This is a genomic window from Terriglobus tenax (assembly GCF_025685395.1).
Taxonomy (GTDB): domain Bacteria; phylum Acidobacteriota; class Terriglobia; order Terriglobales; family Acidobacteriaceae; genus Terriglobus; species Terriglobus tenax.
This window is the reverse complement of record NZ_JAGSYA010000004.1, coordinates 1890778-1947293: the sequence shown is the minus strand read 5'-3', so window position 1 is coordinate 1947293 and position 56516 is coordinate 1890778. Positions and strand designations below refer to the sequence as shown.

The following is a 56516-nucleotide window of genomic DNA, read 5'->3' as shown; positions in this document are numbered from 1 at the left end:
TGGAGCATGTACTCTACGCCCCGGGTGTCTATACCGGCTATGGTGTGAAGACCCTGCCGGGTATTCGCGAGGCCGTGGAGGACAGCAACTTCCAGGAAGCCACGCAGCAGATGGTCATCGTGACCAACGCCATCAAGGCAGAGGCGGAGTACCTGCAACAGATTGCGCAGGAGTTCGCCGCGAAATAGCCGTACGCGATGTGCAACAGGAAAGGCCGCCCGTCATGGGCGGCCTTTCCTGTTGCGGTGAGAACCTATCGCAGGATGGGGCCATTGCAGTCGTACGATAGCCACTCATTTGCTGTCGAGCCGGTAACGAATCAGGTCCATGGTGCATCTTAAGGAGTACATCTCTCGATTGAGATTGGACTGGTAGGGCATTCCGCCCGCGGCCAGGAATTTAAACCATTCATCTTGGCGCATGGGAGGCAGGTAAGCTGCAGCAACTCACGACCATTCTCATTTTGTTGTTTGCCGTTTCGCTGTCCAAGGTGATTGCGAAGGTGACACGCGTTCCTTTGCCGTTCCTGCAGATAGGTCTGGGCGTTGCTCTTGCGGGCCTCAGGATCGATAGTCCGCTGGATCCATCGTTGTTCCTGCTGTTGTTTGTCGCTCCGCTGCTGTATGTGGATGCGAACCAGTTTCCGCGTGCGGAACTGAAGCCGCTGGGCAGGCCGATCCTGCAGATGGCGGTCGGCCTTGTTTTCTTCACAGTGATTGGAGCCGGCTACTTCATCGACTGGATGATTCCGCAGATGCCGATGGCGGCGTGCTTCGCCTTGGCGGCGGTACTCTCGCCCACGGATGCCGTTGCGGTATCGGGCCTGATCGGTGAAAAGAAGATGCCGTCCCGGCTGATGCATCTGCTGGAGGGCGAGGCGTTGTTGAACGACGCAACCGGCCTTGTCTGCCTGCGGTTTGCGGTTGTCGCCGTGCTGACCGGCAAATTCTCCGCGGCACAGGCCGCGGTAAGCTTCGTGGAAGTCGCATTAGGAGGACTTGCGATTGGCGCGGCGCTCTCCTTTGCCGTCATGCAGGGTGAGCGTTGGATGGACCGGCTGATCGGCTCGCATCCCGCCGCGCAGATTCTGCGCTCGCTGCTCTTGCCCTTCGCAGCCTACCTGGCGGCGGAACACTTTGAGTTCTCCGGCATTCTGGCCGCCGTGGCCGCAGGGTTTGTGGCGAACTGGGTGCTGCAGGAAGCGCCCGAGGTGGAGACGCGCATCAAGTCGGAAGCCATTACCGACATGGTGCAGTTCACCTTCAACGGATTGATCTTCGTGCTGCTGGGCCTGCAGTTGCCCGCAATCGCACGCAGCATTCCGGAGGTAATGAAGGAAGAGGGCTTCGCCTCAGCATGGGTGCTTGGCGGTTTCGTCCTTGGCATCACCCTCGTGCTCGGCATGCTTCGGCTGCTGTGGACATGGCTGGCGCTGGAGTGGTCGTTCTATCGGCAGAAGAATCGCGACGGTGAGATACGGCATACGCCCTGGCGTCTGCTGGCTGTCACCATGATGGCTGGCGTGCGCGGCGCCATTACGCTGGCGGCGGTGCTCTCCATCCCGCTAACGCTGCAGGACGGCTCTCCCTTCCCGGGCCGCAACCTCGCCGTTTTGCTGGCCACGGGAGTGCTGCTGTTCTCCATGATCGCGGCTGCGTTTGGGCTTCCTGTTGCGTTGAAGGGCGTGCAGGAGCCGCCGGAGTCTTCCGCCGAAACCAAGAAGCGAAACGCGCAGATTCTTGCGGCGCAGGCTGCCATTACTCGGCTTGAGTCCGCCGAACACGAACTGTCACAGAACAGTGCCATGGCCGATGGTTACGCGTCTATCGCGGCTCGTCTGATGGACTATTACCGGCGCAGGATCGAGGCCTTCAGCGGAGACGATGCAAGCCGCGCCAAGGCCGATGCGCTCCGCGCAGCCGAGCGGCGTCTTCGGTTGGAAGCAGTGCGCGCCGAACGCCAGCAGATCAATACCATGCTGGAGAACCACACGCTGAACTCCAGCGAAGCCCGCGCCATGCTGACCAAGCTGGACAACACCGAAGCCACGCTGAAGGGAAACTGAGCAGGGACAGTGTGCTGCCGGCATAGGTCCGCTTCTGCTGCGGCGTTAGCGGAGGTGCGTGCGAAGGGTCTCGTCACCGGTTTATGCTGCTTGCGCTACACTTTATCCTCTCCCCCAAGAGGATCGGTTCTGTGGAAGGGCTTTGAATGCGTATCGCAACCATTACAAACTGGGCGTATGGAGCCACCGTTTGTATTTCAATCACAACGGGAATCGCGATGCTGCTGGCATCCAACGCAGACCGCGCCGAACGGATAGCTGTTGAGCAGCGTGCTCAGTTTGACCATCTTTCTGAGGAAGTAGAGACCGACACCTACGAACTCAGTGACCAGGTACGGCAGTATGCCATCACGGGCGCTCCTGGATATGCCGCGTCTTACCAGAACGGGCTTGCAGCATTGGGCAGCATCGAGCAGCGCATTGCCAGGCTGCAGGATGCAGGCGCAACGGAGACGGAACTGAAGTCACTGCGCGACGGGTTACAGGTAGCCGACTCTCTCCAGGCAGAGCAGAAGCAGGCCATCGCCGAGGTCGCAAATGGACACCAGGAGGCTGCGCGGCAGCTTCTGTTCAGTGCGGACTATGAACATGGGTTGGAGCGTGTTGCCGCGCTCTTCAATCAGTTTCAATCCATGCTCGACCAGAGAACAGAGCAGGCTGTCACCGATGCCGGTGTCGTCACCAAGCGCTTAAGAAGTATCTCGGAAGCAATGGTTGCCGCCACCGCAGGACTCTTTCTGTTTGTGCTGGGCTTTATCCTCAAGCGCCGCATCCTTAAGCCGGTCGTCACGCTCAGCGATGTGGTCAACCGTCTGGCGGCGCAGGACTACGATGTGGAGACGCCCTCCTACGACTACGTGGATGAGATTGGCGACATGTCGCACGCCATCCGCATCTTTCGGGAGAACGGGCTGGAGCGCCAGCGGCTTGAAAAAGAACGTGATCATGAGTGGCGCATCCGCGAACTGCTTGCGCGCATGACCCAGCGTTTGCATGGGTGCGAATCGGTCGAAGACATTCTGAACGTCGCGGCGCGCTTCGTCCCGCAGATCGCCCCAAACCTTGCAGGCACTCTTTACGTGCAGGATGACCGCCTTGGCCTGATGACCTCCCTGACGTCGTGGCTTACTCCCAGGAGCAGCATGCCTTCGTTCCTTCCGGATGATTGCTGGGCCCTGCGCCGCGGGCAGCTCCACCGGCCGGAGAGTGTTGTCGATATACCGTGCAAGCACGTGGCCGCGGAGGCCGTTGGAAGCTCGATGTGCGTGCCCCTGACCGCATTGGGGGAAACTATCGGGCTGCTTTGCCTGGAAAAGACGACGAGTGATTTTCCGATTCCCGCCCAGGAGTACCTGGAGCTGATGGCAGAGGCCATCGGGCTCTCCATCGCCAACATCCGTCTGCGGGATAAGCTCCATGAGATGGCGCATTCGGATGCACTGACCAGCCTGCGAAACCGCTACAAGTTGCAGGACGTGCTGCATCGCCACATCGCGTATGCGGAGGAATCCAGCACTCCGCTCAGCTGCCTGATGCTCGATATCGACCACTTCAAATCTCTCAACGACCGGCATGGTCATGAGGCGGGCGACCTGGTCATCAAAGAGGTTGCGGGCATTATCAGGAACGCCGTTCGAGAAACGGAGATTGCCTTCCGGTACGGCGGGGAAGAGTTTCTGGTCCTGCTGCCGGAGTTCGACGTGGTCCGCGCTTATGAACGGGCAGACCTGATCCGTGAGCGCATTGCAGCGCTTTGCCTCAAGTATGAGGAGACGATGATTGCAAACATCACGGCCTCTGTGGGCCTGGCAAGCTATCCCATCCACGCTTCCGGCGAGTCGCTGATCCGAGCCGCCGACGCAGCCCTGTTGCGCGCCAAGGAACTGGGCCGCAACCGGATCATCGTCGCTACCACGCGCAGCTCCAGTACGGGCCCGATTGAATCCAACCACGGGAGCAACAACCGATGAGCGCAGTTTCCTCACTTGCCCAACAGGCTATCGTCACCTTCCTTCCCATCAGCAATGTCGACAAGGCTCGCACCTTCTACCGCGACACCCTGGGCCTTGCTCTGATAGAGGAAGAGCTGCCCTTTGCGCTGGTCTTCGACGTAAACGGCGTCATGCTGCGGCTGACCCTGGTGGGCGAGTTCACGCCCGCGCCGTGGACGGTCTTCGGCTGGCAGGTAACGGAGATTGAGCAGATGGTGCAAACGCTAACCGCGGCAGGCGTAGAGTTCACACGCTATGACCAGTTAGAGCAGGATGAGCTGGGCGTGTGGAGCGCTCCGGGTGGAGCGAAGGTGGCCTGGTTCAAAGACCTTGAGGGGAATGTGCTGAGCTTGTCGCAGCATGGGTGAAGTGAGTGGTCTGTTCGGCCGTGCAAATAAGGAGAGCTTAGTTCTCACTCAGAGGCTGGATGGTGTCGATCACCGGCAGCGATACAGGCATGCGTGCTGGCTTCAGCGTGATGCCGAGCTGTTCCCGGATTGCTTCCAGAAAAGATGGACCGGTGGCCGTGGAGTCTTTGCGCATCTGCGTCGGAGGCAGTAGCTCCAGCGTGAAGTCCCATTGTCCGGTTAGTCCGGTCTGGTCGACGACGCGGCGGTCGATCTCATTCTGCATCTGGCCTGTCATGCCGACAAATGCGGCCAGCAGTTCCATGGTGGTGGCACGCGACCCGTTCAGCCACTCACCGTTCTCCGCAGGACGTGCAGAGTAGGCATAGCACATGGGTGGGAAGACCGTTTTAGACGGAGTATCGCAGGCAGGTCCCTGTTCATGCGGAGTGAGCTGTGGCCCTGGCTTGCCCGGTTTCACCAACGTCATAGCGAGCACGGGCAGATCTTTCTGCTCGAAGTGCAGCGTCAGGCCGAAGCGTTCGGCGAGCAGTGACTGCATCATCAGGCGGTACTGGTCTTTGGTGGTGTGCAGCGGAGCGTTGGCCTGAACCTCGAAGCGCTGCGTGCGGACCCAGTCGGGCAGCTTGGAGTAGAGGGCGCGCGACTCCTCGGTGGTGAGCCAGAACTTGTAGGCGAAGCTGATGTAGGTGGTCAGAGTGAAGTCGGCGTGGAAGTGACCGTTGGGATCGTTGAACCATTCGTCGGTGCTGAGGGCGAAGGAGGGGGATTTGAAGGGGCCATCGTCGGGTTTGATGGAGGCGACTTCAAAGCTCATGTGATCGCCGGCGGCTTTTTGCCAGTCGGGTTGCTGGGCGTGCACGGCGATGGTGGTGATGCAGAGCAGGAGAAGGATTAGCTGCTTCAAGGGCGCACGCTCCGGTGGAGAGATTCAGAGTAGCAGGCGAGTCGCTGAAGAGTTGGCTTTTAGGAGAGGCGGTCCTGAGATATCCCGCTAAAAGAATAGAAAGATTCAGTTGGATGTCGCGCTAGACTTCCTGCATGTGGAGCAACTTCAGAGCAAGGCGCATACCTGTCCATCTGTGTATTGCAGTGGTCTACTTTCTGGCAGGTTTTGTAGCGGGCGGCGCATGGAGCCACTTTCAGGAAGAGAATTCACAACCCAAACCCCCGAAGCCTATTTACACTCGCGCTCTTATTAACGACTGTCTTAATCGAAATTTCTCAGGGCCGGAGTCGCGGACGGCGGTTTCTGTTGCGGAGGGGGTATATCCCTACGACTCTTCCGCAGGTATGCCCCCGATCGAATTTCAGTGGAGAAGGTTCTCAGAGTCTACGCAGATCCCGCCACATAAGGCTTCGATCCGGCTCAATATGGTGACGAAGGATAGGGTCTGGTTTGCCGGTACCATCGACTTCGATAACAGAGATGAAGAGTTTCAGAAGCCTTCGTGGGTCAACTGCGAGGATACTGCCATTCGGCAGTATGAAAATACAGACAGGTAAGCCGAGCTAAAAGCCCGGCTTACCTGCAATTTAGTACTTGGGCATCGTCGGATCGATCTTATCGGCCCAGGCGAGGATGCCTCCGGCAACGTTCTTCACATTACTGAAGCCCGCCGCCTTTAGCTCAAGCGCTGCCTTCTGGCTGCGAGCGCCACTGCGGCAGTGGACCAGCACTTCCTTGTCCTTGTACTGCGACAACTCCAGCAGCTTCGCGCCAAGCTCTCCCAGCGGGAACAGCGGAGCGCCGAGGTTCGCGATGCGATACTCATGTGGCTCGCGCACATCGATCAGGACAAAATCGTCGCCGCGATCGCGCTTGGCCTTCAGCTCTTCCACGCTGACCTGCGGGATGCCGTCCTGTACGGGAACATCCCCTACAGCCGCGTGCTGCTGTACTTCCAGCGGGCCGGTGGTGGTGGGCGGTGCGATGCCGCAGAACTGGTCGTAGTCAATCAGCTCCTTGATCTCGCGCGTGCCGCACATCGGGCACTTGGGGTTCTTGCGCAGCTTCAACGTGCGGAAACTCATGGCAAGCGAGTCCACCAGCAGCAGGCGGCCAACCAGCGGCTCGCCAATGCCGAGGATGTGCTTGATGACCTCAGTCGCCTGGATGACGCCGACCAGTCCCGGCAGGATGCCGAGCACGCCGCCCTCCGCGCACGAAGGCACCAGGCCCGGCGGTGGCGGTTCGGGATAGAGGCAGCGGTAGCAGGGGCCTTCCTCGGTGGCGAAGACCGAAGCCTGGCCCTCGAACCGGAAGATGGAGCCGTACATGTTCGGCTTGTTCAGCAGAACGCAGGCATCGTTCACCAGGTAACGCGTCTGGAAGTTGTCCGTGCCGTCGGCAATGATGTCGTAGCCGCTGAAGATCTCCAGCGCGTTCTCACTGCGCAGCATGGTGTTGTGCTTCACCACGTTCAGGTACGGGTTCAGGTCCTTCAGCTTCTTTTCGGCGGAGTCGACCTTCAGCATGCCGACGGTCGAGGTGGAGTGAATGATCTGGCGCTGCAGGTTGCTGGCGTCCACCACGTCGAAGTCCACCAGGCCCAGCGTTCCAATACCCGCCGCGGCCAGGTAGTAAGCCAGCGGAGCGCCCAGTCCGCCAGTGCCAACGCACAGCACCTTGGCGGCTTTCAGCTTCTGCTGGCCCTCAAAGCCCACCTCGGGCAGGATCAGGTGGCGGGAGTAGCGCGAGATTTCGTCGTTCGAGAGTTCTGGGAGTGCGACTTCTTTCAGGTCTGGCATTACAGTTTCCTTCGGCTTGGGTGGTTGCATCTCCCACTCATTCGCTTCGCGTAGGAATGGGGCACCGGGATTCGTGATTCGCCCTGGATTATCGTTTGCTTTTCTTGTTTGTCATCCCGTAGGGATCTGCTTCTGTCTTTGTCTAGCGGCAACAAAGACTGCGTGAAGCACGTACGCCAGTCCCACCGGCAATGCTGGGGATAATCGTCAGTTCGTCGTCGGCATTGACGGCGGAGGCTTCCGTGTTGGGCAGGTAGCGGACATCGTCGTCATTCAGGTAGACGTTGACGAAGCTGCGCAGCTTGCCGTCGGCGGTGAACAGGTGGTTCTTCAGCTCCGGGTGCGCGGCAACCAGGGCGTCCAGCCCGGCCTGTACGGTTTCGCCGGCTACCTCAACGGTGGCCTGCTTGTCCGTGAAGGCGCGCAGCGGCGTGGGGATGTTGATCTTCATGCGTTCTCTCCTGCTGCCTGGGTAATAAGAATCTCTTCGTGCTGGAAGGCTTTATCCTCTTCCGTGGTGCCGCTCAGGTGAAAGGCGTTGGTCAAAACAGACTTGCCTTTCTCGACGCTGGTGATGACGTAGCAACAGCCAAACCAGTGCGCTTCGGCGAAATCGGTCGACGACCACATCGCCGGGTGGTCCGGGTGCGAGTGGTAGAAGCCGACGATGTCGTAGCCCTGCTTGCGGGCCTCACGCTGAATCTTGATCAGCTCCATGGGCGAGATGTTGTAGCGGTTGTGCGCCGAGTCGGTACGCGTGTTGCCCGCGCGGACGATGGCGGCAACATGGTTGCCGTCGTCCCTGGCATGGCCCAGCAGAACCCCGCAGCACTCGTGCGGATAGGTCTCTTCGCCGTGGACGCGCAGGGCCTCGTAGTCGGATTGTGTAATGTGCAGCTTCATTTTGATTCCTGCCAGAACCGTTCGCTCAGGTATTTGTCCGCGGAATCGCAGAGGATGGTGACGATGACGGCTTCTTTGCCAGCCGTGTGCAGCTCTTCGGCCACGTGCAGAGCGGTGGCAATGTTGGCGGCCGCGGAGACGCCAACCAGCATTCCTTCCTCGCGGCCCAGGCGCTTGGCCATCGTGTAGGCCTCCTCGGTGGAGGCTTCCATCAGGCGATCGGCAAGGGCCGGGTCATAGATCGGCGGAACGATCGCCGTCGGCATATACTTCAGGCCTTCCAGGCCGTTGAAAGGCGAGTCCGGCTGCATGCTGATGCACTGGATTTCAGGGTTCAGCTCGCGCAGGCGGCGGGTGGTGCCCATGAAGGTGCCGCTGGTGCCCAGGCCGGCGACAAAGTGGGTAATCTTGCCGGCAGTCTGTTCCCATATCTCGTTGGCGGTGGTTTTGTAATGCGCCTGCCAGTTGTTGTTGTTGCCGTACTGGTCCGCGTAGAAGTACTTGTCCGGGTCCTCGGCAGCCAGCTTGCGGGCCATGCGGATGGCGCCGTCGGAGCCGTCAGCCGGGTCCGTCAGGACAATGTTCGCGCCATAGGCGGCGAGGATCTTCTTGCGCTCAGGAGAAGCATTGGACGGCAGGCACAGTGTCACCGGAAAACCAAGAGCCGAACCCAGCATGGCGTACGCAATGCCGGTGTTGCCGCTGGTGGCGTCCAGCAGGTGCTTGCCCGGGACGAGTTTGCCCTCAGCCTGCGCGTTCAGCACAATGTTGCTGGCCGGGCGGTCTTTCACGCTACCGCCGGGATTGGCCCATTCCGCTTTACCCAGTAGCGTAATGCCGGGCAGGTGGGCGGCGACGCGCTCCAGGCGGACCAAGGGAGTGTTGCCGATGCGGTCGAGCACGGAGGAGCCCAGCCTGGTGGCGCCAGAAATGTGGGTTTCTGTCTGCAAAACTCTCGTTTCCGTTTCTGCACGCTGCCGGAGGGGCAGCGATATGCGACACTGTTGTTGAGTTTATCCGCTTATGGCCCGAAAGACACAGCAGCAGCCGAAGTTCGACCAGGTGTTGTCCACCCTGGGGAATCAGAAATTTGATGTTTCCGCTGGCGCCAATGGTGCAAAGCGCGTTTCCAAGTATGGCTGCGCGGCTGAGGTTCGCTCCGCCACCGACGGAACCACCGAGATCACGGTGCGCCCGGGCTGGCTTCTGAAGGGCGAGATCGCCCGGCTGGTCGACAAGGGTTATCAGAAGTTCCTCAAGGCCGGCCACACGGAGATTCCCGCCACGGCGGACAATCTGCGCCAGCTGCATACCTTCAGCGAAGAGTTGAAGGAGATCATCGGCGCCAACGTGCTGTACAACGAAGCCCTGGGAACCACCAGCGACCGCTACGTGTACGACCGCGTCCTGGGCCGGGCCTAAGAACAGTTGTGAGTTGAGAGTTTTTCAGTTGTGAGTAAGCCCGCTCTCCGGAGTGGAACTTCCTGCTTTTAACAGACAAATTACCGGCAGCAAAAAAACGGCCCTCCGAGTGGAGGGCCAATCTGCCTTGGTTCTCTCTGGTTAGGAGAGCCTGGTGGGTACGCGCTCTATATCGGCTGCGTTTACCCGAACTTTAGGGATGCGGCGGCATTTTTCTGCCGCCGCTCTCCATGGGGTTAGCGGGCCGAGGGCTCCGGGGTGGACGTTCCAGCCATCGAGGTTGCCGGAGCTGCCTGGGAGTCCATGCTGGCCAGGCTGTTGTGCAGCAGGGCTACGCGGACGCCGTTACGAACCGGCTTCTCCTCACCCTCTGCAGCCTTGGCGGTGTTACGGCCCAGGCCACTCTTATAGATGCGGTAGACCGGAACTTGATGCTCGGTTACCAGGTAGCGAACCACCGAGTCGGCCATGGCCTGCGAGGTCGCTACGCCATTTCCGCTGAAACCCTGAACGTCCAGGATGTAGCCCTTTTCGGTGGCCAGCTTCTCGGCCATCGCATCCAGCTCAGCCTTGCCCTTCGGTCCCAGGGCGGTGCTGCCCTTGGCGAACGGAATAGCGGCGTCGGTGACCTTGTCGTACTGGTCAAGGTTCTTTACCGTGCCATGCAGAGCTTCGGTGCGGGTGGTGGCGGTAGAAGCGACCTGGTTGGCCTTGTCGGCGCGGTTACCGGCATCCAGAGCGTGCTGGTCTGCCAGGTCTGCCGCGGACTGGGCCTTGTTGATGCCGGCCGTTGCACGGGAATCGACATCACGAATGTCATTGGCGTTCTTGGCCTGAAGCTGATCCAGCTCATTGACGCGGTCCTTGACCGGGTCGATCTGGCGATGTACCCACTTCTTGCGGGCAAAGGGATTGACATGTCCCCAGAAACCTTCCTTGCTCTGGTTCTCCAGGGGCTGACCGGTGGCATAGGTGCTGGTATCGGTCGCGTCCTGCTTCTGGGACTGGTCGGGGGAGGAAGCGGGGCTGCTCTGCTGAGCGAAAGCCGGAACGGCAAGGGCGCCTGTCAGAACGACGGCAGACAAACCGGAAAAGGCACGAGCATATTTCATATCGGTAGCTCCTTTTTCTAGGGTCGCGGCGGTTAGGTGAAACACCCCGTCACAACGCTTCGTGCCCTTACCTAGAGCAGCTACCGTGCCAAACTTTGATTTATTTAGAATCTATGACTTACGAGAATCCCACAGGGCATTTACCGCGCACTGGTCTGCGCAGGTAGGAAAATTCTTCCCAACCTTACGGTAAATTCACGGGATTTACTTGGATTGCACTCCCACAATGCGCAGCTCAGGCTGCTTTTGATTCCAGCTTTGCGGCAGACCTTCGAAGATGAGGCGGAACTCCGCGCTGGCGCCCGGGGCAACCGGTGCAATGGACACAGGCTGGGTGTCCACGTAGGGCTCGCGGGTACGGATCAGCGTGAGAGGCACGGTCTGCAGGGAGACGGTCTGGCCATCGTCCGCCTTGAAGATGGTCTGCACGGAGATGCCGGTGACGGTCTTGTCACCGTTGTTGGTTACTTTGCCGTCAATGTAGGTAGAGCGTCCGCCGGCAAAGGGAGAGGTGGCTTCCGACATCTCAATGCTGCTGAGCGGAAGGCTTGTCGCGTAGGCATCCAGCGGTGCAACGGTGGTGGGTGCCTCAACCTTGTGGTGCCCGAAGACCAGCAGCAGAACGACAACCAACAGGACGACTCCGCCGCCAACAAGCAGCGGAAGACGCATGGAACTGCGGGATTCGGCGGGTGGGGGCGTGAAGAGTGCGTCGGCCATGGAACCGATTCTAGTACCTTCGCAAATTCTCACGATATTTTTGCAAACTCACCGCATCCAAATAGTGCAGGATTACGTTCAACAGGTAGAGAGCAGCAAGACTCTCACCAGCCCCTCAGGCAGCAGAACCATTCAGGAGCAACAGCGATGCAGACGGAAATCAACCGCAAACAGCGGGTCGATGAAGCGATTTATCGTGTCGTGGCGATTGTTGCCGCGGTGCTGATCGCGATGGGTGTTTTGGTGCAGTAACACGCTCCAGATCCCAGAGTAATAAGGCTGTTCTGGCAAAGTTTCTGGAAAGCTAAGCTTTCCAGCGGATTACGCGTAGGGTTTTTAGCCCCACGAAATAACGGCTATCGGAGCATGGCGCTTTAGCGCTGGGTTTCAGTCCGCAGCTTTCCATCATTTTTAAATTTCCAACCATAAACAGATAGCATCCGATACGAAGGAGAAACTCTTCTGAACGGATTTGCTATGTCGCGTAGCCGCAAAATGGCGCTGGGGATCGCCCTCGCTGTGCTGGTTGCAACCTCCACCGGCAGCCTGCTGACGCGGGGAGTGATGGATAATCTCCCTTTCCTGCGCGCCAACGGTGCGTTTGTGGCCAAGGGCATCGTGGATCAGCGCCCGTGGCAGACGGCCTCCACTCTGGCGGCGTTGGCCACCAGTGCGGAGGAGAAGGAGTTTGCCCGTGAGGCCGAACGGCTGGCCGATCATGAGGTAGACCAGAACTTCTCGCAGTCTCTGCGGCAGGCCAGCCTGAACCGGCCCAAGCCGAGTGAGAAGGCCAAGGCATTGCAGCAGCGTATGAATGAGCTGCAGGCCACGGTAAAGGCAGACCAGGCGCAGGTCGCCAAACTGGCCTCCGCCGGAGAAGCGGCGGAGAACGACCTGGAGCTGGCCAAGGCTCAGCTTGGCCTTGACCAGAGCGAACTGGACGATACCGCCGACGACCTGACGCGCGAAACCGATGAGCATCGCCTGAAGATTCAGCAGGAGCTGAACGCCCGCCAGGCGGAGATGAAGAAGTACAACGACGCCGCGGCGAAGGGCGAGCAGGAGAGTGCCGTAGCTTCCGTGGGAGGCCGCCGCACCCTGGCGCGCCGCATCAATTCCTGGTTTGCCAATCGCAGCCGGCAGCAACTGCTGCAGCAGGCGCTGAAGCTGGCCAGCGACGATGCTGCCGCGCTGGCAGGAGACCACGTGCGGCTGAAGGCAGAGTACGAGCAGCCGCAGGCAGAGAATCTGCCAAGGCTCGAAGCGATCCAGAACAAATCAACACAGCAAAGCGTTCTGATGATTCTTGCCGACCGTCTGGCCACGCAGAAGCAACTGGTCGGGCTGTACCAGAAGTGGAGCCGCCAGGTTGAAATCCAGCGGCAGATCCTGGTGCATCGCATGCTGGAGTCGCTGGCAATCATTGCCGCGATCATTCTGCTGACGATTCTTGCGGGCTGGGGCCTGCAGGTGGCGCTGGACCGCACGCTGCGCGACATGCGCCAGAAGAATACGCTCAAGACCATCCTGAACCTTGGAACGCAGTGCGTCGGGTTCATTCTGGTGCTTCTGGTCATCTTCGGCGTACCGGAGCAGACACCCACCATCCTGGGGCTTGCCACCGCCGGTCTTACCGTCGTCTTCCAGGACTTCATCCTCGCCTTCTGCGGCTGGTTTGTGCTGATGGGGCCCAACGGCATCCGCGTACATGACTGGGTGGAGATTGATGGCGTGGGCGGCGAGGTGGTGGAGCTGGGCATCTTCCGCACCTGGCTGCTGGAGACCGGTAACTGGACCGCGAACGGCCACCCGACCGGCCGCCGCGTCAGCTTCCTGAACGGGTTCGCCATCAAGGGCAAGTACTTCAACTTCTCCACCGCGGGGCAGTGGATGTGGGACGAGATCAAGCTCACCGTACCGGTGGGTGCGGACATTCACCGTCTGGTGGAGAAAATCTACGCCGAGGCGGTGCGGGTAACGGAAGCCGATGCCAAGATGGCGGAGACGGAGTGGAAGCGTGTTACACGGGAGGAAGGCGCCCCGCAGTTCAGCGCCATGCCGCAGGTGAACCTGAGGCCGGCAGGCGCAGGCGTGGACCTGGTGGTGCGCTACATTACACGCGCGTCCGTACGCCTGGAGAAGCGGAACAAGTTGTTTGAGAAGGTGCTCGAGGCGCTGCAGGAAGCGAAGCAATAAAACTTTGTCCATAGACAATACGAACATCTTCGTATTAATGTACGAATATGTTCGTATATCGATTTGCACTGTGTGGCAGCCTCCTGTTTGCTTTGCTGACATCTTCCATTGCGCAGGTACGTTCATCTATCGATGAAGCCAGGTTGAGGGAAACCTTTCAGCGTCTCGGAGATGCATATCTCAAGACCGGCAACACGGACGGCATGTCGGTAGCGGTGGTGCAGGCCGGAAAAACGAGGTTCTACAACTTCGGCACGATCTCGCGTGAACATCCGGTGCTGCCGACGCAGGACTCGGTGTATGAGATCGGGTCGGTCAGCAAGGTTCTTACATCTCTTGTGTTGGCTCATGCGGTAAGCGAGGGCAAGGTGCGGCTGAGTGATGACATCCGCAGGTATCTGCCCGGCAAATATCCGAAGCTGGAGTGGGAAGGTGTCCCTGTCACCTTGAAGGAGCTGGACGATCGTGCTTCAGGACTGCCGGATAATATTCCGTCCTTCAATGTTCCGGGAACACTGGATGAAAAGCCCTTTCGCATTGCGGAGAGGTTGAACGCTTACAGCGATGCGGAGCTTCTGAAAGAGTTGAAAGGAACATCATTGCTGGACCGGCCTGGTCATGAATTTCGGCATTCGAACCTGGCAGCGGTGCTGATGCGGTTGATCCTGGAGCGTGTGTATCACCAGCCGTATCCGACGCTGCTGGCGCGTTATGTCGAGCGGCCTTTTGGGATGCAGAAAGGGTCAGCGGCACGGGCCTATCAGGTCACCGGATACAACGGTAATCATGTAAAGATGCCAATGCTTGACGCCCCGTACATGCTTGCAGGAGCTGGCTTGAAATACAGCGCGGCGGATATGGCGAAGTTCCTGCAAGGGGAACTGGCTGCCACGGAAAAAGCCGTACAGTTGAGCCAGCGGGTGGAATGGGGCGATGTCGAGAAGAGCGCCTGCGGCGGCAACTGGACGATCAACCGAACGCCGGAAGGGTATTTGCATTACCGCATGTCGGGCGGAACGTTTGGCTTTGGCAGCTATATCGAAATGTATCCCGAGCTGGGCTACGGGGTTGTTCTGCTGGCTAACCGCAACGTCACCACGCAGGACGATATGCAGAAGATTGCCGAGAATGCGCTGAATGCACTCTTCGGACAGCCTTCCATCGATGTACTGAAGGCGAAGCTCGAGCAGACTCACTTTGTGGATGTGGACGACTCCATACGGAGCACCATGCACAGCTACCCGCGGCTGCATCTGACAGATGAGTATGTCAATGGGTGGGCCTATGACCTGCTGCACGCGGGCCGGACAGAGGAGGCCCTGGCACTGTTTGCATACAACAACCGGAAGTGGCCTGAGGACTGGAATACGTGGGACAGTCTGGCTGAGGCGTACGCCGTCAAAGGAGACAAGACACGCGCGATTGAGCTCTACCGCAAATCGCTGGAGCTGAATCCGAAAAATACGAATGGTGTCGAGCAATTGAAGAAGCTCGGCGTCAGTTAGGCCAGCGTGGCGCGCTTGATCTTCTGGCGGAAGTCTTCGCCCTGCATCTCCACCACGACGCACATCTCCTGCAGCCGTGATCTCATGCGCTCGCCGATGCGGTCACCCAGCGACTCGTCGCGCATGATGTTGCGCGGAGTGGGGGCATCCGTAACCCCGATGGGCGGCAGGTTGGCGTAGTTGGTGGTGATGATGGTGGTGCGCTTGTCGTTGTAGCGGGTGTTCAGAATGTGGGCGACCGTGTCCCACACCCAGTCCGTGGGTTTGGAGGCGCCAAGCTCATCCAGAACAAGGATTTCCGCGTCGAAGACCGGCTGCAGAATCTCCAGTTCGGTGGCGGCGACCTTTGGGTTGTAGCTGTGCTGCACTTCCTTCAGAAGCTCACGGTAGTCGTAGAACAGGCCGGTCGCGCCGCGCTCCATGATGAGCGACTGCAGGATGCCGACGGCCAGATGCGTTTTGCCGACGCCGATTGAGCCGTTGATCAGAAGGCCCGAGCCGTCCGTTTCCAGCGGATAGCCTTCCACGAACTTCTTCGCCGCCATGTGCGCCCGCAGAAGCGACCGGTGCGAGGTGGGGAAGCTGGTCTCAAAGTTTTCGAGCGTGCAGTGCTCATACCGCCTGGGGATACGGGCGCGCTCCAGGTTGGCCAAGGCGCGACGCTGGGTCTGGCAGGTGCAGGCCGTGGCGTACTGCTCGCCGTCCGGGCGGGTAAGAATGCGGAGGCCAGCTCCTTCGCAGATGGGGCAAACAACGCTCATACAGTCTGTTAGATGAGTATGGGGCCTCGGGCGGCGTAGGAAAAGCCACGGAGTGGTTGAAAACCCCTTCCTGCGGGTCCATAGAAGCGACCGTTCGGTCGCTTCTATGGGGAACGGAGAGGAGGGAAAGAGACCGGGCGGTCCCTTTTGGGATGCAGAGAAGCGTGTGCACCATCCCCGGTGCAGACCTTGGGGGCAGTCGCGGTATACTAAGCAGAGCGCCCGTAGTCGACAGGCACATCGATGTTGCGTGAGCATGCCGCAGCAAGCGAACCGCCCCCGGGAGCCAAGCTGGTACCTCCGGAATTTACCGGGCGAAGCCGGCAATACAAGAAAAGGATTTATACGCAATGCCAAAGCAGGGAATTCACCCGAATTACACCGATATGAACGTTAAGTGCGCCTGTGGGAACGTTTTTGTAACCCGTTCCACGCACAAGGGCGACCTGACGGTCGAAGTTTGCTCCAACTGCCACCCGTTCTACACGGGCAAGCAGAAGCTGATGGATACGGCTGGCCGTATCGAACGCTTCCGCCGCAAGTTCGAGAAAGCAACCAAGTAACCCGTTCCGAACCAAGGCCAGGGGCCCTTGCCGATGGCAGGGGCCCTTGGTTTTTCTGTTGAATCGCGATGAAGAAGCACTGGGACAATCCGACTGAGAATGTAATGCCCGCCGACGGCGTGGCCGTACCCGCTGAGTTTTCCATTGGCAAGGTGCGCGTGGCTCCCGCCACGGTGCTGGCGCCTATGGCCGGTGTGACGGATACCGTCTTCCGCCGCTTCATCCGCAATGCCAGCATGTTTACGCCGGATGCTGCCGGCGACGTGAATGCCGAGGTCACCAACCAGCAGTCGGGCTGCGGCTTGATCATGACGGAGTTCACCTCCGCGGACGGTTTGTCGCGCATGCGCGAGACCAAGCGCAAGCGCTACCTGACGTATTACGAGGACGAGCACCCCATCTCCGCGCAGTTGTTTGGCTCCAATCCGGAGACGCTGGCTGAGTCTGCCCGCATTGTGGAAGATGCCGGTTTCGACATTGTCGACCTGAACCTGGGTTGTCCTGCCAAACGGGTTACCTCCTGCAATGGCGGCAGCGGTTTGCTGCGCGACCTGCCGCATATCGGGGAGATCTTCAAAGCGGTTCGCGCGGCGGTCTCGATTCCGTTTACGGTGAAGTTCCGCATGGGCTGGAGCGATGCCAGCATTATCTGCGTGCCGCTGGCGAAGATGGCCGAAGACATGGGGCTGAACGCCGTAGCGCTGCACGCCCGCACGCGGGAGCAGGGCTACAGCGGCCAGGCGCGCTGGGAGTGGATTGCCGCGGTGAAGGACGCCGTGAAGATTCCGGTGATCGGCAACGGCGACATCCGTACTCCTGAAGATGCGGCGGCGATGGTGGCCGCGACGAACTGTGACGCGGTGATGATTGGCCGCGCCGCGCCGGCGAATCCGTGGCTCTTCCGCCAGATTGCGCAGTACACGGCGACGGGTCGCTACGACGCTCCGACGGAGATGGATCGTTATCGTATGATCCGCACCTACTTCGAGATGCTGCTGCAGGAGTTGGAGCAGGAGCATCCGGAGATTGATTTCTCCACGATCGACAGCATGACCGAGCAGCAGCGCGATCAAATGAACCGCAAGAAGCGCGACCGGGAGTCAGCGCGTCGCGATGCCATCGGCAAGATGAAGCAGTTCGCTTCGTGGTTCACGCACGGCATTCCGGGCGGAGCCGCGCTGCGCAGGGCTATCTATGAGGCGAAGTACGGAGAGGAAGTGATGATCTCCGTGGAAGAGTTCTTTGCAGGCAAGATGAAGCCGGGTGCGGAAGCTGTTGCGGAAGAGCCGTCGCTTGAGGCGCTGGGCGCTGGGTGTGACTAAGGCGTAGATCGCTTCTGAAGCAGCCTTACGGGTACCCGGAGTTTGTGGCGTGTCGAGAGCAAATTCCTCTGCGTTATCGCGCAATGACTATGCATCTTCACGCCGGAAGTGAGCTATGCCCAATGGCACTTCTTTTCCGTCAATCAACAGCAGCATGTTCACGATCATGCGGTTGGAGTCGGAGAGGTGGATGCTCTCGCGCAGGAACTCGGCTCCGTCTTTGCGGCCGGAGCCGCGCAGTGTTCCTTCGTCCCACCAGTAGGCGATCTCATCCGCGATGGGCGAGCCATGGACGGGGTAGAAGGCGCCGTCCACGGCTGCGTTGATCTCTACCGTGGAGACGCCGGTCTTACGCGTGATCTCTTCCTGGATGGCCAGACGGTTGTGCTCCAGGTGGACCCTTTGGATCCACCCGACGGGAACGGGGGCGTACATGGTTGAACTGCCTGAGTCGAAGATCCATGTGCCTGTAATCGAGGAGCCGTGCATATCGTTCTTTCCTCTTCTGCCCCAGCCTGCTAACTGGCCGGCGACACCTGTTGCGTGATGGACTAACTCTTCATTCCTGTAGCAATGCGATCAATGGCCCGATGTGCGGAGAGAGCAGCGCCCTGCTGCCAGCCGACCAGGTGGGACAGGTAATCGCCCGCGAAGAGCGTGCGGCCTTCGGGTTTGTCGAGCTGATTGTACGCATCCTCTGTTCCAGGAAGTCGTGTATTGGCATAGCAGCCCAGCGAGTGGGGAATCTGCTCCCAACTGATGTAAATCGGCTTGGTCAGCAGGGATGACTTGCCCGGATGCAGGGCGTCGACGGCTGCGCGCGAGGCGTCCAGCTTGCCTTGGCGCGAAAGCTTGCCGAAGGCGGTGAACTCGCGCGTCATGTCGTTGCGTTCCAGGTTGAAGCCGGAGATGATGATTCCGGTTTTCGAGAAGAGCTTGTCCGACGGATACCAGACCAGGTCAATGGTTTGCCGGGGGAAGCTGATGCCGCCGTAGATGCGGTTCTCCTTCTCCCAGAAGCGCGGCGACTCCCATGCCACCTTGTAGTGGCTGGCCATGGGGACGCTGGTGAAGGCTTTCTGCGTGGCGGCGGTGAAGTTGTTCTTTGTTTTAGCCAGAACGGCGAGCGGCACGGTGCAGATGCACCAGTCGGCGGTGATGGTCTGCGGCTTGCCGCCTTTGCTGTAGGCCACGGTGACGGAGCTGTCGCCGGTGGTGATTTCGGTGACCGGGGCGTCGTAGACGATGGCGTCGTTGAGCACCTTGGCGAAGCCATAGCCGATGCGGTCCATGCCGCCGATGGGCTGGAACATGGTGGCCTGCCAGTCGATCTGTTCTTCGTACAGAATGCCCTTTGAGAGATCGGCGGCCAGCAGCTCGCTGAGCTTCAACGGATCGTGCAGTCTGGTGACAGACGGGCCTGCTCCGGGCGGTGCGACGAAGCCCGCGCGCGATGTGCCGGTGTACTTGCCGTTGTCGTCCAGGTCGCCGAAGCCTTTCAGAAAGTCGGCCATGCGGGCGGCGTCTTCTCTGGTGAGCTCTTCGTCGAGCGCGTGCTTGTGGATGGCCTTCGATAGCAGTTCGGCGAGGTAGCCGCGGGTGTCGTGGACGACCTGACGCTCTTCCACGGCCTTGCCGCCGTTCAGTACGTCGGCCTGCATCAGCGCGGAGCGCGAGAAGTTGACTTCAACCTCCAGCGGCACGCCGAGCTCCTGGCAGTAGTCAAGCATGAGCGTGTGATGGGATGGGATGCGGGCCGGGCCGGCGTTGAGGTAGTGGCCGTCTTCCCAGGTGCATTCCTGCTTTGTGCCGTCGATAAACTCAACCGTTGTGCCTTTGCGCACGGACCAGGAGCGGCCTCCGGGGCGGTTGCGGGCTTCCAGCACCGTGACGGTGAAACCTGCTTTGCGCAGTTCATAGGCTGAGACCAGGCCCGCGATGCCGGCGCCCAGGATGACGACCTTTTTGCCTTTGCCGAAGTCAGCGGCGAGCTTTGGCAAAGCGGACGCGCCGGAGGCGGGGATAAGGCCCAGGATGTGCATCGTGGAGTAAGCAGCGGAGTAGCCTCCAAGCTGCGCCATGCGCTGGATAAAGACACGACGGGTAAGGCTCATGCGATGGGCTCTTTCTTACGTCTGAGTTTTAAAGCGGGGGAACGGCTTGAGGTAATTATGCGGGAAAAAGGATGGCTTCGGCGAGTGTTGTGCGGGGAAGAGCATTGAATCCCACCCATCCGCTGCGCGTATGGATGGGGCACCCGAAGTTGTGGTGATGCGAGAAGCAGATGCTTACAGGATGACAAAGGACAACAAAGGTAAAGGCTGGAAGCAGATTCCTCCGGCTTGGCCTGCGGAATGACAAAGCAAGAAAAGCGGTCGCGCGGTGCCTCACCCTTTGCTTTCACCCCAGCCAGCAAGCTGGCCGGGGACCCCGATTCGCAAAGAATGGGGCAACGGGGCATGTCCTTCGCATTAGCGCTTTTTGCGTTTGGACTTCTGTTCGCGCTTGATGGATTTGCGTGTGCCCTTCTTGATGGCTTTTTTTGGCGGCTTGTAGGGGTGATAGCCGGGGCGGGCTGCGCGTGGTGTTCCGCCCTCGGGGCGATCGCCGCGGGGTAGAGGCTCCAGCGGCGAGCCGTCTTCTTCCACGATGGCAAACTGCAGGCGGCGGTTGATGCGATCGACGCGGTCGAGCAGGACGTGGACCTTCTGTCCCATCTGGAAGCTGCGTCCTGTGCGGTCGCCGGTGATGCGGCGGGAGCTTTCGTTGAAGTAGTAGCGGTCGTCGCGCAGGGAATCGAGCGGGACCAGCCCCTCAACAAACAGGCCATCGAGTTCGACGAAGAGGCCGTACTTGGTGGCGGAGAGGATCATGGCATCGAAGTCTTCGCCGACGCGGTCCTGCATGAACTTGATCTTCTTCCACTCGATCAGCTCCCGTTCGGCCTCTTCGGCGCCACGCTCGCGTTCGCTGGATTCCTGCGCGATGGCGGTGAGCTCTTCGGTGTCGATAGGGCCGATGGCATCCGAAGCATGTTTGGCAAAGTGAGCATTGCCCCACGGCGAAGGTTTGTCGCTGAGCACTGCGCTGCCTGCCGGGTTTGCGCCGGTGTGCAGTAGTTCCTTTACGATGCGGTGCGTGATGAGGTCAGGATAGCGGCGAATGGGAGAGGTGAAGTGCGTGTACGTAGGGCTGGCCAGGGCGAAGTGTCCTTCGTTCTGCGCCGAGTACACGGCCTGCTTCAGGGAGCGCAGCATCAGGTAGGCAAGGATGCGTTCCTCGGGTTTGCCGCTGATGCGTGCCGTCAGTTTCTGGTACATCTTCGGCGTGACGGGGATGGCGTCTGCTACCTCGTGTGTTTTCGCGGCGCGGCCGGTTCCGCGCACATCGCGGCGGTCGCCGCGGGTCTGGATCTTTTTCACGGGCAGGCTGCCGATGCCGAGCGAGTAGCCAAAGCTGGCGGCGGTCTCTTCAAATTCAACGATGCGCTTGGCGTCCGGTGTCTCGTGGATACGGTAGATGCCGGGTACGCCCTGGGCTTCAATCCAGGTGGCGACGCACTCGTTGGCGCTGAGCATGAACTCTTCGATCAGGCGATGGGCCCAGATGCGCTGGCTGCGCACGATGCCCTGCATCTCGCCGGCTTCGTTGAACTGCACGACGGGCTCGGGCAGGTCAAAGTCGATGGAGCCGCGGCGGACGCGCTTCTGGTTGAGCAGGCGCGAGAGGGTCTCCATGCGCTGGAACTCTGGAACGAGATCGGCGAACTCGCGCAGGGCCTGCGGGTCGTCATCCAGCACGCGCTGCACGTTGGTATAGGTCATGCGTTGCGCGCTGCGGATGATGCCTTCCATGACTTCGTAACGCAGTACTTCGCCGCGGGAGTCAATCTCCATGACGCAGGAGAGGACGAGGCGGTCTTCATGCGGGCGGAGCGAGCACATGCCGGTGGAGAGTTCCATTGGGAGCATGGGGATGGCGCGGTCGGGGAAGTAGACGCTGGTGCCGCGCAGGCGGGCTTCGAGGTCGAGGTCGCTGCCGGGGGTGACGTACTCGGCGACGTCGGCGATGTGGACCTGCAGCTCCCAGTTGCCGTTGGGAAGAAGACGCGCGTGGACGGCGTCGTCGAAGTCCTTGGCGGTTTCGCCGTCGATGGTGACGATGGGGAAGGAACGGAAGTCCGTGCGGGTGTGATGGTTGGATGGTGTGATGGTTGGATGGTTGAAGCCTTCCCACCCATTCGCGATGAGGCTGTGAATGGATGGGGCACCCAGAGCTGTGGCGCGTTCGCGGGCTTCTTCGAGGACGTTGTCCGGGAAGGTGTGCGGCAGGTGGTGCTTGCGGATGATGATTTCGACGTCGACACCGAAGGCGTCTTTATCGCCCAGCACTTCGATGACGCGGCCGGTGGCGGGGCGTGAGGTGTTGGGGAAGTTGGTGATCTCGACATCGACGGCCATGCCTTCCAGGTTGCGCCAGTCTTCGTCCAGCTGCGCTCGTGCCTCTTCGCCCAGAACGCGGTGCGGCGAGCCGTCTTTCTGGACGGGGACTTCCATACCGTCGGGGATGAGGACGGGCTGCGTCATGCGCTCGTCGAGAGGTGTGACGTAGTTGCCGCGCACCAGCGGGTTGTCATGCCGCTTCTGCGGACGGGCGTAGTGGAAGATGCCGACGATGGTGGGATGTTTGCGTGTGAGCACGCGGGCGATGCGGCCGGAACGGCGACCGTCACGCTGTGGCGGACCGAGCTCGATGAGCACCTGGTCGCCCTGCATGGCGCCGTTGATCTCCGGCGGAGGAATGAAGACATCGTCTTCGCCGGGGATGCGGACGAAGCCGAAGCCGTCACGGTGCAGGTCGAGCTTGCCGGCGATGAGGTTGTCGCGGGTTTGCTGCGATGCGGCGGAGGGGTACTTGCCGCGCCGGATCGAGACTCCACCCTTGGTCTGTGACGAAGAGGGGGGCGACGGTTTGGCTGGCAACGACCACTGTTCGCGGTCCACTTTCTGCAACTGGCCGCTGGCGGTGAGCCGGGCGAGATGTTCCAGCAGCAGGCGGCGTTCGCGGCCTCCGCCGAGGCCGAGTTCGCGGATGAGCTGTTTGTAGCCCGCGCGTCCACCGGGGGCACGTTCAATCAGGCGAAGTAGCTCGCGGTCGGTCTGGGGATAGTGTCCTGCCATGTCCCCATAAGCATAAAGGGAAGCGGTGAAGTTGCGTCTGTGACGGGGCGAAGCGAGTCAGGCCTCGAGCGCCTGCCGCACGTTGATGGGGTGGATCCGTCCCAGCAGAAACGCGTAGGAAACCACCCCCACAACCAGGTAAACGGCGGCAATGCCGAAAGCCCACTTGAAGCTGTGGGTGGCCTGCACGGTGTATCCGGTCAGGATGGGCGCCGCGATTGCCGAGAGCTGATTGGAGAAATTCAGAATGCCGCCTACCTTGCCGGTGCTGGAGTTGGGTACCAGCAGCGAGGGGAGGCTCCACACCACGGGAGCCGCGGCCGAAAGCCCGCCAATGGCGATGGAGATGGGAAGCAGGGCCGAGGGAAGGTCATGCGCAAATGCGGCTCCTACCAACCCGAGGCCGCAGGCTGTGCCAATCAACAATACGGTGCGCCGTACGTTGCTGGCATTCCGGCCACGCCGGATGAGCAGGTCCACCAGAACTCCGCCGAGGAAGAAGTCGCACACCGTGGCCACGAGCCACGGCGCGGCGGTGAACAGAAAGCTTTGACGCAGCGTGATGTGCAGCGTCTGGGCGAGATAGGTTGGAAGCCAGGTCAGCAGCAGGTAGAAAACGTAGTTGTAGGCTCCGGAACCAATGGCCAGGCCGATTACTTTGCGTTCGCGCATCAGCCGCGCCAGCGGAATCGGCGGAGCGAGCATCGCTGCTGCATCCTCTGTCTTGCCCCCGGAATGCACGACATCACGCAGGGAAAAGCGGTCCGGCTCGCGGTACAGCAGGGCGAACAGGCCGAGGTACGCAAAGCTGAGCATGGCCGTAAAGCCAAACGACATCCGCCAGCCCACGCGCAACAGCAACAGCCCGAGCAGAGGCACACCCACGGCGTTTGCCAGCTTCGCGGCACTGTCAAAGATCGCCGTTGCGAGCGACCGCTCGTGTTGCGGGAACCATGCACCCACGGCCTTGGCATTTGCCGGAAAGGTGGGAGCTTCGCCAATTCCTAACAGCAGCCGCGCCAGGAAGAACAGCAGGACGCCCGGCGCGAAGGCCGCGGCGATGGAGGCGATGCCCCAGATGGCGATGGAATAGAGCGAGACCTTGCGTACACCGAAGGCGTCCAGCACGACGCCGGTGGGAAGCTGGCAGGCCGCGTATGTCCAGGAGTAGGCAGCCGAGAGCTGGCCGAAGACCGCAGGGGTGATGCCGAAGCTCTGCACCAGGGCATCGTGCGAGACCGACAGGTTCACGCGGTCAAAGTAGTTGACCAGCACACCGACGCCCAGCAGAATGCCGATCGTCCAACGGTAGGATTCAGGATTGCTGACGCGCGCGCTCATCGGGCAGGGAGGACTCTACCACGCGCGCAATACAACAATCGACACGCACGCGCATACACTCATAGGCATGGAAGACAGCCCTCACGTTCCCTCCGCCAACGACTTCCTGAAGGTGCGCCTCACCGGCAGGCACGTCACGCTTGTGCCGCTTGCGAAGGATCACCTGGACGACCTGGTCGCCGCCGCCAAAGACGGCGAGTTGTGGAAGCTGTGGTACACGAGCGTTCCTGAGCCGGAGAGGATGGCCGCTGAGATCAACCGCCGCCTGGTCCTGCTGGAACGCGGACTGATGCTGCCGTTCACCGTCTTTTCTGAGGCAACCGGTCGCGCCGTGGGCATGACCACCTTCATGAACCTTGACTATATTGCCAACCGCGTGGAGATCGGCTCTACCTGGTATGCCAAAAGCGTGCAGCGCACCGGCCTGAACACTGAGGCCAAGTACCTTCTGCTGCAGCTTGCTTTTGAGCAGTGGAACTGCATTGCGGTGGAGTTCCGCACGCACTTTATGAACCACCAGAGCCGCCGCGCGATTGAGCGCCTTGGCGCAAAGCTGGATGGCGTTCTGCGCAGCCACACGATTGCCCATAACGGCACCGTGCGCGACACCGTGGTCTACAGCATTCTTCCGCACGAGTGGCCCACCGTGAAATGCCACCTGGAACACCAGATGCAGAAGCCGCGTTAAACCGCGAGTGCATCCTCACTTCACTTCGCAACATCTGCATAGTCAGGGGAGAACCAGATGGATACCGGTACGAAGCCTTCGCCCTTCCACATCGTCAGCCAGCCCGCGCAGAAAGACCCTGTCTGCGGCATGATGGTGGACCCCGCCACGGCAAAAGCGAAGGCCGAATACAGCGGCAAGATGTACTACTTCTGCTGCCAGGGCTGCGCGACGAAGTTTACCGGCGATCCGGAAAAATATCTGAACCCCAGGCCCGCAACTCCACCTACCGCAGCGGAGATGCAGGCCGAATACACCTGTCCCATGGACCCCGAGGTTCGCCAGAAAGGGCCCGGCACCTGCCCGAAGTGTGGCATGGCATTGGAGCCTGCCGCTCCTCCGTCCCTGACGCGCGTGGAGTACACCTGCCCCATGCATCCGGAGGTGGTCAGCGACCATCCCGGGAATTGCCCGAAGTGCGGTATGGCGCTGGAGCCACGCACAGTCGAGGTTGAGGAGCAGGAGAACCCTGAGCTTACCGACTTTCGCCGCCGCCTCTGGATCTCTGCCCTGCTGACCGCGCCGGTTTTCGTCGCCGCGATGAGTGGCATGTGGCTGGAACATCTCATCGGTAGCAGCACCCTGCACTGGCTGGAGATGGCGCTTGCGACGCCTGTTGTTCTGTGGGCCGGATGGCCGTTCTTTGAGCGCGCCGTGCAGTCTGTCCGCACGCGCAACCTGAATATGTTCACGCTCATCGGGCTGGGTGTGGCGGTGGCCTACGGCACGAGTGTGGCCGCGATGATTGCCCCCGGACTCTTCCCGGCTACTTTCCGCGACGAGATGGGACAGCCGCCTGTGTACTTTGAGGCGGCTGCTGTGATCGTGGTGCTGGTGCTGCTGGGCCAGGTGATGGAGCTGAAGGCCCGCGCCCGCACGGGGCAGGCCATCCGCAGCCTGCTGGGGCTTGCGGCGAAGTCCGCGCGGCGTATCAAGGCCGACGGAACGGAAGAGGATGTGCCGCTTGACCTGGTCCACGCAGGCGACCTGTTGCGCGTGCGTCCCGGAGAGAAGATTCCCGCTGACGGCATCGTTACGGAAGGTGCAAGCTCGGTCGACGAATCGATGATGACGGGGGAACCTCTGCCGGTTGAAAAACACGCGGGTGATCGCGTGACCGGAGCTACGCTCAATGGCACGGGAACCCTTGTCCTTCGCGCCGAGCGTGTGGGCCGCGACAGCCTGCTGGCGCAGATTGTGCAGATGGTGGCCGAGGCGCAGCGCAGCCGCGCTCCCATTCAACGGCTTGCGGACAAGGTTGCAGGCTACTTTGTTCCTGCCGTCGTCTTCGCGGCGATTCTTGCAGCGGTGTTGTGGGCGACGGTAGGGCCACAACCACGGCTGGCACATGCGTTGGTCGCGGCTGTCTCCGTCGTCATGATTGCCTGCCCCTGCGCTCTGGGCCTGGCCACGCCGATGTCCATCATGGTAGCCAGTGGCAAGGCCGCGCATATGGGTGTGCTGTTCCGCAATGCCGAGGCGTTGGAACGCTTCGGCAAGGTCGACACGCTTGTTCTGGACAAGACCGGCACGCTGACCGAAGGCAAGCCGAAGCTAGTCGCTATCCAGGCCAACGACGAAGCCCGTGCGCTGCAGCTTGCCGCCAGTCTTGAAAACGCCAGCGAACACCCACTGGCCGCCGCCATCGTCGGTGCAGCCAAAGAACGAAACATCGCTCTGCTACCGGTAACGGCCTTCACTTCCATTACCGGCAAAGGGGTTCGCGGGCAGATTGAAAGCCATGCAATCGCTTTGGGCAATACGGCGCTGATGCAGGAGCTTGGCATCGACACTGCGCCGTATGCCGGCGCTGCGGATGGCATGCGCCGCCTGGGCCAGACAGCGATCTTTCTGGCGCAGGACAACACCTTCGCGGGCATCCTTGCTGTCGCCGACCCCATTAAGGCCACAGCGGTAGATGCACTCAAACAGCTTCGCAACGAAGGCCTCGCAATCGTTATGCTGACTGGCGACAGCCGCGCCACGGCCGAAGCCGTAGCCGGTCAGCTTGGCATCGACACGGTGATTGCCGAGGTACTGCCAACAGGCAAGCGCGAGGCTATTGAGAGGCTGCAGAGTGAGGGCCACGTGGTCGCCATGGCTGGGGATGGTGTCAACGATGCTATTGCCCTGGCCAGGGCCGATGTCGGCATTGCAATGGGCACCGGCGCCGATGTTGCCATGCAGACGGCGGGCGTCACGCTGCTGAAGGGCGACCTCAGCGGCATTCTGCGCGCACGCCGCCTGAGCGAGGCGACGATGAGCAACATCAAGCAGAATCTCTTCTTTGCCTTCGTCTACAACGCGCTGGGGGTTCCGGTCGCCGCCGGCGTGCTGTATCCCCTCTTCGGCATCGTGCTTAGCCCCATGATCGCGGCTGCTGCCATGAGCTTCAGCTCGGTCTCTGTGATTGCGAATGCACTGCGGCTGCGGGCGGCGAAGCTTTAGAGTGCCGCCTTCACCTTCTTCGGCAGCTTCTGGAAGACACGTGTGTGCGCCTGGCGCAGAAGCTCTTCCAGCTCTGCCTTGCGGAAGATGTTCCACTCCGCCAGCGCCACCCACTTTGCCCGTGCCAGGTAGGGTGCGGGCAGAACGCCTTCTATCTCCAGCAGTTCGTGGAACTGTTCCGGATCGGCGGCGAAGCTGAAGACTACCGGCTGCCGGCCCAGGCGGGACTCATCGTCCAGGTTGATGAGGGCGAACATCTTGCCACCGGTGGTCTTATCGCCAACCCAGAAGACCAGGTTGTCGCCCCACTGCCGCGTTTCCTTTACGTGCGGCAGTGACTTCAGGAATCGGCGTGTGCTTTCGGCGTCCATGGCGGCAGTATCCCACCGGGCTACTGACAATGTCTGCCGCCTTCTATACTTGTAGGTGCCTAGCCATGACCTTTCCGTCTTTGCAAGAACAGCTCGATCTCATCACCAAGGGCGCTGCCGAAATTCTGCCCCTTGAAGACCTGACCAAGCGCATTGAGAAATCAATCGCCACCGGTGTGCCCATGCGCATCAAGGCGGGCTTTGACCCCACGGCGCCGGACCTGCACCTGGGCCACACCGTGCTCATGCGCAAGCTCAAGCACTTCCAGACGCTGGGTCATACGGTCATCTTTCTTATCGGCGACTCCACCGCCCTGATCGGCGATCCCACCGGTAAGAACCAGACCCGCAAGCCGCTCACACGCGAAGAGATCGACGCGAACGCCGAGACCTACAAGGAACAGGTCTTCAAGATCCTGGACCCCGAAAAGACCGAGGTCCGCTACAACTCCGAGTGGCTCGACCAGCTGGGCTATGCCGGCATCATCAAGCTGACGGCGCAGTTCACCGTCTCGCAGATGCTGGAGCGCGAGGACTTCCACAAGCGTTTCCAGGAAGAACAGCCGATCCATGTGCATGAGCTGCTGTATCCCATGGCACAGGGCTATGACTCGGTTGCGCTGAAGTGCGATGTGGAACTGGGCGGAACGGACCAGAAGTTCAATCTGATGCGCGGCCGCGACCTGCAGCGCACCCATGGCCAGGCACCACAGATTATCCTGATGACGCCCATTCTGGAAGGCCTGGATGGTGTGCAGAAGATGTCGAAATCGCTGGGCAACTTCATCGGCATCACCGAGCCCGCAGGCGAAATGTATGGCAAGCTGATGTCGGTCAGTGACGAGCTGATGTGGCGCTACTGGGTCTTCCTGACTGACCTGCCGCAGAGCGCCATTGACCAGATGCGCGCCGACGTTGCCAGCGGAGCCCTGCACCCGATGCAGGCCAAGAAGAACCTGGCTCGCACCATCACTACCGGCTTCCACTCCGAGGCCGAGGCGCAGCAGGCGGAGGAGAACTGGGCCAAGACCTTCCAGCAGAAGGCGGTTGCTGATGATCTGGAAGAGGTGGCGGTTTCGTTTGCGGAGATTACGTTGGGCGAGAACACCGTGCGCGTGCAGAAGCTGCTGGTGGCACTGGGCCTTGCTGCCTCAGCCGGTGAAGCGACCCGCAAGCTGGCCGAAGGCGCAGTGCGCATCGACGGCAATGTTCACAAGGAAACCGCATTGACTGTGCCCGAGCTTCCTGCGCGGATTCCGGTGCGCCTGGGCAAGCGCGCCAAGCTGGCCGTGATCGCCTGACACGATTCCCACTCACGCTGAGCGTGAGTGGGGCACCCGGATCCGTGGGTCACGGGCCTGGGTGCCCTATCCATATGCGCCGCGGATGGGTGGGCATCTTTGGCCATCGAACCATCCATTTATCCCATCATCCAGACCTTCCGAATCAACGGTTTACAAATCCCTTGTAAACCGTGCGCGACAAAGGTGCATCCAACCGGGTCAGCAAGATTACGAAGGAGCCCTGACGTCATGATGGCTGCCCGATGGATTGTCGTACCGGTTGCATTTGTAGCTTTCGCCCTACCTGTCTTTGCACAACCGCAGGACACCGCCGCACAGAGTCTGGCCCGCAACGTCATGCAGACGGAGTTGGAGGCCAACCGCAATGACCACACCCGCTGGCAGTACCGCTCGCACTACCAGAAGCCCGGCGAAGACTTTCTGTTCTACGTGATTGAGACCGATGGCGGCGCTGTGAAGAAGAAGATCCGTGCCAGCGGTAAAACTCTGAATGCCGCGGAGCTGGCGCAGGAAGATAAGAAGATCTCCGATTTCGTCTCCAGCCCCAGTGAGCAGGAGAAGCAGCGCAAGAACGGCAGAGAAGACGATAAGCGCGCCGAAGACATGCTACGCATGATGCCGGATGCCTTCTACTGGTCGGTGAAGTCGGAGACGCCCGACACGACGACGCTTGCCTTCCAGCCCAATCCTAACTTCACGCCGCCTTCCATGGAGGCCCGCGTCTTTGCGGCCATGGCAGGTGAGATTGTCGTCGATAAAGAGCAGCACCGCATGAAGCTGATGCGCGGGACGCTGGTCAACGATGTCACCTTCGGATGGGGTCTGTTTGGCCGTATGCGCAAGGGAGGAACCTTTTCGGTGGAACGCCGTGAGATCAGCCCCGGGAAGTGGATCATTGTTGAGACCCACATCCACATCGACGGCAAGGCGCTCCTGTTCAAGTCGATTTCCGAGCAGGAGGACGAGGTTAAATCCGGCTTCAGGATGACGCCCAGCGGCACGACCTTGCAGCAGGCTGCCACGGAACTGAAGCAGCAGCCTCCGGATACCCTGGCGCAGCGGTAAGCAACAAGCAGGCAGAGTGGTGATAAAAGCACCTTCGTCCTTCGCGTTACGAAGGATGACACGGGCAGCAGCTACTTTTTTACCAGGGCGCGGGTTGCGCCGATGGAGATGCCGCCGTCAATCAGGATGGTTTGTCCGGTGACGTAGCGTGAGGCTTCGCTGGCCAGGAAGACGACGGCTCCGTCCAGGTCGTTGGGTGCGCCGGGGCGCTTCATGGGGATGCGTTCGACCAGGTATTCCACCCAGCCCGCATCTTCATACATCACGCGGTTCTGGCTGGTTTTGAACCAGCCGGGGGCGAGGACGTTGACGGTGATGCCGTGCGGTCCCCAGTCATCGGCCAGGCTCATGGTGAGTTGCTTGATGCCGCCGCGGCTGGCTCCGTAGGGCCCCAGACCGGCGGAACCGCGAACGCTGGTGACCGAGCCTACGTTGATGATGCGGCCGTAGTTGCGTGTGATCATGCCGCGGGCGATGGTTTGCGCGACGAAGAAGGGGCCGCGCAGGTTGGTTTCGAGGATGGTGTTCCAGTCCTCCCAGGTGACGTCAAGCGCGGGCTTGCGGATGTTGCAGCCGGCGTTGTTCACCAGGATGTCGACCTTGCCGAAGGCGGCTTCGGCGGCGGGGCCGAAGGCAGCGATGCTCTTCTCGTCGCGGACGTCGAGGGTGAGGGCTTTGGCTTCAATGTCGAGACCTGAGAGCTCTTCCAGGAAGGCGTCGCAGTCGCCTGCCTTGCGGCTGGTGACGACCAGCTTTGCCCCGGCACGTCCCAGTGCGCGGGAGAAGTACTGGCCCAGGCCACGGGAGGCTCCGGTGACGACGGCAACCTGGCCGGTGAGATCGAAAAAATTATGGCTCAACGCGACTTCTCCTTGTTGGGGGCGACGACGACTTTCAGCAGGCCTGCCTCGCGGGCGTGGAGGCGGCTGAACCAACCGGCGGCCTCTTCCAGGCTGCTGACGGCGGTGATCAGGGGTTTGACGGTGATGGCTCCTTCGCTCATCAGGCGGATGGCGTCGGCGTACTCGCCGGCGGAGGCGCAGGAGCCCTGCAGGCGCACCTCGCGGGTGACAACACGCTGCAGGGGAAGGGGAACCTCGGGCTGGATGTTGCCGATGAGGCCGACGGTGCCACCGCGGCGAACGCATTCGATGGAGGCGACGACGGTCTCGGCGCGGCCCACGGCTTCGAGGACGACGTCTACACCGACGTTGTGGGTGCGGCGCAGGATTTCGGCGACAAGGTCGTTGCCGGAGAGGTGCAGGGTGTCCGGGATGCCGACGTCGACGGCCATCTGCAGGCGTGCGGCGTCCACGTCGGCGATGGTGACGGAGCGTGCTCCTGCGGCGCGTGCGGCCTGTGCGGTCAGCAGGCCGATCATGCCGGCTCCGATGACCAGTGCGGAGTCTCCGGGCTTGAGCTGGGAGACGCGAACGCCGTGCAGGGCGACGGCGACCGCCTCCAGCATGGCGGCTTCTTCAAAGGGGAAGCCGGAGGGCAGTTTGTAGAGGATGCGGGCGGGGACGGCGACGAACTCGGCGAAAGCTCCGTGGCGGCGGTAGTCGCCGCAGGAGACGCCCATGACCTGGCGGTTGTCGCAGAGGTTGACCTCGCCCCGGCGGCAGAAGTCGCACTGGCCGCAGTAGACGGTGGAGTCGAAGGTGACGCGGTCGCCGGGCTGGTAGCCCTGGACCTGGCTGCCGACGGCGGCGATGACACCCGCGGCTTCGTGCCCCATGACGATGGGGGGAATGCGGCGGCCGGAGCCGCCGTCGTAGCCGTGGACGTCGGAGCCGCAGATGCCGCAGGCGGCCACCTGGATCAGGACTTCGTCGCCGGCGACGGGCGGTACGGGCATGTCAATAACCTGCAGGTTTTCGTACTCGGCCAGCATGAGAGCTCGCATTCGGCACCCCTTTTTGTTCCGCACCAGCATAAGGTGTGGCGGGTTGGTCTGTCCTGCGATTGCCCGGCGGGCAAAAGTGCGGTATTCTTTAACTTCGGCAGCAAGCCCGTTGCGTCGTCGTGCCTTTTGGGGCGAGGATGGTGCGCGGTAAGCCTAAAGCGATCGGGATACATGGCCCGGTCCCACTGTCCGATCCAAATTCATCGTCATTCTCGGCACAACCGAAGACGAGTCGGAGATTTTGTCATGGCACAGACCTGTGAGCTTTGCGGCAAGGGACCGCAGTTCGGCAACAATATTTCGCACGCGCACAACGTTACCCGCCGTCGCTGGAACGTGAATCTGCAGCAGGTGAAGGCTGTTGTCAACGGCGCCAGCAAGCGCGTCCGCGTTTGCACCGGCTGCATCAAGGCCGGCAAGATCGTCAAGGCGTAAGCCTTCCTAACGTAGTTTCAGGGCACCCGGTGAGCGCGTAGCTTGCCGGGTGTTCTGCGTTAAGGAGAGGGTGCACTGGTTTTGGTGCAATGAATCTCTTTCGCTCCCGTTCGAGGCCTGCGCTGGTTTTTCCTTAGGGAATTTTTGTGGCACGGCTCGAAGCCGTGCCCTGACGGGAAATGCGAATGGAGTCCCTCCGCCTGCGGCGACGAGCTGACAAGCAAAAAAGCCGGAGCGGCAACAGCTAAGTGGCTTTACTGGTCCGTTTCTCCGCGCTTTGGAAGAGGTTGACGGCCAGGATCATGATCAGCGGCTCCAGCACGTGGCGGAAGCGAGCCTGCACGGTGACCATGTAGTAGGGCAGCGGCAGCAGGAGGAAGGCGGCGGCCATGAGCCAGGCGGCTTTTCGTTTTTGACGGATGGCCAGAAGAAGGCCGAGCAGCCCGGCGGCGGTACCGAAGGCGAAGTTGATCTCGCGGCCGTATTCCACGTATTCCTTGTGCGGGATGAGGGGTTGCGGCACGCCGGCCCAGAACATGTAGGCGCGCAGGGCGGTCAGCTTCCAGAAGCGTGCCCGGTGGGTTCGTATCCACTCGCTGGCGATGTCGCCACGTTCCCTGGACCACTGGACCTCACCCTTGGTGCGGTACTCGTCGAGGATGCGGGTGTTTTCGAGCGGGACGGTGGTGCCCCAGGGAAATCCAACCGACCAGGGCGAGTTGCCCATGTAGTTCTCTGCTCCGAAGTTGCTGCGGATGGGGATGAAGGCGTGCATCACGCGGTAGTTGCGGAGAACCCAGGGGGCGAGAAGTGCGCCTGCGATCAGGCCTGAGACGATGGCGCGGCGCAGGGTTTGCAGCCGGCATTCCGGAGCTCCCCAGAAGACCCACAGAGCGGCGACTGGCAGGAAGACGGTGGGGGTGGCGTTGTTGAGAGCCAGCAGGCCACCAAGTGCTCCAAAGAGGCTCCATTGCCGCCAGGTGCCGCCGCCTTCATCGCGCATACGGAGGGCGAGGAGGAAGATCCAGGTGAAGAGGCAGCAGGTCAGGCTCATCTCCCAGATCCACTTGACGGCGAACTGCAGGGCAGCGGGGTAAAGCGCCCAGAGCCATCCGGACCAGAGGGCGACTTTGGGATTGAAGCAGCGGTAAGCGATCTCGTAGACGGCCAGCGCTGTCAGCGCGGAGAAGACAGAGTTGAGCGCCAGGACGGTCCAGGCGCTGAGCGGCGTGTAGATACCGAAGAGCTTGAAGCAGGCCGCGATCATCAGCGTATAGAGGGGCGGCAGCCAGGCAGTGGGGCCGGTGTGTCCCTGGAAGGGGTCGGCATAGCCGTAACCGTTGACCAGGGCGCGGGCGACGCGGCCTGCCTCCCATCCGAACTGGAAGTGATCCTCAAACAAGCGGATGCGGTAGGTGTGGGCCAGCGTCATATAGAGGATGCGGACGATGAGTCCGATCCAGAAGATCTTCCACGGCAGACGGATGGGTGCTTGCTCACTGCCGGTGTTGGTTGCCATGGCTTTATTGAACCAGTGGGAGGGCTGCTTGGCTAGATGACTGGTTGGCTGGTAAAGACAAAAGCGTGACGCTTGCTATCCCCAGCCTGCCCGCATCTGCTGCGCAGGTACGGGGCACCCGTTCGTTGCCAGTCATCTAGCCAACGAGCCCTCCAGCCATCTATCCTCCGTGCATGGCCAACCCTTATCTTGCGACCCTTGGGGACACCGATCCTCTTACTGTGCTACCTGCGACACCGGCAAAGCTGAAGGCCCTGGTTGTGGGGCTGAGCGCGGAGCAGCTTAACACGCCGCCTGCGCCGGGCAAATGGAGCATCCGCGAGATCTTCGCGCACCTGGCCGACTGCGAGCTGGCTTTTGGATGGCGGCTGCGCCAGACGCTGGCGGTCGATAACCCCACGCTGGAGCCCTTTGATCAGGACAAGTGGGCGGAGCACTATGCGGCGTATGACTATGCGACGTCGGTGGCGTTTTATGAGGCGTTTCGCGCGTGGAATTTGAAACTGCTTTCGACGGTGACCGAGGAGCAGAAACAGAGGCCGGCATCGCACCCGGAGCGTGGATTGATGCCGTTCTTCGTGCAGTTGCAGACGATTGCGGGGCATGACCTGCATCATGTGGCTCACATGGAGAAGCTGGTGGCGGGGCTGAAGGGGTAGAGTTCGGTATTTTGTTGCCCCATTCTTTGCGTAGCAAAGGGTGGGGCAACGTAACTCTTCATCCCGAATTTGCGAAATAATGGTCGGATGCGTTCTTCTCGTATTGGCATCGACTTCGGCACGACCAACACCTCCATCGCACGTGCTGAAGGGGGCCAGGTAACCCTGGCACACTTTGCCGCGCAGGCCGGTGAGACGCCGTCGTACCGGTCATTGCTATACCTGGAGCAGGCGCGGGAGAAGAACCGTCCGGTGGTGCATTCCTACACGGGGCCTGCCGGAATTGAACGTTACCTTGCCGCCGACCATGATTCGGTGGGCACGCAGGGGCGGCTGATCCAGTCGCTGAAGTCGTACCTGCCGTCGAAGACGTTGACCGGCACGGAGGTCTTTGGGCGGCGCTATACGCTGGAAGACCTGATTGCGCGCATTCTGACGGATGTACGTGTGGCCGCGGAGAAGCAGTTTGGTCACGAGATTCGCAGCGTAACGGCGGGCCGGCCGGTGCGTTTCGTCGGGTCGGATTCAGAAGAAGACGATGCCTACGCCGAGTCGCGGCTGCGGCAGGCTTTTCAGATTGCGGGCTATGAGGATATCCGCTTCCAGTTGGAGCCGATCGGCGCGGCATACAGCTATGAGGCGTCACTGGAGCGGGATGAGCTGATCCTGATTGGCGACTTCGGCGGCGGTACATCGGATTTTTCGCTGCTGCATGTGGGGCCGAGCTTCCGCAACCAGGAGGACCGGGGGAAGTCAATGCTGGGGACCTCTGGCCTGGGGCTGGCGGGCGATGCATTTGACGCGAAGATCGTGCGCAAGCTGGTCTCTCCCGCGCTGGGTGCGGAGACGCTGGCGCGCAGCCTGAATAAGCTGCTGCCGGCGGTGCCCAACTGGATCTACGCGAACCTGGAGCGCTGGCACTACCTTTCGTTTCTGCGCACGCGCAACGTGATGGAGATTCTGGGCCGTGCGGAGAAGTCGGCCCTGGAGCCGGAGAAGATCACGTCCCTGATTACGCTGATTGAGCGTGACCTGGGCTACCAGTTGCACCAGGCGGTGCAGCGGACAAAGGTGCAGTTGTCCTTGACGGAGGCCGCCGAGTTCTACTTCCGCGATGATGACCTGGAGTTGCGTGCGATGGTGACACGCGCCGAGTTCGAAGGCTGGATTGCGGACGAACTGCAGGCGATTGAGCGTACGGTGCAGAAGCTGCTGGATGAGACCGGTGTGCAGCCGCACCAGATTGATCGCGTATTTCTGACGGGCGGTACCAGTTTTGTGCCGGCGGTGCGCACGATCTTCCATCGGATGATTGGTGAGGGGAAACTGCGGACGGGCAATGAGTTCACGTCGGTGGCGTATGGATTGTCGCTGAGCGCGTAGCAGTGCAAAAGAGATGGGTGGGGCACCCGGCAGAATGACAAACAAAAAAGACAAGTTCTTATAATGGCCAGCAGCGCGATGGCGACTGCGAAGAACAAACCGAGGAGCTTCAAGGCGACGCTCGAACACCTGCAGGGAAACCTGGGGTGGGTGGTGGTGTATCTTCCGTTTGATCCGGCGAAGGCGTGGAGCGAGCGCAGGCGGCTGAGGGTGCGGGGCGATGTGAATGGCTTCGCCTTTCGCAGCTCGTTGTTTCCGAAGACGGGTGGCGGCGGGTTCTTTCTGCTGGTGAACAAGACGATGCAGAAGGGCGCGAAGGCCACGGTGGGCTCCGTGGTGACCGTCACGATGGAGCCTGACCTGGAAGAGCGCGATTTCGGCGTGCCGGCCTCGCTGGCTCCGTATCTGAAGAAAGATCGCGCGCTGAAGAAGTTCTATGACGAGTTCTCTGACTCGACGAAGCATGACATTGCGCGCACGTTCGCCGAGGTGAAGTCGCCGGAGACGCTGAAGAAGCGTACGGAGCAGATGGTAGAGCGCATGATGCTGGCCATGGAGGGCGAGCGCGATACGCCGCCGATCCTGCTGATGCTGTTCCGTGAGAATCCGATGGCAGAGAAGGGATGGAAGCAGATGACGCCGGTGCAGAGGCGCGGGCATCTGCTGGGCATCTTCTATTACCAGACGCCGGAGAGCCGCGAGAAGCGGGCGCGTAAGGTGGTGGACGAGGCGTTGAAGGTGGCGGAGAAGAAGGGGTAAAGCGGTCTCGCTTCGCTCGATATCCCACGCTCCACCCCGACGATTATGACCGCCGGAGACACCATTCTTTGCGCGATACGGCCGCGCAAAGAATGAGGCAACGATTTCAGTGGAAGGACAATCCTGTGTCGTGGGACACATGCGTCTTTGCTGGGCGCGTGCGATTCTTAATGCGTGAGCACTTTGACCGTAGACCTGGCCATGGAGCCGTTGGCGCAGCTTCAGCAGCGGATTCAGCCGCTGCATGATGAGTTGGCGCAGCACCCCTTGTTTTCTTCCTTCCGCACGATGGAGGACCTGTACCGCTTCATGCAGACGCATGTGTATGCGGTGTGGGATTTCATGTCGTTGCTGAAGGCGTTGCAGCGCGGCCTGACCTGCGTGGATGTGCCGTGGCTGCCTTCGGCGGATCCGGTGGCGCGTCACCTGGTGAACCAGATTGTGCTGGGGGAAGAGAGCGATATGTATGCGCACCAGCATGTGTCGCACTTTGAGCTGTATCTGCTGGCCATGCGTTCGGCGGGTGCGCCGACGGAGTCGATCGATCGCTTTGTAGAAGAGCTGCGTGGTGGCAGCCATGTGCGGCCGGCGTTGATTACAGCCAATGCGCCGCTGGGCGCGGCCACCTTTGTGCGTCATACCTTTTCGCTGATTGAGCAGGGCGATCTGCACATCATCGCGGCGGCGTTTACCTTTGGCCGTGAAGACCTGATTCCGGATATGTTCCAGGGATTTCTGGACAGGCTTGCGCCGGAGTTACAGCCGAAGCTTGAGACCTTCCTGTGGTATCTGAACCGCCATATTGAGGTGGATGGCGGGGAGCATGGTCCGATGGCGCTGAAGATGGTGTCGAACCTGTGCGGCAACGATCCGGTGAAGTGGCAGCAGGCGACAGAGGCGGCGGAGACGGCGCTGCGGGCGCGGCTGGCGTTGTGGAACTCGCTGTTGTAGTTGGATGGTTTTGTTGGTGAGAGACTGATCGCTCGACCCCGCCTAGCGTTGCGAGGCGGGGCACCCGGGTTTGTGGGATGGATAGATGGACTATCCCACCATCCATCTATCCAACCTCTTCCAGGTAGATCTTTGTGTAGTCCAGGTAGTTATTGGCGTACATCAGGATTTTTTCGCGGTCGGAGTCGTCGAGCTGGCGGCGGATTTTTCCGGGCAGGCCGGCGACGAGGGAGCGCGGTGGGACGATCATGCCCTCGGGGATGAGAGCGCCTGCGGCGATGATGGAGCCTTCCCCGATCTTCGCTCCGTTCAGGATGGTGGCGTGCATGCCGACCAGGACGGCGTCGCCGATGGTGCACCCATGCGCAATGGCGGAGTGGCCGATGGTGACCATTTCACCGATGTGGACCGGGTGAACGTAGCGCATGCCGTGGAGCACGGCGCAGTCCTGGATATTGCTTTTGGCCGCGATGCGGATGGCGTTGACGTCGCCGCGGATGACGGCGTTCATCCAGACGGAGCACTGGTCGCCGAGGACGACATCGCCGATGACCTGTGCGGACTGGTCAATGTAGCAGCCCTGGCCAATGAGGGGCGTCTTGCCCTGGTAGGAGCGAATCATGGGGATGATTCTACTTACTCTTCGCTGACGACAAGACCCAGGCGCTCCATCTCGCGCACCTGGATCTTGTAGTCGAGCCAGAAGCCGACGCCGATGGCGATAGGGATCAGGCCTCCCGCGGAACCTGCCAGGATCTGGCGGTAGCGAAGGATGATGGTCAGCAGAAAGCAGGTGATGATGACGCCCGCGCCGCCGCAGATGAGGATGAGAGCGGTGAGGCGGATGTTGTTGAGACGGGTCATCGGGTCTCCGTTGACCTCGGCGCGTTCGGCGGCGCCGAAGACCTTCTCCACCTGGTCCAGCGGAATGCCGCGCTGCAGGGCAGCGATGCGCTGTTCTACTTTGAGCCGTTTTTCCTGGTAGCCGGAGATGATGCCGGCCACACCGAGGACGGCGATCATGGTGAAGAGAGCGACGGGGACGATAAACGGGCTGAAGATCATGCGAGAAAACCTCCGTACTGTTCTGCGGGCGTAGGACTGAGCTTTGCCGTGAAAGTTTCATGTGTATGGCATGAAACTTTCGGAGACAATCGCAGTCTTACCCGCTTTGCAGACGGCAGCCCAATTCGAGCAGATGGTTCAGGAACACCAGCAGCAGGTCTTTCGCACGCTGGCGCGCCTGGTGAACCGGCGGGAGAATCTGGAAGACCTGGCGCAGGAGGTCTTTCTGCGGCTTTACCGCGCTCTGCCGAGCTTTCGCGGAGAGGCGATGTTGTCGACCTATCTGTACCGTATTACGGTGAATGTGGCGCAGGATGAATGGAAGCGCCGCCGCAGGGTGGATGACCCGCTGCTGTCACTTTCGTCGAAGGAAGATGAGAGCGATTTGCCGATGGAAGAACGGCTGCCCGGAAATGATCGCGGGGCCGAGCGGCAACTGCTGGATAACGAGTTCTGGTCGCTGGTGCAGCAGCAGATGATGACGCTAAGCCCGGTGGAGCGTGCCGTGCTCACGATGTTTCACCAGGAAGAGCAGACCTATGAGCAGATTGCGGTGGTGTTGAGTTTGCCGATCAACACGGTGCGGACGCATCTGCACCGCGCACGCACGCGATTGAGGCAGCGTGTGGAGCAGGCGATGACCCACACCGGGCGTGCTGCTAGCATTCAGGAAAGGGTGAGCCTATGAGTCCGGAGTTTGTTCCTACCGAGCTTGACCAGCGGATTACGCAGGCCCTTGACCATGCGCCACAGGTCGCTGTGCCGCAGGACTTCGCGGTGTGCATGGCCTCGCAGATGCCGCAGCAGGCCGAGGTACGCGGGTTCCGTCACACCTATGCACGCCGGCTCGCGGTGGTGTGCGCCGTGCTGCTGGCGGTGGGGGTGCTGGTGCTCGCTTCGAATACAGCTTCGAGCTTCACCCTGATGGAGATGTTGTTTGCGGTGGAGCTGGCCCTGTTGACGTTGTGGCTGGTGTCGTACCGCCGGGCCTGATAGGAGCCCCGTTCCGGGTTTTTATACGGTCGAGGCGCGGGGAAAGATTCATAGACAATCATGGGGGAACCATGTAACGTGCTGGTACCGAGCGGGCTTCTCGGCGCTTTGTGCAAGAGATCTATTCACGTGGAGCATGATCGTGTCGCACCTCTCAGGAGCTATGCCAGCGGCCCTGCCGCGGAATGAGGAAGAGCGCCTCGCGGTGCTGCGAGGACTTTGCATTCTGGATACTCCGTCCGAGTCGGCTTTTGATGAGCTGACGGCCATGGCCGTGAAGATCTTCTCCGTCCCGGTAGCCCTTATTTCTCTTGTGGATGAGCACCGCCAGTTCTTCAAATCTGTGCATGGGCTGGATCTGCGGGAAACCTCGCGCGATCTTTCTTTTTGCGCGCACTCGCTGCTGACGGAAGGACCTACCCTTGTGCCGGATGCGCGGCTGGACCTGCGTTTTGCGACAAATCCTTTTGTTACGGGCGATCCGAATATTCGTTTGTATGCCAGCGCTCCGCTGACGACCAAGGATGGCACACGGCTGGGCAGCTTCTGCATTATCTCGCCGCAGGTACGGAACCTGACGCCGGGCGAAGTGGAGTTGCTGGAGCATCTGGCCAATGCAGCCTCCTACCTGATTGACCAGAGGACGACAGCTCTGCAACTGGAAGCCGCGCAGAAGCAGATTGACATTGTGGGCGAGCGGTACCGGCTGGCTACGCGCGCGACATCGGACGGGATATGGGACTGGGATTGTCGTGTGGGCGACATCTATCTTTCGCCCCGCTGCAGCGCCATGTTTGGTTTTGAAGAGAAGGAGCATACGCTGCGTCTGCGGGACTGCCTGCGGCATATCCATGCAGAAGACCGCCGCCGGATGCTGGACCAGTTAAACCAGGCGGTGGAGCAGCACCGGAATTTCTCCTGCGAGTACCGTCATCTGCGCGCTGACGGCGAATGGCGGTGGATGGAATGCAGCGGGCTGGTGCTGACCGACGCGAAGGGGGCGCCACAGCGCAAGGTGGGCGCACTTCGCGATATCACCCGCATTCGTGCCCTGGACCCGCTGACCGGCCTGTATAACCGTGCATCCTTCATTGAGCGGGTGCAGGGATGTATGGATCAACAGGGGAGGCAGTGCGGCCCCTACGCCGTACTGTACGTGGATGTGGACCACTTCAAGCGCATCAATGACAGCCTGGGCCACATGGAAGGCGATGTGGTGCTGGAGGAGATTGCCCGGCGGATCAGCCAGGGGCTGTCCTCGCATTCCAATAGCTGCGCCGCGCGGCTGAGTAGTGATGAGTTCGCCATCTTCCTGAATGAGTATGGGGAAGAGGCAAATGTTTTTTCCTATGTGGAGCAACTGCGCGAGGCGTTGCAGGTACCGGTTTACAGCGGCGAGCAAACCCTGATTCTGACCGCCAGTATCGGGATTGCGCTCAGCGATCCAACCGTAAAGGATGCGCGCACTGTGCTGGAGAATGCCGACCTGGCGATGTACCAGGCCAAGAACGCCGGACGCGCGACCAGCGTTTTCTTTCTGCCGGATATGCGCGAATCGGCCGCTCGCAAGGTGCAACTGGAACTGGAGCTTCGCACGGCTATTGAAGAAGGCCAGATTCACCTGTACTACCAGCCCAAGGTGGTCCTGCGTACGGGCAAGGTGGTTGGCTTTGAGGCGCTGGTGCGGTGGAAGCATCCGGTACGCGGGATGGTTTCGCCGGCGGACTTTATTCCCGTGGCCGAGGAGACGGGACTGATCCGGGAGCTGGGGCTCAACGTACTGAGCCAGGCGATTCAGCAGTCGGCTCGGTGGAGGCAGGAAGGCATCCTGACCGAGGAGATGAATGTCGCGGTCAACATCTCCGGCAAGCAGATTGGCGACAGCAACCTGATTGGTTTTATCCGCGATCAGTTGCAGGCGGCAGGGCTGCCACCGCATAACCTGCGGCTGGAGGTGACGGAGAGCCTGCTGCTGAACAGCGACGAAACCACCGGCGAGTTCTTCCGGGAGATCAAGGCGCTGGGCATCGGGATCGACATGGACGACTTCGGTACAGGCTACTCCTCGCTGAGCTACCTGCACCGTTTTCCGTTCGATGCCCTGAAGGTGGACCGGTCGTTTGTGCAGCGCATTGACCAGACTGAGGAAAGCCTGAGCCTGCCGCGGTCGATTGTGGCGCTGGGGAAGGCGCTGGGAATGCGCGTGCTGGCCGAGGGCATTGAAAACCAGCAACAACTGGCACAGCTTATCCGGATGGACTGCGGCTACGGGCAGGGTTACCTGTTCTCACGTCCGGTGCCGCCGGAGGATGTCGCTGACCTGATCAAAAAGCTCAACGGCAAGATTCGTACGGAGCTGATGGCTTCCTGAGCCTGCAATTCATCAAAATCAACGGTTGATCCGGCGTTCAAAAGGGAAAAATTCCGTCTCTTTGGAGCCAGGGTTTGTTGTGATGTCTGGGAACCGCATTGGCTTGCACCATGATTGGTGCAAGCCAATGCGAACCTCGCGGTTTGCTCACCTTCTGAAGGGAGCGGGGTCTATCAGAGTGAGATTGATTTCCTGACTCCGGAGTCAGACGGCAGATGCAGACAGAAACGTTGGATGCGAACGTCATTTCACCTTTGGTGAACGGTGTAGGAGCCAGCATTGGCCTCCGCCGGGTAGAATCTTCCGCAGCGATGGCAAAAGCGGCGGCAACCCGGGCAGCGCGTAACGGCGGCAGGCTGACTCAGGCTCAGATGGATGCCCGCGCAGCGCAACGCGCGGAAGACGATGAGCTGATTCGCGCGGCGCAACGAGGCGACCGTGCCAGCTTTGACCTTCTGGTGCGCCGGTATGACCAGGCGGTGCTGCGGCTTGCGCTGCACATGCTGGGCAACGAGCAGGATGCACAGGATGTCCACCAGGAAGCCTTCCTGAAGGCTTACCGGCACATCCATAACTTCCGCTTCGACAGCTCGTTTTACACCTGGCTGTACCGCATTGCGACGAACCTTTGCCTGGACGCGCTGCGCCGGCGTAAGAGCCGCCGCGAAGATCCGGCGACGGTGACGGATGCGGCCGGCGAGGAGATGGACCTGATGGCCAACATCTCCGACGATCGCGCGATGGCGAACCCGGCCCGCGAGCTGGACCGCAAGGACATGGGCGAGCGCATCATGTCTGCGCTGGGCAAATTGACGCCGCGTGAGCGGATGGTCTTTGAGCTGAAGCATTACCAGGGTTTGAAGCTCCGGACGATTGGAGAGATGTTGAACACCACGGAAGAGACGGCAAAGAACACGCTCTTCCGCGCTACCCGGAAACTGCGGTCGAATCTGGCCGAACTCCGGGCGTAGAAACAGTTTTTTCGCAGTACCCCAAGCGGACGCAGGGCAGAGCCATTCACGACGATCCGCTGGATAAAGAGCAGTACCGCGGTACCCATTTTTGAGGCTGGTTAGAGGCAGAGACACGCGATGAAGTGCGAAACGGCACAACTCGAGGTCGTCCTGCTCGCATACGGCGAGCTAATAGACGACAAACTTCCCGAATTGGACGAGCACCTGGCAGGTTGTGAAGCCTGTCGGCAGGAGCTTGAATTGCTGACAGCGATGCAGGATGAGCTGGCGGCGGTGGAACAGGCGGAGCCTTCGCCCAACCTGCTGGCGCAGGCCCGTGTCCGGCTGGACGAGGCGTTGGACTCCGAGCCTGAGCCGGGTCTGCTGGCGCGGCTGCGCAGCCTGGTGATGGGCAGCCTGCATCATGTTCACGCGGCTCCCGCGCTGGCAACGCTGCTGGTGGGCGCCGGTTTTCTGGGCGGCACGGCGCTTAGCCGCTACCAGACAGCGCATGAGCAGAAGCCACCGGCCATGCTGATGCAGCATTCGGCCGACTCCGCCATCGCCAATATCAGTTCGATTGTGCAGACGCCGGACTCCAAGCTGGTGCAGGTGAACTACAACCGCGTTGTGCCGGAGACGGCGCAGGGAACGCTGGACGATCCGCAGATCAAGCAGCTTCTGCTGATGGGCGCGAAGAACGGCATCAGCAACGATGTGCGCGACTCGTCGGTTGCCCTGCTGGCGGAAGGCTGCAAGGCCGGTCATATCTGCGATGACGATGATCAGCCCAGCGACAAACGCGGCCAGACGGTGCGTGACACCCTGCTGGTGAGCCTGCGCTACGACCGCGATTCGCAGGTCCGCATGAAGGCGCTGCATGGCCTGGAGCGCTACCTGGTCAGCGACCAGCGCGTGCGCGATGCCGTGCTGGAGTCGATCATGAACGACCATGACTCGGATGTCCGGATGCAGGCCATCAGTATGCTGGAGCCGGTGCAGGCTGACTCGTCCGTGCGCCAGGTACTGCACACGGTTTCGACGACCGACGAGAATCCGTATATTCGTAATGCATCCATGACGGCCCTTGAGGGCGCAAGTCAGATCCAGTAACGGCGATGACAAGCAGGCTAAGATCATCGTCGAATGGGTGGAGAGAAGAAGCGCGTACTTCCATGAAGCACTTGCTGGCTTACCGGTTAACTCCGCTGTCCCTTGCAGCTCTTGCCCTGGTGGCCGGGCTCGGTGCGGCGGCGCATGCACAGGACGGAGCAGGACCGCGGTGGCGTATGGTGCTGGTCTCCGGCGCTCGCGCACAGGGCTACCTGGGCGTTGATTTTCATGACATCTCGCAGGACCAGGTCTCCACTCTGCGGCTGAAGGACAACCGTGGCGTAGAGGTGGTTATGCTGGATCACGACGGGCCCGCCTGCAAGGCCGGCCTGCGTGAGCATGATGTGATTCTGCAGATGGATGGCGTGACGATTGAAAGCGAAGACCAGCTGCGCCGCGCTCTGCATGAGTCCACGCCGGGCCGCAAGCTGTCATTGCTGATCAGCCGCGATGGCCAGCAGCAGACGATGCATGTTGTGCTGGCCAACCGTTCAGAGATTGAACGGAAGGCATGGAGCCAGCACTTTGTGGTGCCGGATCCCGGGCTTGACCAGCCGGCCGGTTCGCGCCGCGAAGAGAGTTCGCTGGCCCGCTTTGGCGACAAATTTCTTCCCAACCCCGCGGTGATCCTGGGGATGCCGCGCATTGGCGTCACGCTGGACCCGATGGAGCCCCAGCTGGCCGAGTTCTTTGGCTCGCCCAATGGGAAGGGGCTGCTGGTGCGCACGGTGGAGCCGAACAGCGCCGCCGAACGGTCTGGCATGAAGGCGGGCGACGTGGTGCTGAAGGTGAACGGCACCGTGGTGACCTCGCGTAATGACTGGCTGCGCGCCCTTCACGAAGGGAAGTCAAAGCCCGTAGCGGTGACCATTCTTCGCGAAAAGAAAGAACAGACGCTGACCGTGAACATGGACGACAAGAAGAAGAGTGAGGTGGAGGAGGGAAAGCCCCGCCACGCTCTACTGATGCAGTTCGTTCCGTAGTTTGGCTGTCAGAAAAACGTGAGAAGGGCCGCCCAGATTGGCGGCCCTTTCTGCGTTCCAAATGCAGGTTTCTCCACTCCGCGCGAGGCGCTCCGGCCGAGGGGGACAGACCCTCTTTGAAGCCCCCTTAGAGTACGGACATAAAGTTCACCAGGTCCTGCTTCTCCTGCTCGGAGAAGTGGGCACTGAAGCGTTTGTCGTAGAAGTCGACGACCTCGCGCAGATCCTTCGCGGTGCCGGCGGTGAAGTAGGGCGCGCGTGCGGGCAGGCCGCGAAGCTGTTGCATGACGAACGATCCTACGTCGGCGCACTTGCCGGTGACGAGGGCGCGCCCGGGGTCGTTGGTGTAGATGACGCGGCCCAGGTACGGGTGTCCCGCGCCGGTGGTGCAGGTGATTTTGAAGAGTGGCAGTTCCGGCCGGTCGCCGATCCAGCCCTTTATGCTGGTGCCGATGTCGGCCCATGCGCCCTGGTTGCTGACGCCGGTAAAGCGCTCGCTGTGGCAGGTGGCGCAGGTGCCGTCCACGGCCTTGTGCCCGGCGACGTGCTCCAGGTTGGCGGTGTCGCCAATGTGGAAGGTGCGCGCAGAGAAGACGCGGCTGCCGCGAAGCACGGACTCGCGGAAGGCATCGCGCGGCGAGGCGCCCTGGGCATGGTGGTTTGGCCAGTCCTGCACGGTAAGGAAGCGGGCCAGGTTGCGGTCGGCAACCGTGTGCAGGTCATCCGCTTTGGCGCGGCTCATGTTCCAGGGGCCGAGAGCTTCCGGGCCGCCGACCTCGGTCAGGTCGCCGCCCAGTTCGTCGCGGCTTTGCGCGACATAGACCTGTTGTTCAAACTCGACGATCTGCCGCAGGTCTTCGGGGGCGATGTTGCCGCTGCCCTGTTCATGCATCCGGATGGCGTCCAATGCCTGCTGCTCCAGCGTGGTGGCGCGGCTGTCGGCGGTGAATGCTCCTGCGGACAGGAACTTGAAGTTGCCCACGATGCGCGGTCGACGGTAGACGGAGATGGTGGGATGCGCGGACTTCAGGCCGTAGGTCGCGTCGGTGTTGCAGCCGGTAGGGTCGCGCATCACCTCAATGGTGAACTCCGGTTTTACGCCCGCTGCTGGCCAGGCCTCATAGATGCGGAAGAGGCCGTGCTCCAGCAACAGGGAGTGTGAGGACTTTTCCTGCTGCGGCAGGCTGGGGCAGTTTGATCCGTCCACGGCGGCAAAGACCGCGTCGGTGCCACGGGTCTGCTGCCAGCGCTCGTTCAGCCGCTCCAGGTTCACGCTCATGGCGGCGGAGGGCTGGTGGCAACTGATGCAGGCGCGGCCATTGCTGCCTAGTTTGGAGAAGAACGGGTGGCCGTTGGTGCCCATGTCGCCGGTCTGGTTGTAAACCAGGATGTCGCCGGAGCTGTCACGGAAGAGCGCCGCCAGCGGCATTTTCTCGTTGGTGTTGGCCTCCCACCAGATGGGCGAGCCGCCATAGCCCTGCGCCAGAAGGGCAACTACGGGCAAAGTAACGGCTGCGGCGGCAATAGCTACACCACGACGGCGGAATCTGCGGAGAAAACCCTGCATGCGCGCTCCCTCAAAAACACGGCAAGACGATTCAGACGGGCCCGGTAAAGATTACGGATGGGTGAATCCTAGTATGCCACCGCCGGGCGCGGCGTGGCCCACTGAATGGGGCGGGAGCGGTAGAATAAAGGGAGTCATGTCGCAGCCCGCTACCCAGACCAATCCGCGCCCCATGCCGCTTCGCCGCCGCGTGAAGGCTGCTACGCGCCGCCTGCGCGAGCTCGGCTCCATTGCCTCCGCCCTTGTCTCCACCGGGCACCCATACATGGCGCAGATTGTGCCGATGCGCCGCTGCAACCTGGCATGCACGTACTGCAACGAGTATGACGACCACTCGAAGCCGGTGCCGCTGGACGAAATGCTGCGCCGTATCGACGACCTGGGACGCCTGGGGACGTCGGTCATCACCATCTCCGGTGGTGAGCCGCTGCTGCACCCGGAGCTGGACCAGATCATCGCGCGCATCCGCAAGACCGGTGCCATTGCCGGCATGATCACCAACGGCTACCTGCTGAACGCCGAGCGCATTCAGCGCCTGAACAAGGCCGGGCTGGACCACATGCAGATCTCGATCGACAACGTGATGCCGGACGATGTCTCCAAGAAGAGCCTGAAGGTGCTGGACCAGCGCCTGATCTGGCTGGCGGAGCATGCGGACTTCCACGTGAACATCAACTCCGTGGTGGGCGGCGGTATCGCCAACCCGCAGGACGCGTACACGGTTTCAACGCGCGCGCTGGGGCTGGGTTTCAGCTCGACGATCGGCATTATTCACGACGGCGACGGCCAGCTGAAGCCGCTGGGTGAAAAAGAACGCTCCGTGTGGGACGCCGTGCGCAAGCTGACGCGCCGCAGCTACTCACGCTTCAACCACTTCCAGGAAGCTATTGCCAACGGGCAGACCAACGACTGGCGCTGCCGCGCCGGCGGGCGCTACCTGTACGTCTGCGAGAACGGACTGGTGCATTACTGCAGCCAGCAGCGCGGCTTCCCGGCCAAGCCGCTGCGCGAGTACACCACGGCAGATGTGAAGCGCGAGTTCCTGACGGAGAAGACCTGCAGCCCGAACTGCACCATCAGCTGCGTGCACCAGGTCAGCTACATCGACCACTGGCGCTCTCCGCAGACGAGCACGACCTCCCCCGGTGCTCCGCATGGACATGGGGAACTGGTGCAGATTCAGTAGGCATTAGTACAAAGCAGGGTGCCACTTATCTGGCTGGTTTATTGCTGGATGTGGAGGAGTGTGTCTTTCTTCGTGAGAGATAGAGATCGCGCTTTGTGCGATGCCCCACATCTTCTGCGCAGATATGGGGTACCCGGTTGATGGGGCTCTGTAATATCTGCGACAAAGGCCTACTCTTTGGCCAAGTGGAAGAAATATCCCGTTTGAGGCAGTTCTTTCCTATCTCTTCCGCAGTAAATTCCGTTGGGGAAATAAGCGCTTTGTTTTCAGTCCGGGCCGGATTGGCGTGGGACGTGCACTCTGCCTGGCAGCTTTCAACCCCAAGGGAGTTTCATAATTTTGAACAACACCATACTTCGTCTCCTGATTTTAGGGAGCAGTGTGTCGTTGCTGGCCGGGGCTCAGTTTGCCCATGGACAGTATCGGCGCGGTCATAAGGGCTCTTCCACCACTTCTTCTTTATCGGCGTCCGTCAGTGCTTCGCCGGCCTCTATCACAGCAGGGCAGCAGTCCACACTTAGGTGGAGCACTTCGGGTGCGACTGCGGTTACTCTCAACGGCGCGGCGGTCGCCGTCTCCGGATCGACGGTGGTCGCTCCGCAGCAATCCACCAGCTACAGCCTGGTGGCCCGCAATGGGTCCACTACGAAGACAGCTTCTGCAAGCATTACGGTTACGGCTGCGCCAACCACACCAACTACACCAACGACTCCTCCCACGACAACACCTTCTTCCGGAAGTACGACTCCCGGTGCGCCGCATATCAACTTCACGGATCTGAACGTCGGTTCCGGCACGGGTGGCGACACCGGCAATGGAGTGTATGTCCGCATCTTCGGCAATCACTTCGGCGCGTCGCAGGGATCGAGCTCTCTTTCGTTGGGCGGTCCACTGGTGACCAACTGCAGCCTTTGCTCGTGGAGTGACACCATGATCATTGCGCAGCTGGGGCCGTCGGCGACAACCGGTCAGATCGTCGTGAATGTGAATGGTCTGCCTTCGAATGGAGCTCCGTTCACCGTTACGCCGACCACGATTCTCTTCGTTTCGCCGAATGGCGCTGACACCAACCCCGGAACCTTTGCGCAGCCGTTCAAGAGCTGGCGTGCTGCGTTCAACCTGGCAACGTCGCATGACAACGCGTCGCCTTCGCAGAATACGGTGATCTACCTGATGCCCGGAACGGACGTGAGCTTTGATGATGGTCGTGGATACAAGTCCGCCATCTCAACGGATATCGGTGGATCGTCGCCGACCAGCCAGCTGTCGATCGTTGGTTATCCGGGCGGGACTGTCAACGTGGGCAGCACCAGCATTTCCTATGGTGTGCATGGATGGGGCAAGAACATTACACTTGCCAACCTCAACATCGTCGGCCAGGTATCGGCTATCGATGCGGAGGCGGGCAACATCCGCATTATCAACAACAGCCTTTCGTGCCCGGCGCCGCCCAGCGGTCTGGGTGGAACCGCCTGCATCCTGGGTGAAACCGGAAGTGCGGCGGACACGTGGGCCTTCCAGGGCAACAACGTGCATGACACGGGCGGCAACGTGGATAAAACCTATCACGCGGTGTACTTCTCCACCGGCGTGAACCATGCGGATGTTGGCTGGAACTCCATCGGTCAGAACTTCAAGGGGTATTGCCGCAGCCTGATGTTCCACGCATCTTCGGGTGGCAACCTGTATGACCTTCACGTGCATGACAACGTCATCACGGGCGGCTACTGCGATGGTATCGGCATGGCGACGGTCGATCCTTCGCAGGGCACGGTGGAGGTATACAACAACGTGGTGACACACACGGCCATCGCTACGAACCCATATGGTGTTGCCAATGAAGCCGGCATCGCCATCAACTCTGACCCTCGCGCTGCCACCAGCGGTACCGTGCAGGTCTACAACAACACCGTCGTGGATGCCGGGGGCTATGTTACAGGCAACCAGAATGGCTGCTTTGGCGTGGTGTATGCCGGTGCGGGGCTGAACCTGACAAACAACATCTGCGTTCAGCCGGGCGCGTCACAACCTTATATCGAGTCCGGCAGCACCAACGTTACGGGCTCGCATAACCTGTGGTACGGAGCCGGTGCGGCGCCTGCGTGGGATTCGGCGCCGGTGACATCGGCTCCGTCGTTTGTCTCCACGACCAACTTCGCTCTGCAGTCCAGCTCCGCCGGAAAGGATGCCGGAACCTCGGCTAAGACTTCGCCGGTGGACATTGTTGGAACACAGCGCGGAAGCACGCCTTCCATGGGCGCTTACCAGTAAGTGAAGAAAGGGAACCGGGCGAGGGCAGTCTTCATGATGCCCTTACCCGGTTCTAATCGTTACGGCTTTACCGTAAAGCTGGTTAGAACTCCGCTGACAAACTGTGCACTTACGTGACGTCCGTTTGCCACGGAGTATTCCCGCGTCATTACGGTGATGGAGCCTTCCTGTTTCTGGCTGGCGAGCTCCGCCGGGCCTAGCAGGGCTTCTACCTGGGCGATGGTCTGGCCCATCTGCAACTGGGCAACAGCGTCGTTCGCCGGAGGTGGTTCCGGTACATTCTGGATTGCTGATTGGGTCTGGGTGTTGAAGTCGACGTACTCTGCCAGCGCCTTGCGGATGCCTTCAGGAGTTGCTGCGCCTTCGGGAATTCCTTTTGGATATTTGATGTTGAAGCGGCTGCCGCCCTTCAGGCGAAGTTCCGCCTCGCGGGTGTTTCGCTGCTGGGTCATGATGGCGTTCTGGGCGGTGATGGCGGTATTGTCCCGCTCGCGCTGGCGGCGCATGCGATCAAGATCATCCTGCAGACGGTCGCGGCGGTAGCGGTCTTTCTCGTTGCGGATCTGGTCCTGAAGTTCCCGTTCGCGGGAGGACTCGTAGCGGAGCGGCGCTGTGGGATACGCCGAGGACAGGGCCGAGGTGTCCGCCATGACGCCGAAACCACCGCCGGCTAACTGGAACTCAATATGGTCGCCCTTTACGAGCACCTTCGTGATCATGACCTGATCGCCCTGGTGAATGGCTATGCCATACCGCTTGATCGAGTTGGCGAGTTTGCGGATGTCCAAAGGGATCTCCGCTGCCGGCTGGATCTCCACGCCTTCCTGAGTGCCGGGCATGTCGATCTTTACGACGACCGGTCTGCCCTCAAAGGACTGCCGCAGCGTTGTATCGTCCTGGGCGGAGGCGAGGGATGAAGCTGTTAACAGGGCAAGAAGAGATAGCGTTGCACGCATGGCTTGCAGTGATAAGCGATTCATGAGGTTCATTTCAAACGTTCCAGTTTTCCTTTTCGCTTCACAATATTTTTGTAGTCCCACTGTATCTCGCGCGATTTTGCCAGCCATTCTGTCAGCGCCTGCTCGTCAATCTGCTTCGCGCTGGTGTAGCGGATGGAGGCATCTTTGAACTTACCGGTGCCTGGCTGCAACTCCGCAACACCGAAGCTGGCGCCGCTCCAGAACATGAGCCGGACGCTGTCTTTCAGCTTGTCGTAACCGGTGATGGGGTTGCCGTCGAGGAACCACACCGGGTGGGCGTGCCAGATTTTGCTTTCGGCCTCGGGCAGGTTGCGGTGAATGATCTTCGAAAGCCTGTTGCAGATGGCCTTGTCTTCTGCGGTCCGCGAATTGTTGTATTCCTGGATTGCCGGAGGGATTGGCATGGCGGAATTGTACTGGGTGCGCACTCGCAGGTGATGTCCGATATCTGCTTGTGATGCATCTGCTACCTTAAGCCCTGAACCATGACCAAAGCAGTTCTTCTTCTCGAATGCCCTGACCGCAAAGGCCTGGTAGCGGCCATTATGAACTTTCTCGTCTCGGAGTATGACGCGAACATTCTTCATGCCGGCCAGCACCAGGACGCCGAGCTGGCGCGTTTCTTCATGCGGATTGAGTTTGAGTGTGCACCGGAGTTGCTGCATCGGCGTGTCTTCGCAGAGCGGTTTCGCACGCTTGCCGATGAGTACCAGATGCGCTGGCAGCTTGCCGAGAGTGACGCGAAGCTGCGGGTGTGTCTCTTTGTCTCGCAACATCTGCATTGCCTGGCGGATCTGTTGCAGCGGTACCAGGCTGGCGAGCTTGCCTGCGAGATTGCGCTGGTGATTGGCAATCATGCGGAGGGCGAGAAGCTGGCAGGGTTTTATGGTGTTCCGTTTGTGTATCTGCCGGTTGCTAACGGCAACAAGGTCGAGGTGGAGGCGGAGCAGCAGCGCCTGCTCGAAGAGCACCGGATCGACCTGGTGGTACTGGCCCGCTACATGCAGATTCTGTCAGAAGAGTTTGTGGCGAAGTGGCCGTCGCGCATCATCAATGTGCACCACTCCTTCTTACCTGCGTTTATTGGGGCCAGGCCGTACCATGCGGCCTTTCATCGCGGTGTGAAGCTGATTGGCGCGACCAGCCACTACGTGACCAGCGACCTGGACGAGGGGCCCATCATTGAGCAGGATGTTGCGCGCGTAACGCAGGGCGATACGATTCCGGATTTGATCCGCAAGGGGCGCGACCTGGAGCGCATTGTGCTGTCGCGCGCGGTGCGCTGGCACCTGGAGCACAGGATTCTGTACTACGCCAACAAGACGGTGATCTTCGACTAGCTATTTTGCAATCGTGATCCTGCGGATGACGACTGGAGTGTCTGGCCGGTTATGCGCGTTGCGTGGGACGCGGGCAATGGCGGAGACGATCTTCACTGATGCCTCATCACACTGGCCGAAGATGGTGAACTTGTTGTCGAGTGCGCTGCGCGGCTGCTCGGTAATGAAGAAGGAACTGTCGTTGGTATTGGGGCCTGCGTTGGCCATGGCCAGGCGGCCGGGGCGGTCGAAGCTGAGGCCGGGAGCGCTTTCGATATCGTAGGCCAGACCGATCTCGCCACCGCCGGTAGAGCCGCCGGGGTAGTTCTGGTTCTGGATCATGAAGTCGGGCAGAACGCGGTTGAACAGCAGGCCGTCGTAAAACGGCTTACCGTGCATCACGCGTTTGGTGTGCGGCATGGTCCAGTCTTTTGTGCCCGTAGCCAACCCGATGAAGACACCGGTAGCGATGGGCGCTTCCTTCTCAAACAGGCGGCACGTGAGCTGGCCCATGGAGGTGTCGATCAGAGCCGTGCGGCCTGTTGGGTCCGGCGGAGGAATGAAGTTGCCCGGCATGGGAGTGGGCTGAGGTACGACAGTGGCAAGGTCAACATTGGGCGCGACGGATGGCAACGGTTCGCCCGGCGGCACGATGGTGATTTTGTTGATGGCCACCGGCTTTGAGGGGTGGTTGTCGGTAGCGACCAGCAGATGCGTGATGCTGGTGACTGTGCCGGCGGCATCGCCGTCGCACTGGCCGAAGATGGCGCCCCGGTTGCCTTCATCCATCTCGGCATTGGCGTGGTCAGTGATGAAGAACATGGAGCGGCTGATCTTGCCTTCACGGATCGACATGGCCAGCCGGCCGGGACGATCGAAGGTAAGGCTCTTCGCTTTCTTGACGGCAAGCGGATCGCCCGCGACGCCCTTGCCGCCGCCGATGCGGTCACCGGCAGAGATGGCAGCCGTCAGTCCGAAGATCGCCGTGCCATCGTAGAAGGGTTTGCCGTGCTCCACTGCGCCGGTCGCAGGGTTCTTCCAGTCCTGTGTCCCCTGGGCAAGGGCAATGAAGTTCGCCGTCAGTTCCGGCGCCTGGGTGGCGTAGAGCGTGCATGCGATGCGGCCCATGGAGGTGTCCATCACGGCGGTTGGGCCCGTGGGTGTTTTTCCCGCATGTGAGACCGCCACGGGGCGTGGACGGGTGGCCTGCGCCATCAGGGGTGTGCTGATGATCCATGCGGCCAGCGCCGCACCCGGCAAAGTCTTCCACATCTTCATGCTCTTGGTTATAGCAGCGTGACGCGGAGATTCGTGGCTTGCCTGTGTTGCTTTCCATCTGGCACCATCGTTACGTTCTGGCCTTTGATCCGTTGACAGGAGAAAGCATGATGCGTGTTGGGCGTTGGATGATTGCGATGTGTTTGTTGGTGGGGCCTGCCGCGGTGAAGGCACAGACCCCGGCGGGAATGACGGGAAGCTGGGCGACGGCTCCGGTGCAGGTGCTGGCAAAGCCGGCGGAGGCCAGGGACCTGACGATTCGAAACATCGTGCACGTCTCGCTGGGTTCGACAGATACGGTGAGCGTGCAACTGACTAACGAGTTTGGGTTAGAACCGTTGACTGTTGGCGCGGCCAGCATCGCGTTGCGACAGAGCGCCGATACGGTTGCTGCTCCGGTTCCGCTGCTGTTCAACGGGCAGGCAAACGTTGTTATCCCACCGGGGAAGTTTGTATGGAGCGACCCGGTGCATCTCGTCTTTCCGGCGATGAACGATGTGGCTGTGAGCCTGTTTGTGCCGTCGCAGCCCATGACCTTTGTCTCGCAGCATAATTTTGCGAATGCGGTGAACTATCTTGCCGCGGGCAACCAGGCCACGGCTCTCTCGTTGACGGATGCGACGAAGCTGACGAGCTTTCGCTATCTGAAGTCGGTCGCAGTGTCCTCGCCTTCGCGTGGAGCGATTGTCGCTTTTGGAGACAGCATTACCGATGGCTCCAAGAGCACAGCGGACACCAACCAGCGTTGGCCCGATCTGCTGGCGAAGCGGCTGGTGGCGAACCCGGCCACGGCGACGGTGGGTGTGATGAATGTCGGTATCGGCGGCAACCGTATTCTGCATGATGTGACCGGTCCCAGCGCGCTGGCGCGGTTTGATCGCGATGTGCTGGAGCTGGCGAATGTGAAGTACATCGTGCTGCTGGAAGGCATCAACGATATTGGCCACGCCTATGACCCGGCCAATGCGTATGACCGTGTTTCGGTAGAGGAACTGATTGCCGCGGACCGTCTGCTGATTACGCGTGCGCATGCCAACCACATCAAGGTCATCGGTGCGACGCTGACGCCGTACATGACGGCGAAGTACGCTTCTCCCGCGGGCGAGCAGGTACGCGCTGCGCTGAACAACTGGATTCGCTCCAGCGGGGAGTTCGATGGCGTGATTGATTTTGACAAGGCGACACGCGACCCGGCCAAGCCGGCCTCGTTTGCGGCGGCGTATGACAGCGGCGACAACCTTCATCCGACGGATGGCGGCATGAAGGCGATGGCGGATTCGATTGATCTGTCGTTGTTCGCCAAGTAGCTGTAGACAAAAAAATAAAAGCGCCCGGGGAGCATCCCGGGCGCTTTTCTATTTTCAGGATAGCAAGCGGTTTGGATAAGAAACAGGCTGTTTTTCTTCCTGTGCGACGGCTACTGTGGTCCACCTGGCGTCAAGCCAGCTTCGTGGAGGAAACATGCGGGATTTCAAAGGCAAAGTTGCCGTGATTACCGGCGCGGCCAGCGGTATCGGCAAAGGCATGGCAGAGCGGTGCGTGCAGGAGGGGATGAAGGTTGTCCTTGCAGATATTGGTGAGGCGGAGCTGGCCATGACGGAGGCGGAACTGAAGGCTGCTGGTGGCACGGTGCTGGCGCTGAGAACCGATGTGTCAAAACGCGGCGACATGGAAGCCTTGGCACATCGTGCCTTCGATGTCTTCGGCGCGGTGCATCTGCTGTGTAACAACGCGGGAGTGGCCGCGGGAGGCGCTCCGTGGGAGGCGACCTGGAATGATTGGGAGTGGGTTGTTGGCGTCAACCTGTGGGGCGCAATTCACGGAGTGAAGGTCTTCACTCCGCTTATGATGGCGCAGAATGTGGAGTGCCACATCATCAACACTGCTTCCGCGGCGGGGTTAGTTGCTGGTAGTGGATCCGGTCCGTATGCTGTGACCAAGCATGCCGTGGTCGCGTTGTCTGAGAGTCTGTATCTTGCACTGCAGCAGAGGAAGTCGCTGGTGAGAGCATCTGTACTTTGCCCAGGGATGGTCCGCACCAACATCGGAGAGATTGAACGTGCCCGTCCCGAGGAGCTTCGCAATGCGTCAGTGGAGAAGACCACGGAGAGGGAAGCGGGTCTCGCGGCTTTCAAGACGTTGCTCGACCGCGCAATGTCGCCAGGGCGGGTGGCGGATGTGGTCTTTGAAGCGATCGGGGACGAGCGGTTCTATATTCTTCCGCATCCGGAATGGATAGAGGCTGTGCGGCTTCGAACAGATCAGTTACTGAGCATGGAGAATCCGGTTAGCCCGGCGGCAACGATTATGAAGATCCTTAATCATTCGTCATGAAGCTACGAGCAGGACTTCCCGTCATTGGTTGGCCGCATCTTAATGCGCATGATTCGCAAACTGAAATCCGGAGAGTTTCGCATCTATAGCCGTCATGCCGATAAGAAGACCGGCAAGCGGAAGAACCTGGGCACCTTTGCGAGCCGTGAGGCTGCGGAGAAACATGAACGGGAGATTCAATACTTCAAGCACGGATAAGCTACGCTGGCTGTGCCTCAGAAAGGTGTTGGTCCGTGGTTTACAGCCGTCGTGACTTTTTGACAACAGCCGCCATGGCGGCCGCGGGTTATGCCCATGCACGGCCCGTGGTCTCGCGGCCGCTTACGATCGACGCGCATGTCCACGTGTGGGCCAACGGTGTAGCATTCCCGTTTGC

The 56516-nt window shown here is 60.7% G+C and carries 53 protein-coding genes (2 of these 53 only partly in view); 31 read left to right on the top strand and 22 right to left on the bottom strand.

The features are described from left to right. From OHL13_RS13645 to OHL13_RS13630, 4 genes are all read left to right on the top strand, one after another. Nucleotides 1-188, top strand: the 3' end of a protein-coding gene (locus OHL13_RS13645; RefSeq protein ID WP_263410676.1) for a transferrin receptor-like dimerization domain-containing protein. 2053 nt of this gene lie to the left of the window's left edge; 188 of the gene's 2241 nt are visible here — the last part of the coding sequence; its start codon lies off the left edge, out of view; the stop codon is at nt 186-188. 275 nt (nt 189-463) lie between these two features. Continuing rightward, complete coding sequence (locus OHL13_RS13640; RefSeq protein ID WP_263410675.1) at nt 464-2065, top strand: Na+/H+ antiporter; 1602 nt, start codon at nt 464-466, stop codon at nt 2063-2065. 146 nt (nt 2066-2211) lie between these two features. Continuing rightward, nucleotides 2212-4035, top strand: coding sequence for a diguanylate cyclase (locus tag OHL13_RS13635; protein ID WP_263410674.1), 1824 nt, complete (start codon nt 2212-2214; stop codon nt 4033-4035). Beyond that, on the top strand, nt 4032-4424 hold the full coding sequence (locus tag OHL13_RS13630; RefSeq protein WP_263410673.1) for a VOC family protein: 393 nt from the start codon (nt 4032-4034) through the stop codon (nt 4422-4424). The genes OHL13_RS13635 and OHL13_RS13630 overlap by 4 nt, the downstream gene beginning before the upstream one ends. A gap of 37 nt (nt 4425-4461) precedes the next feature. On the opposite strand, the gene OHL13_RS13625 is transcribed toward OHL13_RS13630, so the two are convergent. The 5 genes from OHL13_RS13625 to OHL13_RS13605 all read right to left on the bottom strand — a co-directional run bounded on the left by OHL13_RS13625 (nt 4462) and on the right by OHL13_RS13605 (nt 9028). Further along, a complete protein-coding gene (locus OHL13_RS13625) occupies nt 4462-5331 on the bottom strand; it encodes a TIGR03435 family protein (protein WP_263410672.1) in 870 nt (289 codons plus the stop codon). Nucleotides 5332-5960: 629 nt separating this feature from the next. Next, nucleotides 5961-7175, bottom strand: a complete 1215-nt coding sequence (gene moeB / locus OHL13_RS13620; RefSeq protein ID WP_263410671.1) for a molybdopterin-synthase adenylyltransferase MoeB — start codon at nt 7173-7175, stop codon at nt 5961-5963. A gap of 142 nt (nt 7176-7317) precedes the next feature. Further along, complete coding sequence (locus OHL13_RS13615; RefSeq protein ID WP_263410670.1) at nt 7318-7626, bottom strand: MoaD/ThiS family protein; 309 nt, start codon at nt 7624-7626, stop codon at nt 7318-7320. Next, nucleotides 7623-8078, bottom strand: coding sequence for a M67 family metallopeptidase (locus OHL13_RS13610; RefSeq protein WP_263410669.1), 456 nt, complete (start codon nt 8076-8078; stop codon nt 7623-7625). The genes OHL13_RS13615 and OHL13_RS13610 overlap by 4 nt, the downstream gene beginning before the upstream one ends. After that, complete coding sequence (locus OHL13_RS13605; RefSeq protein WP_263410668.1) at nt 8075-9028, bottom strand: PLP-dependent cysteine synthase family protein; 954 nt, start codon at nt 9026-9028, stop codon at nt 8075-8077. Before OHL13_RS13605 ends, OHL13_RS13610 begins: the two co-directional genes overlap by 4 nt. A gap of 73 nt (nt 9029-9101) precedes the next feature. Here OHL13_RS13605 and OHL13_RS13600 point away from each other — a divergent pair, with 73 nt between their 5' ends. Further along, complete coding sequence (locus OHL13_RS13600; RefSeq protein WP_263410667.1) at nt 9102-9500, top strand: hypothetical protein; 399 nt, start codon at nt 9102-9104, stop codon at nt 9498-9500. Nucleotides 9501-9736: 236 nt separating this feature from the next. On the opposite strand, the gene OHL13_RS13595 is transcribed toward OHL13_RS13600, so the two are convergent. Beyond that, a complete protein-coding gene (locus OHL13_RS13595; protein WP_263410666.1) occupies nt 9737-10612 on the bottom strand; it encodes an OmpA family protein in 876 nt (291 codons plus the stop codon). 204 nt (nt 10613-10816) lie between these two features. Next, nucleotides 10817-11332 (bottom strand): DUF2393 domain-containing protein, encoded by a 516-nt coding sequence (locus tag OHL13_RS13590; RefSeq protein WP_263410665.1) that lies wholly within the window; start codon nt 11330-11332, stop codon nt 10817-10819. 477 nt (nt 11333-11809) lie between these two features. Here OHL13_RS13590 and OHL13_RS13585 point away from each other — a divergent pair, with 477 nt between their 5' ends. Together OHL13_RS13585 and OHL13_RS13580 are read left to right on the top strand one after the other, a co-directional pair. Continuing rightward, nucleotides 11810-13528 (top strand): mechanosensitive ion channel domain-containing protein, encoded by a 1719-nt coding sequence (locus tag OHL13_RS13585; protein ID WP_263410664.1) that lies wholly within the window; start codon nt 11810-11812, stop codon nt 13526-13528. Nucleotides 13529-13671: 143 nt separating this feature from the next. Beyond that, on the top strand, nt 13672-15033 hold the full coding sequence (locus OHL13_RS13580; RefSeq protein WP_263410663.1) for a serine hydrolase: 1362 nt from the start codon (nt 13672-13674) through the stop codon (nt 15031-15033). Here OHL13_RS13580 and OHL13_RS13575 read toward each other — a convergent pair. Then, nucleotides 15030-15794 (bottom strand): ATP-binding protein, encoded by a 765-nt coding sequence (locus OHL13_RS13575; protein ID WP_263410662.1) that lies wholly within the window; start codon nt 15792-15794, stop codon nt 15030-15032. The genes OHL13_RS13580 and OHL13_RS13575 overlap by 4 nt on opposite strands. Nucleotides 15795-16144: 350 nt before the next feature. On the opposite strand from OHL13_RS13575, the gene rpmE reads away from it, so the two are divergent. Then, nucleotides 16145-16357, top strand: a complete 213-nt coding sequence (gene rpmE / locus OHL13_RS13570) for a 50S ribosomal protein L31 (RefSeq protein WP_263410661.1) — start codon at nt 16145-16147, stop codon at nt 16355-16357. A 68-nt stretch (nt 16358-16425) separates the two neighbouring features. Then, on the top strand, nt 16426-17679 hold the full coding sequence (gene dusB, locus OHL13_RS13565) for a tRNA dihydrouridine synthase DusB (protein WP_263410660.1): 1254 nt from the start codon (nt 16426-16428) through the stop codon (nt 17677-17679). Nucleotides 17680-17766: 87 nt separating this feature from the next. Here the strand turns inward: dusB and OHL13_RS13560 are convergent, their stop codons facing one another. The 4 genes from OHL13_RS13560 to OHL13_RS13545 form a co-directional block, all read right to left on the bottom strand. Further along, entirely contained in the window at nt 17767-18168 is a 402-nt protein-coding gene (locus OHL13_RS13560) for a hypothetical protein (protein ID WP_263410659.1), read from the bottom strand. A 62-nt stretch (nt 18169-18230) separates the two neighbouring features. After that, nucleotides 18231-19793, bottom strand: coding sequence for a flavin monoamine oxidase family protein (locus OHL13_RS13555; protein WP_263410658.1), 1563 nt, complete (start codon nt 19791-19793; stop codon nt 18231-18233). Nucleotides 19794-20150: 357 nt separating this feature from the next. Further along, complete coding sequence (locus OHL13_RS13550) at nt 20151-22859, bottom strand: ribonuclease R family protein (RefSeq protein WP_263410657.1); 2709 nt, start codon at nt 22857-22859, stop codon at nt 20151-20153. A gap of 57 nt (nt 22860-22916) precedes the next feature. Beyond that, nucleotides 22917-24200, bottom strand: coding sequence for an MFS transporter (locus OHL13_RS13545; RefSeq protein WP_263410656.1), 1284 nt, complete (start codon nt 24198-24200; stop codon nt 22917-22919). On the opposite strand from OHL13_RS13545, the gene OHL13_RS13540 reads away from it, so the two are divergent. Continuing rightward, a complete protein-coding gene (locus OHL13_RS13540; RefSeq protein ID WP_263410655.1) occupies nt 24181-24888 on the top strand; it encodes a GNAT family N-acetyltransferase in 708 nt (235 codons plus the stop codon). The two genes, OHL13_RS13545 and OHL13_RS13540, sit on opposite strands and share 20 nt — an antisense overlap. Before the next feature lie 57 nt (nt 24889-24945). Further along, a complete protein-coding gene (locus OHL13_RS13535; protein ID WP_263410654.1) occupies nt 24946-27375 on the top strand; it encodes a heavy metal translocating P-type ATPase in 2430 nt (809 codons plus the stop codon). Here OHL13_RS13535 and OHL13_RS13530 read toward each other — a convergent pair. Next, the gene (locus OHL13_RS13530; RefSeq protein WP_263410653.1) at nt 27372-27776 is read right to left on the bottom strand and encodes an MmcQ/YjbR family DNA-binding protein; all 405 of its coding nucleotides are present in this window, start codon (nt 27774-27776) and stop codon (nt 27372-27374) included. The two genes, OHL13_RS13535 and OHL13_RS13530, sit on opposite strands and share 4 nt — an antisense overlap. A 35-nt stretch (nt 27777-27811) precedes the next feature. Between OHL13_RS13530 and tyrS the strand changes: the two genes are divergently transcribed. Further along, nucleotides 27812-29047, top strand: coding sequence for a tyrosine--tRNA ligase (gene tyrS, locus OHL13_RS13525; protein ID WP_263410652.1), 1236 nt, complete (start codon nt 27812-27814; stop codon nt 29045-29047). 231 nt (nt 29048-29278) lie between these two features. Then, nucleotides 29279-30115, top strand: coding sequence for a hypothetical protein (locus OHL13_RS13520; protein ID WP_263410651.1), 837 nt, complete (start codon nt 29279-29281; stop codon nt 30113-30115). Nucleotides 30116-30186: 71 nt separating this feature from the next. Here the strand turns inward: OHL13_RS13520 and OHL13_RS13515 are convergent, their stop codons facing one another. Beyond that, nucleotides 30187-30975, bottom strand: a complete 789-nt coding sequence (locus OHL13_RS13515) for an SDR family NAD(P)-dependent oxidoreductase (RefSeq protein WP_263410650.1) — start codon at nt 30973-30975, stop codon at nt 30187-30189. Next, nucleotides 30972-32021, bottom strand: a complete 1050-nt coding sequence (locus tag OHL13_RS13510) for a galactitol-1-phosphate 5-dehydrogenase (protein ID WP_263410649.1) — start codon at nt 32019-32021, stop codon at nt 30972-30974. The genes OHL13_RS13515 and OHL13_RS13510 overlap by 4 nt, the downstream gene beginning before the upstream one ends. A gap of 246 nt (nt 32022-32267) precedes the next feature. Here OHL13_RS13510 and rpmB point away from each other — a divergent pair, with 246 nt between their 5' ends. Beyond that, nucleotides 32268-32456: a 50S ribosomal protein L28 gene (gene rpmB, locus OHL13_RS13505; protein WP_263410648.1), complete on the top strand. Its 189-nt coding sequence runs from the start codon at nt 32268-32270 to the stop codon at nt 32454-32456. 244 nt (nt 32457-32700) lie between these two features. On the opposite strand, the gene OHL13_RS13500 is transcribed toward rpmB, so the two are convergent. Beyond that, a complete protein-coding gene (locus OHL13_RS13500; protein WP_263410647.1) occupies nt 32701-33975 on the bottom strand; it encodes an ArnT family glycosyltransferase in 1275 nt (424 codons plus the stop codon). A gap of 173 nt (nt 33976-34148) precedes the next feature. Between OHL13_RS13500 and OHL13_RS13495 the strand changes: the two genes are divergently transcribed. The 4 genes from OHL13_RS13495 to OHL13_RS13480 all read left to right on the top strand — a co-directional run bounded on the left by OHL13_RS13495 (nt 34149) and on the right by OHL13_RS13480 (nt 37727). Then, complete coding sequence (locus tag OHL13_RS13495; protein WP_263410646.1) at nt 34149-34634, top strand: DinB family protein; 486 nt, start codon at nt 34149-34151, stop codon at nt 34632-34634. An 87-nt stretch (nt 34635-34721) separates the two neighbouring features. After that, nucleotides 34722-36017, top strand: a complete 1296-nt coding sequence (locus OHL13_RS13490) for an Hsp70 family protein (protein ID WP_263410645.1) — start codon at nt 34722-34724, stop codon at nt 36015-36017. Nucleotides 36018-36095: 78 nt separating this feature from the next. Beyond that, on the top strand, nt 36096-36776 hold the full coding sequence (locus OHL13_RS13485) for a YdeI/OmpD-associated family protein (protein WP_263410644.1): 681 nt from the start codon (nt 36096-36098) through the stop codon (nt 36774-36776). A gap of 174 nt (nt 36777-36950) precedes the next feature. Continuing rightward, nucleotides 36951-37727 carry a DUF3050 domain-containing protein gene (locus tag OHL13_RS13480; protein WP_263410643.1) on the top strand — a complete coding sequence of 259 codons (777 nt, stop codon included), beginning with the start codon at nt 36951-36953 and terminating at the stop codon, nt 37725-37727. Between the two features lie 106 nt (nt 37728-37833). On the opposite strand, the gene OHL13_RS13475 is transcribed toward OHL13_RS13480, so the two are convergent. Together OHL13_RS13475 and OHL13_RS13470 are read right to left on the bottom strand one after the other, a co-directional pair. Then, nucleotides 37834-38349, bottom strand: a complete 516-nt coding sequence (locus OHL13_RS13475; RefSeq protein ID WP_263410642.1) for a gamma carbonic anhydrase family protein — start codon at nt 38347-38349, stop codon at nt 37834-37836. A 14-nt stretch (nt 38350-38363) separates the two neighbouring features. Beyond that, the gene (locus tag OHL13_RS13470) at nt 38364-38792 is read right to left on the bottom strand and encodes a hypothetical protein (RefSeq protein ID WP_263410641.1); all 429 of its coding nucleotides are present in this window, start codon (nt 38790-38792) and stop codon (nt 38364-38366) included. A 133-nt stretch (nt 38793-38925) separates the two neighbouring features. On the opposite strand from OHL13_RS13470, the gene OHL13_RS13465 reads away from it, so the two are divergent. The 6 genes from OHL13_RS13465 (at nt 38926) to OHL13_RS13430 (ending at nt 45205) form a co-directional block, all read left to right on the top strand. After that, nucleotides 38926-39480 (top strand): RNA polymerase sigma factor, encoded by a 555-nt coding sequence (locus OHL13_RS13465; RefSeq protein WP_263410640.1) that lies wholly within the window; start codon nt 38926-38928, stop codon nt 39478-39480. Continuing rightward, nucleotides 39477-39785 carry a hypothetical protein gene (locus OHL13_RS13460; protein ID WP_263410639.1) on the top strand — a complete coding sequence of 103 codons (309 nt, stop codon included), beginning with the start codon at nt 39477-39479 and terminating at the stop codon, nt 39783-39785. Before OHL13_RS13465 ends, OHL13_RS13460 begins: the two co-directional genes overlap by 4 nt. A 163-nt stretch (nt 39786-39948) precedes the next feature. After that, nucleotides 39949-42156 carry a putative bifunctional diguanylate cyclase/phosphodiesterase gene (locus OHL13_RS18640; RefSeq protein WP_317889928.1) on the top strand — a complete coding sequence of 736 codons (2208 nt, stop codon included), beginning with the start codon at nt 39949-39951 and terminating at the stop codon, nt 42154-42156. A 215-nt stretch (nt 42157-42371) separates the two neighbouring features. Further along, nucleotides 42372-43127 (top strand): RNA polymerase sigma factor, encoded by a 756-nt coding sequence (locus OHL13_RS13440; protein ID WP_263410638.1) that lies wholly within the window; start codon nt 42372-42374, stop codon nt 43125-43127. Nucleotides 43128-43247: 120 nt separating this feature from the next. After that, entirely contained in the window at nt 43248-44222 is a 975-nt protein-coding gene (locus OHL13_RS13435) for a HEAT repeat domain-containing protein (protein WP_263410637.1), read from the top strand. A gap of 62 nt (nt 44223-44284) precedes the next feature. Then, nucleotides 44285-45205: a PDZ domain-containing protein gene (locus tag OHL13_RS13430; protein ID WP_263410636.1), complete on the top strand. Its 921-nt coding sequence runs from the start codon at nt 44285-44287 to the stop codon at nt 45203-45205. Nucleotides 45206-45332: 127 nt separating this feature from the next. Here OHL13_RS13430 and OHL13_RS13425 read toward each other — a convergent pair whose 3' ends face one another. Beyond that, on the bottom strand, nt 45333-46772 hold the full coding sequence (locus OHL13_RS13425; RefSeq protein ID WP_263410635.1) for a hypothetical protein: 1440 nt from the start codon (nt 46770-46772) through the stop codon (nt 45333-45335). Nucleotides 46773-46908: 136 nt separating this feature from the next. Between OHL13_RS13425 and OHL13_RS13420 the strand changes: the two genes are divergently transcribed. Continuing rightward, nucleotides 46909-47958 carry a radical SAM protein gene (locus OHL13_RS13420; RefSeq protein WP_263410634.1) on the top strand — a complete coding sequence of 350 codons (1050 nt, stop codon included), beginning with the start codon at nt 46909-46911 and terminating at the stop codon, nt 47956-47958. A 381-nt stretch (nt 47959-48339) separates the two neighbouring features. Next, on the top strand, nt 48340-50229 hold the full coding sequence (locus OHL13_RS13415; RefSeq protein ID WP_263410633.1) for a hypothetical protein: 1890 nt from the start codon (nt 48340-48342) through the stop codon (nt 50227-50229). A 59-nt stretch (nt 50230-50288) separates the two neighbouring features. On the opposite strand, the gene OHL13_RS13410 is transcribed toward OHL13_RS13415, so the two are convergent. Continuing rightward, nucleotides 50289-51209: a hypothetical protein gene (locus tag OHL13_RS13410; protein WP_263410632.1), complete on the bottom strand. Its 921-nt coding sequence runs from the start codon at nt 51207-51209 to the stop codon at nt 50289-50291. 5 nt (nt 51210-51214) lie between these two features. Beyond that, the gene (locus OHL13_RS13405) at nt 51215-51796 is read right to left on the bottom strand and encodes a DUF1801 domain-containing protein (protein WP_263410631.1); all 582 of its coding nucleotides are present in this window, start codon (nt 51794-51796) and stop codon (nt 51215-51217) included. Here OHL13_RS13405 and purU point away from each other — a divergent pair. Continuing rightward, nucleotides 51755-52549, top strand: a complete 795-nt coding sequence (purU, locus tag OHL13_RS13400) for a formyltetrahydrofolate deformylase (RefSeq protein WP_263410630.1) — start codon at nt 51755-51757, stop codon at nt 52547-52549. The genes OHL13_RS13405 and purU overlap by 42 nt on opposite strands. Here purU and OHL13_RS13395 read toward each other — a convergent pair whose 3' ends face one another. Further along, nucleotides 52550-53800 carry a peptidylprolyl isomerase gene (locus OHL13_RS13395; protein ID WP_263410629.1) on the bottom strand — a complete coding sequence of 417 codons (1251 nt, stop codon included), beginning with the start codon at nt 53798-53800 and terminating at the stop codon, nt 52550-52552. A 50-nt stretch (nt 53801-53850) separates the two neighbouring features. Here OHL13_RS13395 and OHL13_RS13390 point away from each other — a divergent pair, with 50 nt between their 5' ends. The 4 genes from OHL13_RS13390 to OHL13_RS13375 form a co-directional block, all read left to right on the top strand. Continuing rightward, nucleotides 53851-55113 (top strand): SGNH/GDSL hydrolase family protein, encoded by a 1263-nt coding sequence (locus OHL13_RS13390; RefSeq protein ID WP_263411661.1) that lies wholly within the window; start codon nt 53851-53853, stop codon nt 55111-55113. 154 nt (nt 55114-55267) lie between these two features. After that, nucleotides 55268-56140: an SDR family NAD(P)-dependent oxidoreductase gene (locus OHL13_RS13385; RefSeq protein ID WP_263410628.1), complete on the top strand. Its 873-nt coding sequence runs from the start codon at nt 55268-55270 to the stop codon at nt 56138-56140. Between the two features lie 48 nt (nt 56141-56188). Next, entirely contained in the window at nt 56189-56338 is a 150-nt protein-coding gene (locus OHL13_RS13380) for a hypothetical protein (protein ID WP_263410627.1), read from the top strand. A gap of 35 nt (nt 56339-56373) precedes the next feature. Further along, nucleotides 56374-56516, top strand: partial view of an amidohydrolase family protein gene (locus tag OHL13_RS13375; RefSeq protein WP_263410626.1) — the 5' end (the start) only. It continues 760 nt past the right edge of the window; the window shows 143 of its 903 coding nt (coding positions 1-143); its start codon is at nt 56374-56376; the stop codon falls past the right edge of the window.

What these genes read in the sequence shown, in the direction of transcription:
- OHL13_RS13555 (WP_263410658.1), bottom strand. Translation starts at nt 19,793, where the DNA reads ATGAGCCTTACCCGTCGTGTCTTTATCCAGCGCATGGCGCAGCTTGGA.
- OHL13_RS13590 (WP_263410665.1), bottom strand. Translation starts at nt 11,332, where the DNA reads ATGGCCGACGCACTCTTCACGCCCCCACCCGCCGAATCCCGCAGTTCC.
- OHL13_RS13610 (WP_263410669.1), bottom strand. Translation starts at nt 8,078, where the DNA reads ATGAAGCTGCACATTACACAATCCGACTACGAGGCCCTGCGCGTCCAC.
- OHL13_RS13490 (WP_263410645.1), top strand. Translation starts at nt 34,722, where the DNA reads ATGCGTTCTTCTCGTATTGGCATCGACTTCGGCACGACCAACACCTCC.
- OHL13_RS13630 (WP_263410673.1), top strand. Translation starts at nt 4,032, where the DNA reads ATGAGCGCAGTTTCCTCACTTGCCCAACAGGCTATCGTCACCTTCCTT.
- OHL13_RS13520 (WP_263410651.1), top strand. Translation starts at nt 29,279, where the DNA reads ATGATGGCTGCCCGATGGATTGTCGTACCGGTTGCATTTGTAGCTTTC.
- OHL13_RS13550 (WP_263410657.1), bottom strand. Translation starts at nt 22,859, where the DNA reads ATGGCAGGACACTATCCCCAGACCGACCGCGAGCTACTTCGCCTGATT.
- OHL13_RS13395 (WP_263410629.1), bottom strand. Translation starts at nt 53,800, where the DNA reads ATGTGGAAGACTTTGCCGGGTGCGGCGCTGGCCGCATGGATCATCAGC.
- OHL13_RS13545 (WP_263410656.1), bottom strand. Translation starts at nt 24,200, where the DNA reads ATGAGCGCGCGCGTCAGCAATCCTGAATCCTACCGTTGGACGATCGGC.
- OHL13_RS13410 (WP_263410632.1), bottom strand. Translation starts at nt 51,209, where the DNA reads ATGAATCGCTTATCACTGCAAGCCATGCGTGCAACGCTATCTCTTCTT.
- tyrS (WP_263410652.1), top strand. Translation starts at nt 27,812, where the DNA reads ATGACCTTTCCGTCTTTGCAAGAACAGCTCGATCTCATCACCAAGGGC.
- OHL13_RS13500 (WP_263410647.1), bottom strand. Translation starts at nt 33,975, where the DNA reads ATGGCAACCAACACCGGCAGTGAGCAAGCACCCATCCGTCTGCCGTGG.
- OHL13_RS13535 (WP_263410654.1), top strand. Translation starts at nt 24,946, where the DNA reads ATGGATACCGGTACGAAGCCTTCGCCCTTCCACATCGTCAGCCAGCCC.
- OHL13_RS13405 (WP_263410631.1), bottom strand. Translation starts at nt 51,796, where the DNA reads ATGAAGAATGTTCGCGTCATACTCCGAGACGAGAAAGTTCATAATGGC.
- dusB (WP_263410660.1), top strand. Translation starts at nt 16,426, where the DNA reads ATGAAGAAGCACTGGGACAATCCGACTGAGAATGTAATGCCCGCCGAC.
- OHL13_RS13635 (WP_263410674.1), top strand. Translation starts at nt 2,212, where the DNA reads ATGCGTATCGCAACCATTACAAACTGGGCGTATGGAGCCACCGTTTGT.
- OHL13_RS13435 (WP_263410637.1), top strand. Translation starts at nt 43,248, where the DNA reads ATGAAGTGCGAAACGGCACAACTCGAGGTCGTCCTGCTCGCATACGGC.
- rpmE (WP_263410661.1), top strand. Translation starts at nt 16,145, where the DNA reads ATGCCAAAGCAGGGAATTCACCCGAATTACACCGATATGAACGTTAAG.
- OHL13_RS13615 (WP_263410670.1), bottom strand. Translation starts at nt 7,626, where the DNA reads ATGAAGATCAACATCCCCACGCCGCTGCGCGCCTTCACGGACAAGCAG.
- OHL13_RS13470 (WP_263410641.1), bottom strand. Translation starts at nt 38,792, where the DNA reads ATGATCTTCAGCCCGTTTATCGTCCCCGTCGCTCTCTTCACCATGATC.
- OHL13_RS13495 (WP_263410646.1), top strand. Translation starts at nt 34,149, where the DNA reads ATGGCCAACCCTTATCTTGCGACCCTTGGGGACACCGATCCTCTTACT.
- moeB (WP_263410671.1), bottom strand. Translation starts at nt 7,175, where the DNA reads ATGCCAGACCTGAAAGAAGTCGCACTCCCAGAACTCTCGAACGACGAA.
- OHL13_RS13440 (WP_263410638.1), top strand. Translation starts at nt 42,372, where the DNA reads ATGCAGACAGAAACGTTGGATGCGAACGTCATTTCACCTTTGGTGAAC.
- OHL13_RS13595 (WP_263410666.1), bottom strand. Translation starts at nt 10,612, where the DNA reads ATGAAATATGCTCGTGCCTTTTCCGGTTTGTCTGCCGTCGTTCTGACA.
- OHL13_RS13575 (WP_263410662.1), bottom strand. Translation starts at nt 15,794, where the DNA reads ATGAGCGTTGTTTGCCCCATCTGCGAAGGAGCTGGCCTCCGCATTCTT.
- OHL13_RS18640 (WP_317889928.1), top strand. Translation starts at nt 39,949, where the DNA reads ATGCCAGCGGCCCTGCCGCGGAATGAGGAAGAGCGCCTCGCGGTGCTG.
- OHL13_RS13430 (WP_263410636.1), top strand. Translation starts at nt 44,285, where the DNA reads ATGAAGCACTTGCTGGCTTACCGGTTAACTCCGCTGTCCCTTGCAGCT.
- OHL13_RS13485 (WP_263410644.1), top strand. Translation starts at nt 36,096, where the DNA reads ATGGCGACTGCGAAGAACAAACCGAGGAGCTTCAAGGCGACGCTCGAA.
- rpmB (WP_263410648.1), top strand. Translation starts at nt 32,268, where the DNA reads ATGGCACAGACCTGTGAGCTTTGCGGCAAGGGACCGCAGTTCGGCAAC.
- purU (WP_263410630.1), top strand. Translation starts at nt 51,755, where the DNA reads ATGAACTTTCTCGTCTCGGAGTATGACGCGAACATTCTTCATGCCGGC.
- OHL13_RS13560 (WP_263410659.1), bottom strand. Translation starts at nt 18,168, where the DNA reads ATGCACGGCTCCTCGATTACAGGCACATGGATCTTCGACTCAGGCAGT.
- OHL13_RS13420 (WP_263410634.1), top strand. Translation starts at nt 46,909, where the DNA reads ATGTCGCAGCCCGCTACCCAGACCAATCCGCGCCCCATGCCGCTTCGC.
- OHL13_RS13465 (WP_263410640.1), top strand. Translation starts at nt 38,926, where the DNA reads ATGGTTCAGGAACACCAGCAGCAGGTCTTTCGCACGCTGGCGCGCCTG.
- OHL13_RS13385 (WP_263410628.1), top strand. Translation starts at nt 55,268, where the DNA reads ATGCGGGATTTCAAAGGCAAAGTTGCCGTGATTACCGGCGCGGCCAGC.
- OHL13_RS13585 (WP_263410664.1), top strand. Translation starts at nt 11,810, where the DNA reads ATGTCGCGTAGCCGCAAAATGGCGCTGGGGATCGCCCTCGCTGTGCTG.
- OHL13_RS13425 (WP_263410635.1), bottom strand. Translation starts at nt 46,772, where the DNA reads ATGCAGGGTTTTCTCCGCAGATTCCGCCGTCGTGGTGTAGCTATTGCC.
- OHL13_RS13600 (WP_263410667.1), top strand. Translation starts at nt 9,102, where the DNA reads ATGGCCCGAAAGACACAGCAGCAGCCGAAGTTCGACCAGGTGTTGTCC.
- OHL13_RS13460 (WP_263410639.1), top strand. Translation starts at nt 39,477, where the DNA reads ATGAGTCCGGAGTTTGTTCCTACCGAGCTTGACCAGCGGATTACGCAG.
- OHL13_RS13380 (WP_263410627.1), top strand. Translation starts at nt 56,189, where the DNA reads ATGATTCGCAAACTGAAATCCGGAGAGTTTCGCATCTATAGCCGTCAT.
- OHL13_RS13510 (WP_263410649.1), bottom strand. Translation starts at nt 32,021, where the DNA reads ATGCGAGCTCTCATGCTGGCCGAGTACGAAAACCTGCAGGTTATTGAC.
- OHL13_RS13475 (WP_263410642.1), bottom strand. Translation starts at nt 38,349, where the DNA reads ATGATTCGCTCCTACCAGGGCAAGACGCCCCTCATTGGCCAGGGCTGC.